Annotated in this window: 55 protein-coding genes, 6 tRNA genes, 2 riboswitches and 1 other annotated feature (1 of these 64 running past the window's edge); of the genes, 46 read left to right on the top strand and 15 right to left on the bottom strand. The window is 28.0% G+C overall.

Annotated elements, in window-relative coordinates; all coding sequences use genetic code 11:
- From rpiB to mreB, 20 genes are all read left to right on the top strand, one after another.
- On the top strand, positions 1–413 hold the 3' portion of the coding sequence (gene rpiB / locus ACYUEW_RS12945; protein WP_030032880.1) for a ribose 5-phosphate isomerase B. 25 nt of this gene lie to the left of the window's left edge; the window shows 413 of its 438 coding nt (coding positions 26–438); its start codon lies off the left edge, out of view; it ends in the stop codon at positions 411–413.
- A 29-nt stretch (positions 414–442) separates the two neighbouring features.
- The gene (gene upp, locus ACYUEW_RS12940; protein ID WP_003491885.1) at positions 443–1072 is read left to right on the top strand and encodes a uracil phosphoribosyltransferase; all 630 of its coding nucleotides are present in this window, start codon (positions 443–445) and stop codon (positions 1070–1072) included.
- 710 nt (positions 1073–1782) lie between these two features.
- A complete protein-coding gene (locus ACYUEW_RS12935; protein WP_003491904.1) occupies positions 1783–2271 on the top strand; it encodes a deoxycytidylate deaminase in 489 nt (162 codons plus the stop codon).
- 106 nt (positions 2272–2377) lie between these two features.
- Positions 2378–3412: an MraY family glycosyltransferase gene (locus ACYUEW_RS12930; protein WP_003487872.1), complete on the top strand. Its 1035-nt coding sequence runs from the start codon at positions 2378–2380 to the stop codon at positions 3410–3412.
- 13 nt (positions 3413–3425) lie between these two features.
- Positions 3426–4583, top strand: coding sequence for a non-hydrolyzing UDP-N-acetylglucosamine 2-epimerase (gene wecB / locus ACYUEW_RS12925; protein ID WP_042385924.1), 1158 nt, complete (start codon positions 3426–3428; stop codon positions 4581–4583).
- 487 nt (positions 4584–5070) lie between these two features.
- Positions 5071–5439: an ATP synthase subunit I gene (locus ACYUEW_RS12920; RefSeq protein ID WP_003487870.1), complete on the top strand. Its 369-nt coding sequence runs from the start codon at positions 5071–5073 to the stop codon at positions 5437–5439.
- Positions 5440–5453: 14 nt separating this feature from the next.
- Entirely contained in the window at positions 5454–6134 is a 681-nt protein-coding gene (locus ACYUEW_RS12915) for a F0F1 ATP synthase subunit A (protein ID WP_003487869.1), read from the top strand.
- A 41-nt stretch (positions 6135–6175) separates the two neighbouring features.
- Entirely contained in the window at positions 6176–6418 is a 243-nt protein-coding gene (gene atpE / locus ACYUEW_RS12910) for an ATP synthase F0 subunit C (RefSeq protein ID WP_003487868.1), read from the top strand.
- A 64-nt stretch (positions 6419–6482) separates the two neighbouring features.
- Entirely contained in the window at positions 6483–6962 is a 480-nt protein-coding gene (locus ACYUEW_RS12905) for a F0F1 ATP synthase subunit B (protein ID WP_003487867.1), read from the top strand.
- Between the two features lie 2 nt (positions 6963–6964).
- Entirely contained in the window at positions 6965–7504 is a 540-nt protein-coding gene (locus ACYUEW_RS12900; protein ID WP_003487864.1) for a F0F1 ATP synthase subunit delta, read from the top strand.
- A 10-nt stretch (positions 7505–7514) separates the two neighbouring features.
- Positions 7515–9029 (top strand): F0F1 ATP synthase subunit alpha, encoded by a 1515-nt coding sequence (gene atpA / locus ACYUEW_RS12895; RefSeq protein ID WP_460276900.1) that lies wholly within the window; start codon positions 7515–7517, stop codon positions 9027–9029.
- 21 nt (positions 9030–9050) lie between these two features.
- Positions 9051–9899 carry an ATP synthase F1 subunit gamma gene (gene atpG / locus ACYUEW_RS12890; protein ID WP_043030922.1) on the top strand — a complete coding sequence of 283 codons (849 nt, stop codon included), beginning with the start codon at positions 9051–9053 and terminating at the stop codon, positions 9897–9899.
- Between the two features lie 13 nt (positions 9900–9912).
- Complete coding sequence (gene atpD, locus ACYUEW_RS12885) at positions 9913–11301, top strand: F0F1 ATP synthase subunit beta (RefSeq protein WP_003487857.1); 1389 nt, start codon at positions 9913–9915, stop codon at positions 11299–11301.
- Between the two features lie 30 nt (positions 11302–11331).
- Positions 11332–11733, top strand: coding sequence for a F0F1 ATP synthase subunit epsilon (locus ACYUEW_RS12880; protein ID WP_043030923.1), 402 nt, complete (start codon positions 11332–11334; stop codon positions 11731–11733).
- Positions 11734–11923: 190 nt separating this feature from the next.
- Positions 11924–12631 (top strand): YwmB family TATA-box binding protein, encoded by a 708-nt coding sequence (locus tag ACYUEW_RS12875; protein ID WP_003487853.1) that lies wholly within the window; start codon positions 11924–11926, stop codon positions 12629–12631.
- A 23-nt stretch (positions 12632–12654) separates the two neighbouring features.
- Complete coding sequence (gene murA, locus ACYUEW_RS12870) at positions 12655–13911, top strand: UDP-N-acetylglucosamine 1-carboxyvinyltransferase (RefSeq protein ID WP_003487852.1); 1257 nt, start codon at positions 12655–12657, stop codon at positions 13909–13911.
- A 259-nt stretch (positions 13912–14170) separates the two neighbouring features.
- Positions 14171–15247, top strand: coding sequence for a stage II sporulation protein D (spoIID, locus tag ACYUEW_RS12865; protein ID WP_257412365.1), 1077 nt, complete (start codon positions 14171–14173; stop codon positions 15245–15247).
- 378 nt (positions 15248–15625) lie between these two features.
- Positions 15626–16372, top strand: coding sequence for a M23 family metallopeptidase (locus ACYUEW_RS12860; protein WP_042385919.1), 747 nt, complete (start codon positions 15626–15628; stop codon positions 16370–16372).
- Positions 16373–16479: 107 nt separating this feature from the next.
- Positions 16480–16734, top strand: coding sequence for a sporulation transcriptional regulator SpoIIID (gene spoIIID, locus ACYUEW_RS12855; RefSeq protein ID WP_003356559.1), 255 nt, complete (start codon positions 16480–16482; stop codon positions 16732–16734).
- 99 nt (positions 16735–16833) lie between these two features.
- Positions 16834–17862 carry a rod shape-determining protein gene (gene mreB / locus ACYUEW_RS12850; RefSeq protein WP_003487846.1) on the top strand — a complete coding sequence of 343 codons (1029 nt, stop codon included), beginning with the start codon at positions 16834–16836 and terminating at the stop codon, positions 17860–17862.
- 113 nt (positions 17863–17975) lie between these two features.
- On the opposite strand, the gene yyaC is transcribed toward mreB, so the two are convergent.
- Together yyaC and ACYUEW_RS12840 are read right to left on the bottom strand one after the other, a co-directional pair.
- Entirely contained in the window at positions 17976–18500 is a 525-nt protein-coding gene (gene yyaC / locus ACYUEW_RS12845) for a spore protease YyaC (RefSeq protein ID WP_042385917.1), read from the bottom strand.
- A 48-nt stretch (positions 18501–18548) separates the two neighbouring features.
- Positions 18549–19271 (bottom strand): tRNA 2-thiocytidine(32) synthetase TtcA, encoded by a 723-nt coding sequence (locus tag ACYUEW_RS12840; RefSeq protein ID WP_003487842.1) that lies wholly within the window; start codon positions 19269–19271, stop codon positions 18549–18551.
- A gap of 229 nt (positions 19272–19500) precedes the next feature.
- On the opposite strand from ACYUEW_RS12840, the gene ACYUEW_RS12835 reads away from it, so the two are divergent.
- The 12 genes from ACYUEW_RS12835 (at position 19501) to prfB (ending at position 30563) form a co-directional block, all read left to right on the top strand.
- Positions 19501–19576, top strand: a tRNA-Thr gene (locus ACYUEW_RS12835).
- A gap of 5 nt (positions 19577–19581) precedes the next feature.
- A tRNA-Tyr gene (locus ACYUEW_RS12830) sits at positions 19582–19666 on the top strand.
- A gap of 13 nt (positions 19667–19679) precedes the next feature.
- Positions 19680–19755: transfer RNA gene (locus tag ACYUEW_RS12825), tRNA-Val, on the top strand.
- Between the two features lie 17 nt (positions 19756–19772).
- A tRNA-Thr gene (locus ACYUEW_RS12820) sits at positions 19773–19848 on the top strand.
- Positions 19849–19853: 5 nt separating this feature from the next.
- Positions 19854–19938, top strand: a tRNA-Tyr gene (locus ACYUEW_RS12815).
- Between the two features lie 127 nt (positions 19939–20065).
- Positions 20066–20167: riboswitch (SAM riboswitch) on the top strand.
- Positions 20168–20245: 78 nt separating this feature from the next.
- Positions 20246–21421: a methionine adenosyltransferase gene (gene metK, locus ACYUEW_RS12810; RefSeq protein WP_003487840.1), complete on the top strand. Its 1176-nt coding sequence runs from the start codon at positions 20246–20248 to the stop codon at positions 21419–21421.
- Between the two features lie 181 nt (positions 21422–21602).
- Positions 21603–23837, top strand: coding sequence for an SF1B family DNA helicase RecD2 (gene recD2, locus ACYUEW_RS12805; protein ID WP_043030927.1), 2235 nt, complete (start codon positions 21603–21605; stop codon positions 23835–23837).
- Between the two features lie 27 nt (positions 23838–23864).
- Positions 23865–24878: a hypothetical protein gene (locus ACYUEW_RS12800; protein ID WP_045516846.1), complete on the top strand. Its 1014-nt coding sequence runs from the start codon at positions 23865–23867 to the stop codon at positions 24876–24878.
- Positions 24851–25528, top strand: coding sequence for a ComF family protein (locus ACYUEW_RS12795; protein ID WP_003487833.1), 678 nt, complete (start codon positions 24851–24853; stop codon positions 25526–25528). Before ACYUEW_RS12800 ends, ACYUEW_RS12795 begins: the two co-directional genes overlap by 28 nt.
- Before the next feature lie 425 nt (positions 25529–25953).
- Complete coding sequence (hpf, locus tag ACYUEW_RS12790; protein ID WP_045516848.1) at positions 25954–26481, top strand: ribosome hibernation-promoting factor, HPF/YfiA family; 528 nt, start codon at positions 25954–25956, stop codon at positions 26479–26481.
- A 232-nt stretch (positions 26482–26713) separates the two neighbouring features.
- Positions 26714–29221, top strand: a complete 2508-nt coding sequence (gene secA / locus ACYUEW_RS12785; protein ID WP_042385915.1) for a preprotein translocase subunit SecA — start codon at positions 26714–26716, stop codon at positions 29219–29221.
- 240 nt (positions 29222–29461) lie between these two features.
- Positions 29462–30563, top strand: a protein-coding gene (prfB, locus tag ACYUEW_RS12780; RefSeq protein WP_141650338.1) for a peptide chain release factor 2 whose coding sequence is annotated in 2 segments (ribosomal slippage) — positions 29462–29539 and positions 29541–30563 — 1101 coding nt in all. Because the reading frame shifts where the segments join, the coding sequence is not laid out codon by codon here.
- A gap of 120 nt (positions 30564–30683) precedes the next feature.
- On the opposite strand, the gene ACYUEW_RS12775 is transcribed toward prfB, so the two are convergent.
- Positions 30684–32048: a M28 family metallopeptidase gene (locus tag ACYUEW_RS12775; RefSeq protein ID WP_096044930.1), complete on the bottom strand. Its 1365-nt coding sequence runs from the start codon at positions 32046–32048 to the stop codon at positions 30684–30686.
- 107 nt (positions 32049–32155) lie between these two features.
- Between ACYUEW_RS12775 and ACYUEW_RS12770 the strand changes: the two genes are divergently transcribed.
- From ACYUEW_RS12770 to ACYUEW_RS12740, 7 genes are all read left to right on the top strand, one after another.
- Positions 32156–34312: a Tex family protein gene (locus ACYUEW_RS12770; RefSeq protein ID WP_045516856.1), complete on the top strand. Its 2157-nt coding sequence runs from the start codon at positions 32156–32158 to the stop codon at positions 34310–34312.
- Positions 34313–34383: 71 nt separating this feature from the next.
- Positions 34384–34500: riboswitch (FMN riboswitch) on the top strand.
- Between the two features lie 94 nt (positions 34501–34594).
- The gene (locus ACYUEW_RS12765) at positions 34595–35188 is read left to right on the top strand and encodes an ECF transporter S component (protein ID WP_045516858.1); all 594 of its coding nucleotides are present in this window, start codon (positions 34595–34597) and stop codon (positions 35186–35188) included.
- A gap of 230 nt (positions 35189–35418) precedes the next feature.
- Positions 35419–37068 carry a hypothetical protein gene (locus tag ACYUEW_RS12760; protein ID WP_460276899.1) on the top strand — a complete coding sequence of 550 codons (1650 nt, stop codon included), beginning with the start codon at positions 35419–35421 and terminating at the stop codon, positions 37066–37068.
- Positions 37069–37088: 20 nt separating this feature from the next.
- Positions 37089–37349: an EscU/YscU/HrcU family type III secretion system export apparatus switch protein gene (locus tag ACYUEW_RS12755; RefSeq protein ID WP_003356363.1), complete on the top strand. Its 261-nt coding sequence runs from the start codon at positions 37089–37091 to the stop codon at positions 37347–37349.
- Between the two features lie 13 nt (positions 37350–37362).
- The gene (locus ACYUEW_RS12750) at positions 37363–38049 is read left to right on the top strand and encodes a metallophosphoesterase (RefSeq protein WP_003487816.1); all 687 of its coding nucleotides are present in this window, start codon (positions 37363–37365) and stop codon (positions 38047–38049) included.
- 83 nt (positions 38050–38132) lie between these two features.
- On the top strand, positions 38133–38414 hold the full coding sequence (locus ACYUEW_RS12745) for an ArsR/SmtB family transcription factor (protein WP_460276898.1): 282 nt from the start codon (positions 38133–38135) through the stop codon (positions 38412–38414).
- A 39-nt stretch (positions 38415–38453) separates the two neighbouring features.
- On the top strand, positions 38454–40907 hold the full coding sequence (locus ACYUEW_RS12740; RefSeq protein WP_045516861.1) for a DsrE/DsrF/DrsH-like family protein: 2454 nt from the start codon (positions 38454–38456) through the stop codon (positions 40905–40907).
- Between the two features lie 38 nt (positions 40908–40945).
- Here the strand turns inward: ACYUEW_RS12740 and ACYUEW_RS12735 are convergent, their stop codons facing one another.
- Positions 40946–41785: a DUF2225 domain-containing protein gene (locus ACYUEW_RS12735; protein WP_045516862.1), complete on the bottom strand. Its 840-nt coding sequence runs from the start codon at positions 41783–41785 to the stop codon at positions 40946–40948.
- A gap of 156 nt (positions 41786–41941) precedes the next feature.
- On the opposite strand from ACYUEW_RS12735, the gene ACYUEW_RS12730 reads away from it, so the two are divergent.
- Positions 41942–42730 (top strand): GTP pyrophosphokinase, encoded by a 789-nt coding sequence (locus ACYUEW_RS12730; RefSeq protein WP_030032935.1) that lies wholly within the window; start codon positions 41942–41944, stop codon positions 42728–42730.
- A 303-nt stretch (positions 42731–43033) separates the two neighbouring features.
- Here ACYUEW_RS12730 and leuS read toward each other — a convergent pair whose 3' ends face one another.
- From leuS to ACYUEW_RS12695, 7 genes are all read right to left on the bottom strand, one after another.
- Positions 43034–45475 (bottom strand): leucine--tRNA ligase, encoded by a 2442-nt coding sequence (gene leuS / locus ACYUEW_RS12725; protein ID WP_460276897.1) that lies wholly within the window; start codon positions 45473–45475, stop codon positions 43034–43036.
- Between the two features lie 144 nt (positions 45476–45619).
- Positions 45620–45824: a binding site (T-box leader), on the bottom strand.
- Positions 45825–45893: 69 nt separating this feature from the next.
- The gene (locus tag ACYUEW_RS12720) at positions 45894–46298 is read right to left on the bottom strand and encodes a rhodanese-like domain-containing protein (RefSeq protein WP_045516866.1); all 405 of its coding nucleotides are present in this window, start codon (positions 46296–46298) and stop codon (positions 45894–45896) included.
- 184 nt (positions 46299–46482) lie between these two features.
- Positions 46483–46557: transfer RNA gene (locus ACYUEW_RS12715), tRNA-Gln, on the bottom strand.
- 53 nt (positions 46558–46610) lie between these two features.
- The gene (locus tag ACYUEW_RS12710) at positions 46611–47135 is read right to left on the bottom strand and encodes a hypothetical protein (protein WP_460276896.1); all 525 of its coding nucleotides are present in this window, start codon (positions 47133–47135) and stop codon (positions 46611–46613) included.
- A gap of 24 nt (positions 47136–47159) precedes the next feature.
- The gene (locus ACYUEW_RS12705) at positions 47160–47759 is read right to left on the bottom strand and encodes a DnaJ domain-containing protein (RefSeq protein WP_003487801.1); all 600 of its coding nucleotides are present in this window, start codon (positions 47757–47759) and stop codon (positions 47160–47162) included.
- Entirely contained in the window at positions 47746–48621 is an 876-nt protein-coding gene (locus tag ACYUEW_RS12700; RefSeq protein ID WP_003487799.1) for a DUF5685 family protein, read from the bottom strand. The genes ACYUEW_RS12705 and ACYUEW_RS12700 overlap by 14 nt, the downstream gene beginning before the upstream one ends.
- A 3-nt stretch (positions 48622–48624) precedes the next feature.
- Complete coding sequence (locus ACYUEW_RS12695; protein ID WP_460276895.1) at positions 48625–49164, bottom strand: class IV adenylate cyclase; 540 nt, start codon at positions 49162–49164, stop codon at positions 48625–48627.
- 287 nt (positions 49165–49451) lie between these two features.
- On the opposite strand from ACYUEW_RS12695, the gene ACYUEW_RS12690 reads away from it, so the two are divergent.
- The gene (locus ACYUEW_RS12690) at positions 49452–50489 is read left to right on the top strand and encodes a nucleoid-associated protein (RefSeq protein ID WP_042385904.1); all 1038 of its coding nucleotides are present in this window, start codon (positions 49452–49454) and stop codon (positions 50487–50489) included.
- Between the two features lie 160 nt (positions 50490–50649).
- Here ACYUEW_RS12690 and fba read toward each other — a convergent pair whose 3' ends face one another.
- The 3 genes from fba to ACYUEW_RS12675 all read right to left on the bottom strand — a co-directional run bounded on the left by fba (position 50650) and on the right by ACYUEW_RS12675 (position 52871).
- Positions 50650–51576 carry a class II fructose-1,6-bisphosphate aldolase gene (gene fba, locus ACYUEW_RS12685; protein ID WP_003487794.1) on the bottom strand — a complete coding sequence of 309 codons (927 nt, stop codon included), beginning with the start codon at positions 51574–51576 and terminating at the stop codon, positions 50650–50652.
- Positions 51577–51801: 225 nt separating this feature from the next.
- On the bottom strand, positions 51802–52140 hold the full coding sequence (locus ACYUEW_RS12680) for a DUF4363 family protein (RefSeq protein WP_265202684.1): 339 nt from the start codon (positions 52138–52140) through the stop codon (positions 51802–51804).
- A 62-nt stretch (positions 52141–52202) separates the two neighbouring features.
- Positions 52203–52871 (bottom strand): DUF421 domain-containing protein, encoded by a 669-nt coding sequence (locus tag ACYUEW_RS12675; RefSeq protein WP_042385900.1) that lies wholly within the window; start codon positions 52869–52871, stop codon positions 52203–52205.
- 123 nt (positions 52872–52994) lie between these two features.
- On the opposite strand from ACYUEW_RS12675, the gene ACYUEW_RS12670 reads away from it, so the two are divergent.
- Together ACYUEW_RS12670 and ACYUEW_RS12665 are read left to right on the top strand one after the other, a co-directional pair.
- Positions 52995–54653, top strand: coding sequence for a nucleoside kinase (locus ACYUEW_RS12670; RefSeq protein ID WP_460276894.1), 1659 nt, complete (start codon positions 52995–52997; stop codon positions 54651–54653).
- Positions 54654–54782: 129 nt separating this feature from the next.
- Positions 54783–54944 (top strand): hypothetical protein, encoded by a 162-nt coding sequence (locus ACYUEW_RS12665; RefSeq protein ID WP_045516009.1) that lies wholly within the window; start codon positions 54783–54785, stop codon positions 54942–54944.
- Positions 54945–55014: 70 nt separating this feature from the next.
- On the opposite strand, the gene pssA is transcribed toward ACYUEW_RS12665, so the two are convergent.
- Complete coding sequence (gene pssA / locus ACYUEW_RS12660) at positions 55015–55536, bottom strand: CDP-diacylglycerol--serine O-phosphatidyltransferase (RefSeq protein ID WP_003487784.1); 522 nt, start codon at positions 55534–55536, stop codon at positions 55015–55017.
- A 186-nt stretch (positions 55537–55722) separates the two neighbouring features.
- Between pssA and ACYUEW_RS12655 the strand changes: the two genes are divergently transcribed.
- The 3 genes from ACYUEW_RS12655 to ACYUEW_RS12645 all read left to right on the top strand — a co-directional run.
- Positions 55723–56139, top strand: a complete 417-nt coding sequence (locus tag ACYUEW_RS12655; RefSeq protein ID WP_460276893.1) for a CBS domain-containing protein — start codon at positions 55723–55725, stop codon at positions 56137–56139.
- Positions 56140–56244: 105 nt separating this feature from the next.
- Entirely contained in the window at positions 56245–57129 is an 885-nt protein-coding gene (locus tag ACYUEW_RS12650; protein ID WP_003487780.1) for a YegS/Rv2252/BmrU family lipid kinase, read from the top strand.
- Between the two features lie 73 nt (positions 57130–57202).
- A partial coding sequence (locus ACYUEW_RS12645; protein WP_460276892.1) for a hypothetical protein occupies positions 57203–57671 on the top strand: 469 nt, incomplete at its 3' end.

Below are 57671 nucleotides of genomic sequence, written 5' to 3'. Positions count from 1 at the left end.
ATGCAGGATTACCTTTGAAAAATGAAATAATAAAACATTTAGAAGGTAAAGGAATAGAAATAAAAGACTTTGGTACATATACAGAAGAATCCTGTGATTATCCAGATTATGCACAAAACGTTGCAGAAAAGGTTGTAGCTAAAGAATTTGATTTTGGAATATTAGTATGTGGAACAGGTATAGGTATAAGTATAGCTGCTAATAAAGTCAAAGGAGTTAGAGCAGCTTTGTGTAGTGACACTTTTAGTGCTCATGCATGCAGAGAACATAACAATGCTAATATATTAGCTCTAGGCCAAAGAGTTGTAGGTGTAGGATTAGCATTAGATATAGTAGATAATTTTTTAAATGCTAAATTCCAAGGTGGAAGGCATGAAAACAGAGTCAACAAAATGATGGAAATAGAAAAATAATATAAGAGATAACTAGGAGGAAACCATAAATGAGTAAAGTAACACAAATAGGACATCCATTAATTCTTCATAAATTAGCCTTAATTAGAGATAAAAATACTGGTTCTAAAGATTTTAGAGAATTAGTAGAAGAAGTAGCTATGCTTATGGCTTATGAAGTTACAAGAGATTTACAAGTAGAGGAAGTTGAAATAGAAACTCCTATATGTAAAACAAAATGCAAAATGCTATCAGGTAAAAAAGTAGCAATAGTTCCAATATTAAGAGCAGGCTTAGGTATGGTTGGTGGCATGACTAGTCTAATACCAGCAGCAAAAGTGGGACATATAGGACTTTATCGTGATGAGGAAACTTTAAAACCTGTAGAATATTTCTGTAAATTACCTCAAGATATTGGTGATAGAGATGTAATTGTTACAGATCCAATGCTTGCTACAGGAGGATCTGCCAAAGATGCAATAACATTATTAAAACAAAAAGGAGCAAAACATATAAGATTAATGTGTCTTGTAGCAGCTCCAGAAGGAATTAAAGAAGTTATGGACGAACATCCAGATGTAGACATATATGTAGCTTCTGTAGATGAGAAACTTAATGAAAAAGGCTATGTAGTTCCAGGCTTAGGAGATGCAGGAGACAGACTATACGGAACAAAATAAGAAAATTACGACTTAACCGCCCTTAAAGGTTGATAATTAAAACAAGAAATACTTTTAGTCAATAGATAGCTATAAAAATAAAGGAATGCTAATATTAGTTCACAAATAAAGTGTTCTGATTATTTTTATAGATATCTATTTTTCCTAAAAGTATTTCTTGTTTTAATACCTTTAAAAGCTGTTATAATAATTAATATTTAGGTTTATATAAGAAAATTTTAGTTTAAGTGGATATCTAAAATCTATCATTTTGATATAGTTACTTACTAATGGGAACAATTGAATAGCCGCTTCATATGTAATAATTATTGACATAGCCAGAAATCTTTAGTAGATATTTTATATAGTTCAAAATTATTTTTCATTAGAAATATTAAACTAGAAATAAGTTGTTATAAATAGAAGTTGCAAACTAAGTAGGGATAGTAATGACTTCAGTAAGTTCATACGAAATAAAACTTGCTGAAGTCATTATTTTTATTTTATTAAATTTGTTTGCTACCGCAAATGCTTTAAATATAATTTGAATTTCTTAGCGAATTGAGACGCCTTTGTAGCCACACATCCCTTTTTAATAGGTTGTGGTATAACTTACTTTAAGTCGTAATTTTCTTAAAATGTTCTTAAATACTTTTAATTATTTGGGTTTTATTATAGAATAAAGTAGAGTTATAATTAAAATTTTATTTATACTATATATGGAGGGCGTAATGGATAGAGTAGATAAGAACAATTATTATTTAGATATATGTGAGACTATTTTAGAAAGAGGCACATGCCTTAGAAGAAACTTTGCTGCTATAATAGTTAAGAATGATGAGATAATGGCAACAGGGTATGCAGGAGCACCTAGAGGAAGAAAAAATTGTTGTGATTTAGGATATTGTAAAAGGGAAGAGCTAAAGGTACCTCGAGGTACTAGATATGAACTTTGTAGATCTGTTCATGCAGAACAGAATGCTATCATATCTGCTAGAAGACAAGACATGATAGCATCAACTATGTATTTAGTTGGTAAAGAATATAATACTGGTAAATATGTGGCCAATGCTGGTCCTTGTTCTCTTTGTAAAAGATTTATAATAAATTCTGGTATTGATAAAGTAGTTATAAGAGATTCAAAAGAAAAATTTAGAATTATACAGGTTGAGGAATGGATAGAAAATGATGATTCATTAGATGGTGATGGATCTTATTAATTAAAAATAAATTGATTTATAGCTCTTTTGTTTATCATAGCTGGTTTGGCATAGTTAATGTTGATTAAATAATAAGTCCTGTAATTAGATTAAGGAGAGTTTTATAATGGATACAAAATTATACATAATTGGAGCTATTACAGCTATAGTGCTATCAGTTATTTTAACACCTATAGTAAAAAAAGCTGCATTTATACTAGGTGTAGTAGATATACCTAAGGATGAAAGAAAAATTCATAAAAAACCTATACCACTTTTAGGTGGTATAGCAATATACATATCTTTTGTAGTTGCCTTGATATTAAAAAAAGGCCCTCTAACTTTAGAAGAAATAGGAATAATATTAGGATCTACTGTTATAGTTATAGGTGGATTTATTGATGATAAGTATGATATTTCTCCTATAAAAAAGATTATATTTCAATTAGCTGCAGCTATTTGTTTAATAATGTGTGGATTAAAAATACAATTTATAACTAATCCTTTTGATCAAGCTACATTATATGTGGGATTGCATGCTTTGGCTATACCTATAACTATATTATGGGTCATAGGTATAACTAACGCTTTAAATTTAATAGATGGTCTTGATGGATTGGCAGCAGGAGTTGCATTAATTTCATGTATTACAATGTTTGTAATAGCTGTTTTAAATCAAAGATGGGAAGCAGCTATATTAACTAGTATATTAAGTGGTTCTATATTAGGATTCTTGCCTTATAACTTTAATCCAGCATCCATATTTATGGGGGATACTGGATCCCAACTTTTAGGATTTTTGCTAGCAGCTATATCTATAGAGGGAGCTATTAAGTCTGCTACAGCTTTTGCTATAGTTGTACCAATATTAGCATTAGGATTACCTATATATGACACATTATTTGCTATGATTAGAAGAAAAATAAATGGAAAACCAATAATGCAAGCAGACAGGGGTCATCTTCATCATAGGCTTTTAGATATGGGATTAACTCAACGTCAAGCAGTTATAATAATGTATTTAATAAGTGCTGTATTAGGAAGCTTTGCTATAATAGCTATGCAAATAAGTAATCAAAAGTCATATTTTTTACTTACAGCAATAATGTTAGCTCTTATATTAATAGCATGGAAATGTGGATTTTTTAGTCATAAAGAATAAGGAGGCAAGGAAAGTGGATAAGATAAAAACTATTACTATATTTGGAACTAGACCAGAAGCTATAAAAATGGCACCTTTAGTTAAAGAACTAGAAAAAAGAGAAGAAATAGAAAATAGGGTATGTGTGACAGCACAACATAGAGAAATGTTAGATCAAGTTTTACAATTATTTGATATAAAACCAGATTTTGATCTTAATATAATGAAATCAAAACAAAGTCTTACAGGTATAACTACAAGAGTGTTAGAAGGATTAGAAGAAATTTTTGAAAAAGAAAAACCTAATTTAATATTAGTTCATGGTGATACAACTACAACTTTTGCAGGAGCCTTAGCAGGTTTTTACAAGCAAATAAAAGTAGGGCATGTAGAAGCTGGATTAAGAACTTTTGATAAGTATTTTCCTTTCCCAGAGGAAATGAACAGAAAACTTACAGGAAGTATAGCAGATTTAAATTTTGCCCCTACTATAGGTTCTAAAAATAACTTATTAAGAGAGGCTATAGATGAAGACAGCATATTTGTAACAGGAAATACGGTTATAGATGCTATGGAGTTTACTGTAGAACAAGATTACGTTTTTGAAAATAAAGATTTAAATAAAATAGATTATAAAAATAAAAAAGTAATAATGGTTACAGCTCATAGAAGAGAAAATTGGGGAGAAGGTATAGAAAATATATGTAATGCATTAAAAACTATAATAGAAAAATACAAGAATGTGGAGATTGTATATTTAGTTCATTTAAACCCAGTGGTAAGAGATACAGTTTATAGTATCTTAGGAGATTTAGAAAGAGTACATTTATTAGATCCATTAGATACAAAAGAAACACATAATTTAATGAATAAATGTTATATGTTAATGACAGATTCAGGTGGACTTCAAGAAGAAGCACCTCATTTAGGTAAACCAGTTTTAGTACTAAGAGATGTAACGGAAAGACCAGAAGCTGTAAAAGTAGGAACAGTTAAGCTTGTGGGGACAGATAAGGAAGTTATAACTAAAGAAGCCTCCGATTTAATAGAAAACAAACAAAAATATGATGTTATGAGCAAAGCTATAAATCCATATGGGGATGGTAAGGCATCAACTAGAATAGTAGATAGTATATTATACTATTTTGATAAGATAGAAAAAAGACCAGAAGAGTTTGAAATTAATAAATAATAAAACAAAATATGGGTAAAATAAAGAGCAATATAAATATTATTTATTTATATTGTTTTTTTATTAAAAACAATTGAAAGAATCAAAAACCATTAATTCATTATTATTTTGCGAAATTGTAACAATTACTATATAAAACAGTGATATTTATAATGAATTTATAATGAATTTATAATGAATTTATAATTAAATTATAAGTTTTCTGAAAAAAATTATGAAAATTGAAAAAAAAGTATAAAAAAATTATGAAAAACAAAATATTTGGAATTGTGAATTAAATGATGAAATTGCATAAAATGTTTTAAAACATTCTTACAGTAAGGAATTCATATTTATTTGGAGATAAGTAATGGTTAAAAGTATGTAAAACGTTTAAATTGCCAATAATAGGCCTAAAAGGTGATAAATAAGTATAATTAAAATTTTGACTATTATACTATAAGTTATATAATAAGTTATCACAAAGATGACTCCGGAGGATTTGTAATTGATAGCAGAAATTAAAAAAATGATTTCTAAAATAATAATATTTAATATCATTATAGGAACAATTTTTTTTATTACTATTAGTTTTATTTTTAATATTAGATATGGTTTTTATTTTTTAATAGGATTAATATTATCTAATGTTAACCTGTTTATAAATGCTAAAATCACTAATATGGTAGTAGTAAAAAATAAAAGTCCTATATTTTCTATGCTAAGTTTTTTTATTAGAATTATTACCGTGTGTGTAATAGGCTTAGTATTGTCTAAAAACAATACAAAAAATATTATTCCTTTTTTACTTGGATATAGTTCAAATTTTATATCTATAATATTTTATGGAACAAATTTAGGTAAAAATGAAGTATAAAAGGAAGTGATGAATTGGAAAAGATTTTACCATTATTTTATATTAATTTGTTTGGATATAAGTTTGGTATTACTTCAACTTTAATAACTCAATGGGTAATTATTGTAATAATATCTTTAATGAGCATTATATTGACAAGAAATCTAAAGAAAGTTCCAGATAAAAAACAAACAATTATGGAAATAATGTTAAATTCTGTTAGGGGTTTAGTTAATGAAAATATGGGACCAGAATTTAAAAAATTTGTCCCATATGTAGGAACATTAATGATATATCTACTACTTATGAATTTAATGGGATTATTAGGTTTAAAACCACCAACTTTAGATTTAAGTCTAGTGGCAGGAATAGCAGTAATATCTTTTATAGTAATACAAGGATATGCCATAAAGAAAAGTGGAGCAACACATTATTTGGCAGGATATGGGAAGCCGTATTTGTTTTTATTACCTTTAAATATATTGGAAAGGATTATGTTACCAGTATCTTTAAGTCTAAGGTTATTTGGTAATATGACTGCAGCAGTACTTATTATGGACTTGGTTTATTCAGCTTTATCTAGAGTAAGTTCTTTTGCACAATTGGTAATACCTATTCCATTCCATATATATTTTGATTTGTTTGATGGAACAATTCAAATGTTTATATTTGTTATGTTAACTATGATTAATATAAAAGTAATATCAGAACATTAATTAAGAAATATAATTTTTTTAAATTTAAGGAGGAATTTGTTATGGATCCAAAAGCATTTGTATCAGGAATGGCGGCTTTAGGAGCAGGAATAGCAGCATTAGCTTGTATAGGAGCAGGTATAGGAACAGGTAATGCTACAGGAAAGGCAGTAGAAGGAGTTTCAAGACAACCAGAAGCAAGTGGTAAGATTATGAGTACTCTTCTTATAGGTAGTGCTTTTTCAGAAGCAACAGCAATTTATGGATTAATAGTAGCATTAATTTTAATATCTAAGGTAGTTTAATTTTATAAGTATCTATTTACATAGGAACTTATAAAATTAAAAGCCGAAGGGAGGCTTTTAATATATGGAAATAAGCATTCCGCAAGTCATAGCTTCAATATTAAATTTTATTATACTGCTTTTAATATTAAAACATTTTTGGTTTGATAAAATAACTGCTGTAGTTGATTCAAGACAAAATGAAATAATAACTAAAATAGAAGATGCAGATAGAAATCAAAAAATAGCATTAGATCTAAAAGAAAAAAATCAATTAGAACTAAGCAATGCAAAAAAACAAGGTAAAACTATAGTAGAAGATTATAAATCAAAAGCTGAAACAGTATATGAGGACATTGTTAAAGAAGCTCATGAAGAAGCAGATAGAATAATAGAAAGATCAAGATTAGAAGCGGAAAGACAAAAGAAAAATGCGGAAGATGAAATAAAGACAGAAGCAGTAGAACTTGCTGTATTAGTTTCTTCTAAAGCATTCGAAAAAACTATAGATGATCTTGAGCATAGAAGACTTATAAAGGATTTTATAAGTAAGGTAGGTATATAGCTATGTATGAATATTTAGATAGGAGATATGCTCTAGCTCTTTATGAAATAGCAGAACAGAACAATAAAGTAGATGAATATTTAAAAGATCTAAAAGATGTAGTAAATGTAATAACAAATAACGAAGATATTTTAAATGTACTAAAGCATCCAGAAATAAGCACTTCTAGAAAGAAGGATATATTTACTGAAATATTTAAAGATAAAGTAGACGATGAGATTTTATCATTTTTATTAGTATTAATAGATAAAGATAGAATTTTGTATTTAAGAGAAAAGCTAAAGGAAATGGAAAAAATATATCTAGAAAAGAATAACATGATTTTAGCTAATGTTAAAACTGTAATTCCACTATTAAAAGAAGAAAAAGAAGAGCTAATAAAAAAATTAGAAAATAAATATAATAAAACAATAATATTAGAAGAAGAATTAGATAAAAACATACTTGGTGGAGTATATGTAAGAGTTGGAGATGACGTTTTAGATGGTACTCTAAGTACAAAATTAAAAGACATAAAAAAAATGATGCTCAAAAGAGAATAGAGGTGAGACTATGCATATAAAGCCAGAAGAAATAACATCAATAATAAAACAACAAATAGAAAAATTTAATACTAACGTAGAGACTGTAGATTCTGGAACAATAATTCAAATTGGAGATGGAATTGCTAGAGTTTATGGATTGCAAGATTGTATGGAAGGAGAACTTATAGAGTTCCCAAATGATGTTTATGGAATGGCTCTAAACCTAGAACAAGATAATGTAGGTTGCGTTTTACTAGGGTCTGAAGAAGGTATAAAAGAAGGAAATGTAGTAAAAAGAACTGGAAAAGTAGTTGAAGTACCTGTAGGAGAAGCCTTAGTAGGAAGAGTAGTAAATTCTTTAGGGATGGCTATAGATGGGAAAGGACCAGTTTTAACTAATGAAACTAGAGCAGTTGAAGTGCAAGCACCAGGAGTTATAGATAGACAGTCTGTAAAAGAACCATTGCAAACAGGAATAAAAGCTATAGACTCCATGATACCTATAGGTAAAGGGCAAAGAGAGTTGATTATAGGGGATAGACAAACAGGAAAAACGGCTATAGCAATAGATACAATACTTAACCAAAAGGATAATGATGTAATATGTATATATGTTGCTATAGGACAAAAACAATCTACAGTAGCACATATAGTTAATGACTTAACTAAAATGGGAGCCATGGACTACACTATAGTAGTTTCCTCTACAGCATCAGATTCAGCTCCTTTACAATATTTATCTCCTTATGCTGGATGCAGCATGGGTGAATACTTTATGCATAAAGGAAAAGATGTTTTAATAGTATATGATGATTTATCTAAGCATGCGGTAGCTTATAGAACAATGTCTCTATTACTTAGAAGACCACCAGGAAGAGAAGCTTATCCAGGAGATGTATTTTATTTACATTCAAGATTGCTAGAAAGATCTGCTAGATTGTCAGAGAAGCTAGGAGGAGGTTCATTAACAGCCTTACCTATAGTAGAAACTTTAGCAGGAGATGTTACTGCATATATACCAACTAACGTTATATCAATAACGGATGGTCAAATATTCTTAGAAGCTGATTTGTTTAATGCAGGACAAAGACCAGCGGTTAACGCAGGAATATCAGTATCAAGGGTTGGTGGAAATGCTCAAATTAAGGCTATGAAACAAGTAGCTGGTACATTGAGATTAGATTTAGCACAATATAGAGAATTAGCAGCTTTCTCTCAATTCGGATCTGATTTAGATAAAGAATCAGTGAAAAGATTGGAAAAAGGTAAAAGATTGGTTGAGATATTAAAACAACCTCAATACAGACCTATGCCTGTTGAAAAAGAGATAATAATTCTTTATGGCGTAGTTAATAATCATCTTTCAGATATACCTGTAAATAAAATAAAAGCATTTGAAGAAGAATTATTTAAATATATGGATACTCATTATAGAGAAATAGAAAAAGAGATATTGGAAAAGAAACAATTAACTGATGAGCTTAAAAGCAAGCTAGATAAAGCTATTAATGATTTTAAAAATGTATTTTTATCAGAGATGTAATATCTCTGAAGGAGGTAAGATATGGCAGGCGCAGGGCTTATCGGAATAAGAAGAAGAATAAAATCTGTAACCAATATAAGAAAAATCACAAAAGCTATGGGGCTTGTGGCTACTGCTAAACTTAGAAAAGCTAGGGTTAATTTAGAAATAAATAAAAAATACTATAATAAGTATGAATTAGTATTAAAAGATATAATTAACTCTATGGAAGATAAAAATATTTATATAGATGGCAATGATAGTGATAATAAGCTATATGTTATATTTACATCTGATTCAGGTCTTTGTGGTAGCTTTAATGTAAACATAATAAACAATGTTATAGATGAAATAAAAAAAGATGGAGAGAAATCTTCGGCTATAGTGATAGGACAAAAAGGAAGAATGTATTTAAAGAAATTAGGTGTAAAAACTTTAGCAGAATACATAGAAATACCTGATGTTCCTACAGCAAAAGAAGCTAGAACTATAGCACAGAGTATAATTGAACTTTATAGCACTAAAAAAATAGGAGAAGTTTTCTTAGTATATTCAGAGTTTTATTCACCTGTTAAACAGCAGGTTTTAATTAATAAAATATTACCATTTACTAAAGAAAATAAAAATGATAATAGATATATAGAATTTAATCCTTCAATAACTCAGGTGATGGATGAAGTTTTAGAAAATTACTTAAAAGCAACGGTATTAAATTGTTTTTATAATTCAAAAGCTAGTGAAAATGGTTCTAGAATGACAGCAATGAATGGTGCGACAGATAATGCTAATGATTTGCTAGATAATTTAAATGTACAATTTAATAGATTAAGACAAAGTGCTATTACACAAGAAATATCAGAAATAGTTGGTGGTGCAGAAGCTCAAAGGTAGGAGGTGTACTATAGTGCCAAACTTAGGAAAAGTTATACAAATAATAGGACCAATTATAGATATAAAATTTGATTCGGAAAATCTTCCAGATTTATTTAATGCATTGGAAATAAATGCTGGCGATAAAAAAGTTATAGCTGAAGTTGAACAACATATAGGAGATGACACAGTTAGAGCTATAGCTATGGAAAGTACTGAAGGACTAAGAAGAGGTATGGAAGTTTTAGATACAGGAAGTCCAGTTTCAGTACCAGTAGGTAAAGAAGTTTTAGGAAGATTATTTAATGTTTTAGGAAACCCTATAGATGAAGTAGGAGAATTTACATCAAATGAAAGTTATCCTATTCATAGATCAGCTCCAAGTTTTGAAGAACAATCTGTAGAACCAGAGATATTTGAAACAGGTATAAAAGTAATAGATCTATTAGCGCCTTATCAAAAAGGTGGAAAAATAGGTTTATTTGGAGGAGCAGGAGTAGGAAAAACTGTATTAATACAAGAGTTGATAAATAATATAGCTAAAGAACATGGTGGACTATCAGTATTTACAGGTGTTGGAGAAAGAACTAGAGAAGGAAACGATCTTTACTATGAAATGAAAGAATCAGGAGTTTTGGAAAAAACAGCATTGGTATTTGGACAAATGAACGAACCACCAGGAGCTAGAATGAGGGTAGCGCTTACAGGTTTGACAATGTCAGAATACTTTAGAGACCAAGGTCAAGATGTATTGTTGTTTATAGATAATATCTTTAGATTTACTCAAGCAGGATCAGAAGTTTCAGCTCTTTTAGGAAGAATTCCAAGTGCAGTTGGATACCAACCAACTTTAGCTACTGAAATGGGAGCTCTTCAAGAGAGAATAACATCTACAAAAAATGGTTCTATAACATCTGTTCAAGCAGTATATGTTCCAGCGGATGATTTAACAGACCCAGCACCAGCGACAACATTTACTCACTTAGATGCAACAACAGTTTTATCAAGATCTATAGCAGAGCTTGGAATTTATCCAGCAGTAGACCCATTAGAGTCTTCATCCAGAATGCTAGATCCTAGAATAATAGGTGAAGAACATTATGATGTAGCTATAAAGGTTAAAAATATACTTGAAAGATATAGAGAACTTCAAGATATAATAGCTATATTAGGTATAGATGAGCTTTCAGAAGAAGATAAATTAGTAGTTGGTAGAGCAAGAAGAATACAAAGATTTTTATCTCAACCATTTACAGTAGCAGAACAATTTACAGGAATGCAGGGTAAATATGTGCCTATAAAAGAAACTGTTAAAGGTTTTAAAGAAATATTAGAGGGTAAACATGATAATATTCCAGAATCAGCTTTCTTATTCCAAGGAACCATGGAAGAGGTTTTAAAGAAAGCAGAGGAAATGGAATAGAATTATAATAGGTTAATAGAGGAGAATAATATGAAAGATAATATAGAACTTACTATATTTACTCCTGAAAAAAACATTAAAATTGGAGAGATAAAAGAAGTAATAACCGAAGGATTAGATGGCAAATTAGCGATACTTCCTAATCATGTCAATATGATTACTTATTTAAAGCCAACTATTACGACATATATAGATTTAAATGGCAATAAAAAAAATATATTTACATCTAGTGGAGTATTAAAAGTAGATGATAAAAATATATATATTATCTGTGATGCTAGTGAAAAACCAGAAGATATAGATATAAATAGAGCAGAAAATGCTAAAAAAAGAGCAGAGGAAAGATTACTAAATAAAAAAGAAATAGATGTAAAAAGAGCAGAATTAGCATTGTTTAGATCTATTGCTAGAATTAAAACTAAAGAACATTAGAGAAATTTTTATAGCTTACAAGGTATACATAACTTTAATATTAAAGTTATGTATACCTTGTAAGCTTTTTTTGTAAGTATTTTAAAAACAATTCACACTTTTTATTGAGAACTATATATTAATAATATATTAGGATTGAATATAATTAGAAATTTATGTAAATAATCTAAAGAGAAAGGGGGAGATATAAATGAAGAAAAGAATAAAATTTGGCATATTAATTATTTTATTATTTTCTATAATAGCAGTTTTATTTATACCCAAGAATTATTCTAAAGCAAAAGATAAGGATGAGTTATTTTTTGAAATAGTAGATAAAACAAATAGTAATATAGTTGAAGTAGGAAGTAATGTAACTTTTTCTGCAAAATCACAAAATGAAGAAATTGCTAAAGAAATATGTTCGTATTTAAGATTAGATAAAGATTTTAATAAAAAATACCTTAATAAAAATGGTAATTATAATATATATTTTTATAACAAAGAGATGTCAGGAAATATAAGTATAAAAGAATATAATGATGAAAATATAGTCATGATAGATTTTAAAAGTTCTACATTAAACAAGAGCTTTATAAATTTTAAAAATAATTTAAAGTCATATTTAAGCTTTAAAAATAAAAAAGACTATATTTTTCAATATTTAAAAGCAGAAAATAATAGTAAAAATTTAAAAAAATTAAATGATGATATAAATTTAATTTTAAATAAAAATGGTGCTAGGAATATAGAAACAATAAAAATAGATAATGGATATAGCACTACAGCTTATACAAAACGATATACTCCAATAAAGGTCTGTGGTAAAAAAATAGATTTTAATCATGCTGTATGTAAATATAATTCAGAAAAAACCTACTTAATATTAGGAACACCACAGATAAACCTAACATATTAGTAATATCGAAATGGAGGATAATAATGGATAAGATAGTGATTAATGGTGGAAATAAATTAAAAGGTGATGTAAACATAAGTACAGCTAAAAATTCAGTATTACCAATCATTGCAGGTAGTATATTGAGTGGAGATAAATGTGTTATAGATAACGCGCCAATGCTAGAAGATGTGTTTGTTATTGGAGAAATTTTAAAAAGTATTTCAGCTAAGGTGAATATAGATGAGGTTAACAATAGAGTTATAATAGATTCTAAACCAGTGGATAATTTAGAACCTGATAGTGATTTAGTTAAGAAAATGAGGGCATCATTTTTATTAATGGGTCCTATGATGTCTAGATTTGGAAGGTTTAAAATATCATTACCTGGAGGATGTAATATAGGTACAAGACCTATAGATTTACATTTAAAAGGATTCACTGCCCTTGGAGCAAAAGTTAATATAGGCCATGGTTATGTAGAAGCCGTGGCAGATAAATTGATAGGAAATAAAATTTATTTAGATTTTCCTTCTGTAGGGGCTACAGAAAATATAATGATGGCATCAGTTATGGCAGAAGGAGAAACTATTATAGAGAATGCAGCAGAGGAACCAGAAATAGAGGATTTAGGAAGATTTTTAAACAGTATAGGAGCAAAGGTTATAGGGGCAGGAACAGATACAGTAAGAATAATGGGTGTTAATGAATTAAAGGGAGCAACACATAGACCTATATATGATAGAATAGAAGCAGGAACTTTTATGATAGCTGCTGCTATAACTAAGAGTAAAATAAAAATAAATGGTGTTATAGAAGAACATTTAAAACCCATAATTGCAAAGTTAACAGAAATGGGTGTTGATATAAAAATAAAAGGAGAAACTGCTATAGTAGATGGAAGAAAAGTATTAAATCCAGTAGATATAAAAACTATGCCTTATCCAGGCTTTCCAACAGATATGCAAGCTCAAATGATGGCTTTATTGTCTACTATAAAAGGAACCAGTATTATTACAGAAACTATATTTGAAAATAGGTTTATGCATGTATCTGAAATGAAGAGAATGGGTGCAGATGTAAAAATAGATGGAAGAAGTGCCGTAATAGAAGGTGTAAGTAAATTAACAGGAACAGAAGTTAAAGCTACAGATTTAAGGGCAGGAGCAGCTCTTATATTATGTGCTCTAGTGGCTGAAGGCAAAACGGAAATAACTGATGTTTATCATATAGATAGAGGATACGTAAAGATAGAGGAAAAGTTAAATAAATTAGGAGCAGATATTATACGAGTAAATTAAAATTTAATAATTGTATATGATGAATAACTCATGGTGATTATTTGCTATGAGTTTTTTTATTATATTTATATGTAAACTTTTGAGTTTATTTTAAAAATTTACTTAGCATTAAAATTATAATAATTTGTGTATACATATAGGAAATAATATTTAAGCTTATAACAAAATTATAATTAAGTTTTAGCTTATCTTTTAGCATAATACACCTTTATGAAAAATATAATTGTATAGAAAACTTTATTATGAAAAGAGGGAAAACATGAGAAGATTAAATAGGTATACTAATATTAATAAGTTAGTTATAACAATAATAAGTACTGTTTGTATTATGTTAATTTTAAGCTTTGTGTTATCTTTTAGTGGAAACAAAGAGCAAAAGGTTAAGAATCCCATAAATAAGATCGGGCTAGAGAAGAAAAAACAAGAAGAAAAGGTAGATATAAATAAAAAATATAAAGTGGAATCAGAGCCACAGGTTAGAGTTTATTTTGTTAATGAAAAGGTTGTAAGATCAATACCTTTAGAAGAATATGTAAAGGGTGTTGTTTCAGCGGAAATGCCAGCAGAGTTTCATATAGAAGCACTAAAGGCTCAAGCAGTAGCGGCTAGAACATATGCCTTAGCTCATATGAAAGGTTTTGGTGAAAATCAATATAATAAAAGAATAAATGCAGATGTATGTGATAGTGTTCAGTCTCAAGTTTTTATGCCTAAGGATAAAAGAATAAAATCTTGGCCAAAAGGAAAGAGAAATGAATATTGGAATAAAATAGAAGAAAGCGTTAATAGTACTAAGGGAAATGTACTTGTATATAACAATGAAATAGTTATGGCTCCATATTATTTTGCTACTAGTAATGGAAAAACAGAAAATAGCGAAAATGTGTTTAATAGTGACGTTCCTTATTTAAAAAGTGTAAAAAGTCCAGGAGAAGAGAGGGCTCCTAAATTTAAGAGCAGTAAAAAAATTACTTATGATGAATTTATAAAAATTATAAAAAAACAATATCCTAAGTGTAATATAAATAAAAAAGATATAAATAAAAAAATAATAATAAAGGATAAAACAGAAAGTGGTAGTATTAAAAAAATTAAAATAGATAATATAGAAATTAAAGGTACAGAATTTAGAAAAATTTTAGGGTTAAATTCATCTAAATTTTCCTTAGAATTTAAAGATAACTATTTTATAGTTAATTGTAATGGGTATGGACATAATGTTGGAATGAGTCAATGGGGAGCAAATAGTATGGGTAAATCAGGAGAAAAATATGATTATATACTTAAACATTATTATAAAGGAGTAGATATAGAAATTCTTAAATATAAAAATTAGTGTTAATAAATTTATGGATTGGCATTTATAATCATAAGTTTTTATATAACATAGAACTTTAAAATTTATATAAGTGTATGCCTAAGAATAGATTTAATTTTAATATAGCAAAAATAAAAAATATACATTATAAACATATTAATAAGACTTATGTGAAGTATATTTTTTTATCTTTGTGGTGTTAAAATTAAATCTATTTTATTTTGAATGATATTTTTAATTATTCAAATTGCAATTTAAGAATTTACAAGCATCAACAATTAGATATCAAATACAACAAAAGCAATGTTGAATTTTGGAGAAAAAAAGGGAAAATTTCTTAATAAAATATGTATTTTTTGCTATCTACTGGACAAACTAAAAAAAGGAGGTGTTGATATGGAAAAAAAACCATCTAATAAAAAATCAAACTTTTTTAAGAAGGAGGGGTTTTATGTAGTTTTATTCCTTTGTCTTTGCATAGTAGCTGCTATAGCAGCAATTTCAGTGAAGAGCAATTCACATGTAAAGAAAGAACCTATTGAAAATAAAGTAGTTGAAAATAAAAAAGAAAAAGATTCGGCAAAGGCTGTAGAAGGAAATTCTAAAAGTTATAATAATGCCCTTGAAGTGAAAAAAGAAGAAAACAAAGAAAATGAAAAAGAGCAAAATAAAGAAAGTGAAAAGAGCAAACAAAGTGAAAAGGAAACAGCTCAAGTTTCAAAAGCTCAAAATAATAATTTTATAAAACCAGTGGAAGGAACTTTAGCAAGAGTATATTCAGAAGATCCAGTATTTTGGAATTCAACTTCAAGTTATAGAGCTAATTTAGGATTAGATATAAAAGCTAAACTAAATTCACCTGTTTGTGTTATTGCAGATGGGAAAGTTGAAGAAATAGTCACTTCAAGCCAAGATGGTGTAAAGGTAACTGTTAATCATCAAAACGGAATAAAGAGTGTATATGCTAATTTAGATTCTAAAGTTAAAGTTACTAAAGGGCAGCAAATAAAGCAAGGTTCTTTAATAGGTAATGTAGGAAAAACTACATTAAGAGCAGCATATGAAAAATATGGAGATCACTTGCATTTTGCTATGATGAAGGGAAATAAATACATAAATCCTTCAAAATATATTAAATATTAATAAGGATGCCATTTTCCGCTTTTATGCGGAAGATGGCTAAATATAAATGAATTTAATCCTTTATACAAGCATATTTATAACTATAAAGGGATTAAGGAGGTAGCACTTTGAAAGATTACATTGAAGAAAGAGTTCTTGAAGTGGCACACTATATTATAGATTCTAAAGCTACGATAAGAAAAACAGCCAAAGTTTTTGGAGTGAGTAAAAGTACAATACACAAAGATATGACGGAAAGGTTACCTAAAATAAACCCTCAAATCGCGGAAGAAGCAAAAGAAATATTAGATTATAATAAGGCGGAGAGACATATAAGAGGTGGAAAAGCTACAAAGATGAAATATAAAGCTATTGAAGGTTAATTACATTCCTATTATAATTAGAATAGATAGTTATGAGAAAAATGTAAAGGATTCTCATAATTTATATATAACTACAATAGAGTAGGAGAGGATACGGGAATGTTTTTTAGTGTAGGAACAGATATGGGAATTGATTTAGGGACAGCTACAGTACTTGTATATATGAAGGGAAAAGGTGTAATTTTAAATGAACCTTCAGTAGTGGCGATAGACAGAAACAAAAATAGGGTTTTAGCTGTTGGACAAGAAGCTAGAGAGATGATTGGTAGAACACCAGGTAATATAGTAGCCATAAGACCTATGAGGGACGGAGTAATATCAGATTATGATATCACTGAGAAAATGTTAAAATATTTTATTGGAAAAGCTTGTGGAAAGAAAAAAATATCTGCACCAAGAGTAGTAATATGTATTCCATCAGAAGCTACAGAAGTTGAAAAAAGAGCTGTTATGGATGCGGCTAGAAATGCTGGAGCTAAGAAGGTATTTTTAATAGAAGAACCTTTAGCAGCAGCTATTGGTGCAGATTTAGATATAACTAAGGCTAGCGGAAGTATGATTATAGATATTGGAGGAGGTACTACAGATATAGCGGTTATTTCTCTTGGAGGTATAGTAGTAAGATCATCTATAAAAATAGCAGGGGACAAGTTTGATGATGCTATAATAAAATATATAAGAAAAAAACACAAGCTTATGATAGGAGAAAGAACAGCTGAAGACTTAAAGATAAAAATAGGTTCTGCTTTCTCAAAAGGCGGGGATACATCAATGGATATAAGGGGAAGAGATTTAGTTACAGGATTACCCAAAAACTTAACTGTAACCTCAGATGAAATGAGAGAAGCCTTACAGGATACTGTAAATTCAATAGCAGAACTTACTCATTCAGTATTAGAAAAGACACCACCTGAATTATCAGCTGATATAGCAGATAAAGGTATAATAATGACAGGTGGAGGTGCACTGCTTACTGGTCTTAGTGATTTAATAGAAAATGTTAATAAAGTACCCGTACATATAGCAGAAAACCCCATTTCTTGTGTTGCAGAGGGAACAGGAAAAATGCTAGAGTACTTGGATAAGATGGGAATATCAGAATCCGGTGATGGATTAAATTTAGTATAATAAGTTTAAATAACTACATATAAAAATAAAGCTCTTGATTAGTAATCATGAGCTTTATTTTTTATATTAATGCAGAATAATTGATAAACTATACCTAATTACAATGATATTTTTTAAATATCTAATATATAACAACAGTGTAAAACTGAATGGGCAATAACTTTAGCTATATTTAATATTAAGCTTAATCTAGTGTTAGCAGAAGTAAATATATCACAGTTTTCATTTGAATCTACAATACCAACAATTGAACAATCTCCTACTTTAGGAAGTGTTTTCCCAACACCTTTTCCAGGTTGTATGGGAAAGTTTCTTACTTGGATTTGACCTATATTATTCTTGTCACCAAGGCAGGCATCTATACCTATTATAGAACTATTAGGGTAGGAGTTTTTAATATTTTTTATAGTTTCCTCTATATTTAAAGCGTGTATAGGTTCATCTAAAGTTCCATATAATTTTAAAGGTATATTTTTATATTTTAATATAGTTCCAACTAAAGGACCAAGGCAATCCCCTATACATCTATCTGTACCTATGCATATTATTATAGTATCTTTATTTAAATAATTTTTAAGAGAATTTGCTATTTTATAATAAGATAATGATTCCATATAATGAGTTTTTTCTATATTCAAAACACACCCCTCCTTATATTAATATATATGAATATAAGGAGCTAAATATTATTCGATTTTATCTTTGTCCCATAGGTTTATTTGATTGGTATTGTTTAAGCATCCAAGTAGTCTGTCTTTAACTTTAGGAATATCTTTTTCTAAAGTATAGGTAAGTTCTTTCATATATTGCCTTTTAGTATTACCATTAGCAGGACAAGGATTTTTAATTATAGGTAAATTATATCTTTTAACCATACTTTTAATTGCTAGTTCATCTATATATATCATAGGTCTAATTATTGTTATATCAGCTTTATTTAAATAGGTTCTAGGGGAAAAACAACTTACTCTTCCTTCGTATAGCATAGACATTAATAAAGTTTCTATAGCATCATTTTTATGATGACCCAAGGCTATTTTGTTACATCCTAGTTTTTTAGAATAATTGTTTAAAGCTCCTCTTCTTAAATTAGCACATAAAGAACAAGGATTTTTTTCTTTTCTTACATCAAAAACTATTTCTTTTATGGGAGTCTTATATATGTATAGTGGAACATTTATATTAGAGCATACACTTTCAAGAGGAGAAAAATCTGCTCCTGTCATTGTATCTAATGTTATAGCTATTAAATCAAATTTTTCAGGAGAAAAACTTTGATATTTTTTTAGTAGATGAAGTAAAGCTATACTATCTTTTCCCCCAGATAAACCAACAGCTATTTTATCTCCATTTTGTATTAGATTAAAATCTCCCATTGCTCTTCTAAGCTTTCCTAATAATTTTTGCATGATATTCCTCCCTAATATATGTATAAATTTTTATTATAAATATATTATAAATTAATAAATATATATTACAAATAAATTTATCAAAATAAAATAGTAAGAAAAACAAAGTATTCAAGAGTAAAAACTATGTATATAGGATTAGGATTAATATAAAGGCCATTAATTTTGCTTGAATTTATATTGATAAATAGATATAATATTTCTTGTCGATACGACACAAAAAAAATATGCTGGCATGGCTCAATTGGTAGAGCAGCTGACTTGTAATCAGCAGGTTGTAGGTTCAAGTCCTATTGCCAGCTCCATATGTGGAGGAGTTCCCGAGTGGCCAAAGGGGGCAGACTGTAAATCTGTTGCGATTCGCTTCGATGGTTCGAATCCGTCCTCCTCCACCATATTTATTTTAATGGGCGCATAGCTCAGCTGGGAGAGCATCTGCCTTACAAGCAGGGGGTCACAGGTTCGAGCCCTGTTGTGCCCACCATTAAAATTTTATATTATGCTGGCATGGCTCAATTGGTAGAGCAGCTGACTTGTAATCAGCAGGTTGTAGGTTCAAGTCCTATTGCCAGCTCCATACATGGAGGAGTTCCCGAGTGGCCAAAGGGGGCAGACTGTAAATCTGTTGCGATTCGCTTCGATGGTTCGAATCCGTCCTCCTCCACCAAATATCCTTACTTATAGTAAGGATGTTTTTATTTGTATATAGATGATTTATAATGCATATATTATAAGTATAATATTGACATGTGTTTTTTAGTATGATATGATTTTAAATAAATAGTAATAAAGAACTCTTATCAAGAGAGGTGGAGGGAAAAGGGCCCTATGAAACCCGGCAACCAGTGATATTCACTAAGGTGCCAATTCCTGCAGTGCTATCTGCAAGATAAGAGAGAGTAGTTATATAATAACCTCTTCTTATTGAAGAGGTTTTATTTTTTAGGCAAAATTAGTAATTAGGAGGAGTTAACGTGAGAAAGTTATTTACATCTGAATCAGTAACAGAAGGACATCCAGATAAAATATGCGATCAAATTTCAGATGCAGTTTTAGATGCTATATTAGATAAAGATCCTAATGGAAGGGTTGCTTGTGAGACCGCAGTTACAACAGGAATGGTAATGGTAATGGGAGAGATATCAACAAAATGTTATGTTGATATACCAAAGTTAGTTAGAGAAACTATAAGGGGAATAGGATATGATAGAGCTAAATATGGATTTGATTGTGAGACTTGCTCTGTAATAACATCAATAGATGAACAATCAGTAGATATAGCCATGGGCGTTGATGAAGCTTTAGAATCTAAAAAAGGTGAAATGGATAAATTAGATGCTGTAGGCGCTGGAGATCAAGGTATGATGTTTGGTTTTGCTACAAATGAAACTAAGGAATATATGCCAATGCCTATAGAGATGGCCCACAAATTATCAAGAAGATTATCAGAAGTAAGAAAAAATGGTACATTACCATATTTGAGGCCAGATGGAAAAACTCAAGTGACTGTAGAGTATGAAGATGGTAAACCTGTAAGAATAGATGCTATAGTTATTTCAACTCAACATGGTCCAGAAGTTTCTTTAGAACAAATAGAAAAGGATATTAAAGAACATGTAATAAGAGTTATAGTACCGTCAGAATTATTAGATGAAAATACTAAATACTTTATAAACCCAACAGGAAGATTTGTAATTGGTGGGCCTCAAGGAGACTCAGGATTAACAGGAAGAAAAATAATAGTTGATACTTATGGTGGCTATGGAAGACACGGTGGTGGAGCCTTTTCAGGTAAGGATCCAACAAAAGTCGATAGATCTGCTGCATATGCCGCAAGATGGGTAGCTAAAAATTTAGTTGCAGCAGGGGTTGCTGATAAGTTAGAAATTCAGTTAGCTTATGCTATAGGGGTAGCTAAACCAGTATCTATTTCAGTTGATACATTTGGAACAGGTAAAATGGCTGATGAAGAAATAGTTTCAATAGTAAATAAAGTATTTGATTTAAGACCTGGAGCTATAATAAGAGATTTAGACTTAAGAAGACCTATATATAAACAAGTCGCTGCTTATGGACATTTTGGAAGAACGGATATAGATGTACCATGGGAAAGATTAGATAAAGTAGAGGAAATAAAAAAACATATATAAGTTAAAATAGTGTAAAAAGGAATGGACATGATAACATGCCATTCCTTTATATTTTTCTATAATAATATGATATAATTAGTCTAAATGATTAGAGTTAAAAAACTATAGTATTTACCATACTTAGAAGTGGAAGTATTATGAGTAATGGTAGTGGAATGAAAAAGATTAGGAGAGATTTTTTATGCAGGAAATACAGGGATTTATAGAGGATATACTTTTTAAAAATGATGAGAATGGATATGTAGTGGCAAAAATAAGAGAGGAAAACGAGGTTACAACCATAGTAGGATGTATGCCCTATATAACAGAAGGACAAAATTTAAAATTAAAAGGTAAATGGGTTATCCATCCACAATTTGGGAACCAATTTAAGGTAGAAATATGTGAAGAGGTAGTGCCCAATACTATAGCTGGTATAGAAAGATATTTATCCTCAGGAATTATATCAGGTATAGGCCCAGTAACTGCAAAAAAAATTGTAAAAAAATTTGGAGAAGAAACATTAAATATATTAGACAATAATATAGAAAGATTGACAGAAATAGAGGGTATAGGAAAGAAAAAAATAGAAATAATATATGATTCCTATATAAAACAAAATGAAGTACGAAACATAATGATATTTTTTCAGAATTATGGAGTTACACCTAATCAATGTATGAAAGTTTATAAAAGATTTGGAGAAAATTCTATATCAATTGTTAAAGAAAATCCATATATACTTACAGAAGAAATAAGCGGGATAGGTTTTAAAACTGCAGATAAAATAGCTAGAAGCTTAGGAATAGCAGGCAATTCACCCTTCAGAATTCAAAGTGGAATAAACTATATAATAAATGGATTTTGTAGTCTAGGAAATACTTATATGCCTTTAGATAAGCTTATAAGTGAGTCTATGAACATATTAGGTGTAAAAGAAGAAGAAATACATGAAAGTATATATAATAGTATGGCAGAAAATAAATTAAAGATAGAAAAAGTAGAAGACCAAGGCTGCGTTTTTACTCTACCTTATTATTATTGCGAGTTAGGAGTTACAAAAAAAATACTTAGTTTATCTTTGTCACAATATGATAATTTAAACATAGATATAGAAGATGAAATATTAAATTTTGAAAAAAGTAATAATATAAAATTTCATGATTCTCAAAGGGAAGCCATAAAAGGAGCCTTAGAAAATGGGGTGGAAATAATAACAGGAGGCCCTGGCACAGGAAAAACAACTATTATTAATTGTATAACAGAGATGTTTGAAAAAGCTAACATGAGAGTTTTTATGGCAGCACCTACAGGAAGAGCAGCTAAGAGAATGTCTGAGACTACAGGCAGAGAAGCTAAAACAATACATAGACTATTAGAAATGGGTGTATCTCAGGATGACACAGAAGAAGTTTTTTCTAAAGGTGAAGAGACGCCTTTAGAATGTGATGTAGTGATAATAGATGAAGCTTCCATGATAGATATAATATTAATGAATACACTTTTAAAAGCTGTAGCATTAGGTACAAGAATAATAATAGTTGGAGATGTAGATCAACTTCCATCAGTAGGTCCTGGAAATGTATTAAGAGATTTAATAGAAAGTAAGTGCGTAAAGGTAGTAAGATTAAAAGAGATATTTAGACAATCTAAAGAGAGCATGATTATAGTAAATGCCCATAGAATAAATGATGGGGAAATGCCCCTTATAAATAAAAAGGATAAAGATTTTTATTTTATAGAATGTAGTGAACCTAAAAAAATAGTTAATACATTATTAGAACTTTCAAATAAAAGATTACCTAAATTTAATAAAAGTTGGCATAAAATTCATGATATACAAATACTATCTCCAATGAGAAAGGGAATTTTAGGTGTTTCTAATTTAAATAAGGAATTGCAATCTGTTTTAAACCCTAAAAATGATTTAAAAAAAGAAATGGAATTTAAGGATTATATATTTAGAGTAGGAGATAAAGTTATGCAAACAAAAAATAACTACTCTTTAAAGTGGACTAGAACAAGTGGTGAGGGGGAAGCAGAAGGGTTAGGAATATTTAATGGAGATGTAGGGTATATAGAAGACATAGATGAAGAAAAAGAAACGGTTCAAGTTTTGTTTGATAATGAAAGAAGAGTAATATATGAAAATTTATATTTAGATGAAATAGATTTAGCTTATGCTGCAACTATTCATAAAAGTCAAGGCAGTGAATTCCCAGTAGTAGTTATGCCAGCCTTTAAAGGACCACCGCTTTTAATGAATAGAAATTTATTGTATACAGGAATAACAAGAGCTAAAAAGCTTGTTGTTTTGGTAGGTTCTTTAAAAGCTATTAATTTTATGGTACAAAATGATAAAATTTTTGAAAGATATTCTCTTTTAAAGTGGCGTATAAGTAATGTTTTAGATACTGAAATTATAGATGGAGAATAATATATTATATATAGAAGGTGAACCTGTATGTCTTTACTTAAAAGATCCAAAAAAGAATATGAATTTAGTGAAGTTATATTAAATTGGTGTAAAGGTAGAGAAAAGTTCTTAAATGTTGTATCTATACCTTATAATACTACGAATTTTTTTGTGGATTCTATTTTATATCTAATAAAAAATAGGAATAATATTTTGTATATAACAAATGAAGAAGAAAAAAGCATAGATATAATACAAAATATAAAAAGAAAAAGTGATTTTAGACAATATTCTTATATAAGAAAGAGTAAATTAGATATAGTTTCAAACTTAAAAGTTACTAATTTTAATGTGGCATTTAATATGGATGAAAAATTTGATTTTATAATATATGATGATTTAAGTAGTTATGCAAATCATAATAAGGATAGTATAAAAGATTTAATTTTGTCTAAACTTACCAATGAAGGGAAATGTATAATGTATTCTATAGAAAGCTTATTTATCAATAGTAGAAGTATTTATATACCCTTTAAAAAGGATAGAATGCCTATAATAGAACCAAGAACATTATTAACTAGAATAAATATAAGTAGAGAGATTCCTTTTATTATTTATGATTACATGAAGTGGTCATTTCAGTCTAAAAGGAAAGTTATTATATATACCCCTTCACATTTTATTAGTAAAAATTTATATAATTATTTTAAAAATTATATAAATAAAATTGATGTAAATGTAATACTAGATATGGAATTAGATTCTAATAAGAGTTTAGTTAACTTTGAAAAGATGAAGGAAGGTATATTTATAACTAATTTATTTTATGATGGATTTTCAAAATTAAAGGATACAGATTTGATAATTTATGGTTCAGATAAAAATAAATTTAATTATAAAGAATTAATATATTTATGTGGTACTGTAGGGAGAGGTGAATATGATTTTAAAGGTGAAATTATATTTCTAGCTAATACGGAAACTGTACATATGGAGAAAGCTAAAAATATAATAAGAGGCTTTAATAAAGAAGCATGGGAACTAGGATTTTTAACTATATAAAATATATTATAGAATGTATAGGAGAAGTAATATACCCCTATGAAAATAAATGTGTAATATGTGAAAAATATATAGAAGAAGATTTAATATGTAAAGAATGCCTTAACGCTATAAAGCATTGTAGTGACGTTAAAATTATTGAAAAAGGGAAAAACTGTTTTTCAGCATTCCCTACTTGCTATTATTCAGGTATAATGATGGAACTTATATTAAATTTAAAATATAAAGGCGATTTTAAAAGTGGAGAAGTAATAGCTAATTTAATGTGTAGAAAAGCAAAAGAAATTAATATAAGCACGGATATTATAACTTTTGTTCCATCCAGTAAAAAATCTTACAAAAAAAGAGGATATAATCAAAGTGAGTACTTAGCCAGGATTATAAGTAAAAGCATTAATATACCAATAGTCTATTGTTTAAAAAAGAATATAAATACAAAAGATCAAATAGGATTAAATGGAATTGAAAGATGGCTAAATGTTAAGGATAGTTTTAAAGTTTATAATGAAAGATATGTAGAAAATAAAAGAATACTTTTAATTGATGATGTTTTAACCACAGGAGCTACCTCCTTTTATTGTGCTAACGAGTTAAAAAAGAGTGGAGCAAAAGAAATTTTTATATTGACTGCAGCAAAAAGTGATGTATAATTTAAATATAGTAAAATTAGGTTTGTGGTTGAAAGTCGATGCCAGTCGCAGGCAAAACGATCCACGTAAGTTAAATAAAAATATTTGATGAGCATGGTGCGGCTTAGAAGTAAGTCCTGCCGTTATTAAAAACGAGAGGGTTAGTAGTGAGAAGACGAACTCTGGGTAGCGAAAATTCCAGCAGGCGAGTGTGGGGGCAAAAACCAGGTCAACTAATTTTAACTAATTGAGGCTTATAGTATAACTATAGGTCTTATTTTTATATTAATATGAAATAATTCATATTAGTAAAAAATTATTATAAATAACTTAATATTTTGTAAATTTAAAAAATTTCTATTGAGTTTTTTAAAAAATAGTATTAAAATATAAATAACATAACAAGATTAAAAAACATAATCAAGAACAGAAAGAGGGGCTGAAGAATGAAAATAACAGTAATAGGCAAAAATATTGAGATAACAAATGCTTTAAGGGAGACAGTTGAAAAGAAGCTGTCAAAGCTTGAAAGATTTTTCAACCCTGATGTAGTTGCAACAGCTACATTGAGTGTACACAAAAATAAGCAAACTATAGAAGTTACGATACCATTCCATGGAGTTATATTAAGAGGTGAAGAAACAACAGAGGATATGTATGCATCTATAGACATGGTAATAGATAAATTAGAAAGACAAATAAGAAAGCAAAAGACTAAACTTCAACGTAAGATTCATGATGGCTCATTAAGATTTCAATATATACCAGATTATGAAAGTGGAGAAAATAAAGAGACTCAAATAGTAAAGACTAAAAAATTTGCCATGAAACCAATGTCTTCAGAAGAAGCAGTTTTACAAATGGAGCTTTTAGGACATAATTTCTTTGTATATCAAAATGCTGATACAGAGGAAGTAAATGTTATATATAGAAGAAAAGATGGTAATTATGGTTTAATAGAACCTGAATTTTAAAATAATATATTAACATATTAATATAAAGAACTAGTAAAAAGTGGACATATACAAGGGTATATGTCTACTTTTTTATATAGATAAGGTTTATAAACCTAGGGTTTACTATAATTAATTATTATTTACAAATTTACATAATTATTATTTTAAAAAGTTGAATGGAATATAGTTAAATGATATAATTTATAAAGTTAAGACCTATAAAATTTGATAAATAGTGAGGATGAATAATATGGGAATTTTAAATAAAATATTTGGTACATATAGTGAAAGAGAACTTAGAAGAGTTAATCCTATAGTAAACAAAATAGAATCTTTAGATGAAAAAATGCAATCCTTAAAAGATGAAGATTTTAAGCTAAAAACTGAAGAATTTAAAAGTAGACTAGAAAAAGGGGAAAAACTGGATGATATTTTACCAGAAGCTTTTGCCTTAGTTAGAGAAGCGGCACATAGAACCATAGGACTTAAACATTATAAAGAACAATTAATAGGTGGTGTAGTATTACACCAAGGAAGAATTGGAGAAATGAAAACCGGTGAAGGTAAAACTTTAGTTGCTACATTGCCAGCCTATATAAATGCATTAACAGGAAAAGGGGTACATATAGTTACAGTTAATGATTACTTAGCAAAAAGAGATAGAGATTTAATGGCTCCGGTATATGAATTTTTAGGGTTAAAAGTAGGAGTTATTTTGCATAATTTAAATAATGAAGAAAGACAAGAAGCTTATGGTTCAGATATAACTTATGGAACAAATAGTGAATTTGGCTTTGATTATTTAAGGGATAATATGGTAGTTTATAAAGAAGAAAGAGTTCAAAGAAAGTTAAACTTTGCAATTGTGGATGAAGTGGACTCTATATTAATAGATGAAGCTAGAACTCCATTAATAATATCAGGTCAAGGGGAGAAGTCTACAGAATTTTATAAAGTTGCAGATTATTTCACTAAATCTTTAATAGCTGAAAAAGATTTTACAATAGATGAAAAAGCTAATTCAGCTATGCTTACAGATGAAGGTGTTAATAAAGCAGAGAATTTCTTTAAGGTAGATAACTATGCTGATGCAGAAAACATGGAAATACAACACCATGTAGTTCAAGCTTTAAAAGCTAACTATGTAATGAAAAAAGATAAAGATTATATGATTAAAGATGGAGAAATTCTAATAGTTGATGAGTTTACAGGAAGAGCTATGGAAGGAAGAAGATATAGCGATGGATTGCACCAAGCTATAGAAGCTAAAGAAGGCGTTAGAGTAGAAAGAGAATCTAAAACTTTAGCTACAATAACTTATCAAAACTATTTTAGAATGTATAATAAATTATCTGGTATGACAGGAACTGCTCAAACAGAAGAAAATGAATTTAGAGAAATCTATGGATTAGATGTAATTGTAATACCTACACATGAACCTATAGCAAGAATAGATAATGCGGATGTAGTATATAAAACAGAAAAGGGTAAATTTAAAGCTATAGTTGATGAAATAGTAGAAAGATATAAAAAAGGTCAACCAATGCTAGTAGGTACAGTAAGCATAGAAAAATCAGAAATGTTATCCTCTATGCTAAAGAAAAAAGGAGTACCTCATCAAGTATTAAATGCTAAATATCATGAAAAAGAAGCGGAAATAATATCTCATGCAGGGGAATATGGGATGGTTACAATAGCCACTAATATGGCAGGTCGTGGTACAGATATAAAACTTACTAAAGAAGCTGAAGAAGCAGGCGGACTTATGATTATAGGTACAGAAAGACATGAGTCTAGAAGAATAGACAACCAATTAAGAGGACGTTCTGGTCGTCAAGGAGATCCTGGTGAATCAAGATTTTTTGTATCTTTAGAAGATGATTTAATGAGAATATTTGGTTCAGAAAGAATACAAGGAATAGTTGATAAATTAGGACTTGGTGAAGATGAAGCTATAGAAAGTAAGATGGTAAGTTCAGCTATAGAAAGTGCTCAAAAGAAGGTAGAAGGAAATAACTTTGATATAAGAAAAACTCTATTGCAATATGATGATGTAATAAATAAACAAAGAGAAATAATATACAAACAAAGAAGTGAGGTTCTAGAAGGGGAAGACTTAAAGGATCAAATAGGAGATATGATTAGAGATGTAGTTTATACTGCAGTAAATTCTCATATTTCAGGAGTAGAAGAAGAGTTTGAGACAGAACTTCAAAATCTTGTTAATTATTTAGAAGATATATGTTTACCAAAGGGTTTAGTAAATGTGAAAGATCTAAGTAATTTATCAGATGAAGAAATAAAAGAAAAATTATTAGAAGCAGTAGAAAATATATATAACCACAAAGAAAAAGAAATTGGAGAAGAACAAATAAGAGAAATAGAAAGGGTAATATTACTTAGAGTTGTAGATACTAAATGGATGGATCATATAGATGATATGGATCACTTAAAACAAGGTATAGGTCTAAGAGCATATAGACAACAAGATCCAGTTCAAGCATACCAATTTGAAGGTAGTGAAATGTTTGAGGAAATGATCTATAACATTAAAGTAGATACTGTAAGATATTTATTCCATGTGGAAGTAGAAAAAGCACCTGAAAGAGAGAAGGTAGCAAAAGAAACATCAACTAATTATGATGAGGACTCAGTAAAAAAACAACCTATAAAAAAGGAAAATAGAATTGGTAGAAATGATCTATGTCCTTGTGGAAGTGGAAAGAAATATAAAAATTGTTGTGGTAGAATGGCATAAAAATATATTATAATAAAACCGGAAACTTTTATTTGGTTTCTGGTTTTATAACCTTTAAGGCACATTCAAATAAATAACAAGTCAGTATGACAGTCTATTTTGCGTCATACTGCGTCAGCATAGCCCGCCGATAGCACTACTAGCGACGGAACCTGCTTCCTTGGCTGACACAAAATATACTGCCATCTTTGACTTGTTATTTATTTTCATGCGCCTAAAGTAAATAATAGAGGTGATGGCATGATATTAGAAATTCAAGAAATAATAAATAATTCCTATGAACTTAAAAATACAATAAAAGAAATCGGGGAGTCTCTTTGACATAGAAAAATTAAAAAATAGTATATCAGAACTACAAAATAAAATGCAAAATCCAAATTTTTGGAATGATATAAAAGAGGCACAAAAAATAACTTCTGAAGAAAAGTATTTAAAGGATAAACTAAGCAAGTATAATCATTTAAAAAATACTATAGAGGATATTATAGGATTGTCCCAAATGTTATCAGAAGAAGATGACGATATGGGAAAAGAAATATTATCAGAATATAAAAATATAAAAGAAGAAATAGATAGATTTAAGATAGAAACCCTATTATCTGGAGAGTATGATAGAAATAATGCAATAATGACCCTACATTCAGGAGTAGGAGGAACAGATGCACAGGATTGGACAGATATGCTATTTAGGATGTATACAAGGTGGGCTGAAAAAGAGGGATTTACTGTTAAGATTATGGATTTATTAGAGGCTGAAGATGCAGGGATAAAGAGTGTAACCCTAAAGATTACTGGAGAGTTTGTGTATGGATATCTTAAAGGTGAAAAGGGAATACACAGATTGGTTAGAATATCTCCTTTTAATGCAAATGGTAAAAGACAGACTTCCTTTGCATCTATAGAAGTATTACCAGAACTAACAGATGATCAAGAAATAGAAATAAAGAGTGAAGATTTAAAGATAGATACCTATAGGGCAGGTGGAGCTGGAGGACAGCATGTTAATAAAACTGAATCTGCAGTAAGAATAACTCATATACCAACAGGAATTATAGTACAATGTCAAAATGAAAGAAGTCAGCATACTAATAAAGAAACAGCTATGAAGGTTTTAAAATCAAGATTAGTAGAATTAAAGGAAAGATCTCATAAAGAAAAAATAGAAGATCTAACTGGAGAACTAAAGGATATGGGATGGGGGAGTCAAATAAGATCCTATGTATTTCATCCTTATAATTTAGTAAAAGACCATAGAACAGGAGCAGAAACTAGCAATGTAGATGCAGTAATGAATGGCGATATAAATATATTCATAATAGAGTATCTAAAAGGAAATTTTTAAAATCAGAAATTAAAAAATAAAGGGGATTCCTGAAAATAGATTTAATTTTAATATCACAATTATTGAAATTAAATTTATTTTATTTTGAGGCATCCCTTTTACTTTGTCGAATTATAGAATTCATAATAAATAATTATTTAGATTTATAATTTTTGTTTTATTTCTTTGCTGTTTTTTTATAAATATAAAAAGTAAAACAAAAGATATAATTAGAAATTCTTTATAGTGAACATAAAATAAATTTCCTCTAAAAGCGGAATTTATAATTTTTAATGAGGCTACATTGTAGCATCTTTTTATAGAATTTTTATTTATAAACTCTATTTTATCCTTAGGAGTATGAATTTTGGAAGTATCATTATCGCAAAATGTTATAGCATTTACACCCTTTTCTCTAAAAAAATAATGATCACTAGCATTTTCAAACATATAATTAAAATTAATATTTTTAGAAGAACATAAAGTGGATAATTCTTTTATAAGAGGAGTATCAGCTGTATCTTTATCAGATCCCATTATACAAAGGGGAACACTTTCACTACCTCCTATCATATCAAAATTTAATAATGTAGAATTTTTTACTTTGCTATAATATTTTTCTACAAAAGCCTTAGAGCCAAGACAACCAAATTCTTCAGCATTAAAAGAAACAAATATAATATCTCTATCCGGTGTACCTAAGGATTTAATATATTTAACTAATTCTAGCATAAAGCTAGTACCAGAAGCATTATCTAAAGCACCACTATATATAGTCCCATTTAAATCCTCACCTAAATGATCGAAGTGGGAAGAAATTATAATAGGAGCATTGTTAGGATTTGTTCCTTTTATATATCCCACCACGTTATTAAGTTCAGTTTCTTTTATGGAATAAGGAATAAAACAAATTATTTTATAGTCTGATTTTATAAAATCTTTTAGTTCAGAAAAAACTTTTTTATTTGTGACAACATACATATTATAGGGCGCTTCTTTTACAAAAGAGCTTCTAAAATTAGAATCGTAATCATCTGTAGCATATATAAGGAAATTACCATTATTATAATTTATATTCATAAAATCATTTTGGATAATTACATTTTTATTAGTAAAAGAAAAAGCATTTTCTCTAAAATTAAGCATATCTTCTTTGAAATCTTTACCATAAGAATAATTTTTAATTAAGTTACCTTGAGAATCTATTACTTTCAAGTAAGGATTACCTTCAATTTTGCTAGGATAAAAACATCCAAAACTATGGAAATAGTTTTCTTCATAGGGAAGTAGATTATTATTTCTAAAATTATTTCTTATATATTCTGAAACTTGCCTATTTTCCATAGAGCCAGGAAGTCTTCCCTTAAATTCATTAGAGGATATTAAATTAATATTATTTAGTACAGAGTTTATATTAAATGATTTTATAAATAAAGCGGTTTGTATACTAAAACATAAAAAGGTTAAAATAATAGTTATATAAAATAACTTGGCAAAATTTCTCATAATATCTCCTATAAATTGTTTATAATTTAATTTATATTAATTTGCCAAAGGATATATAACTGGTATAATATATTTTTAGTGACTTTATTTAATATTTGGAGGTAAAAATGAACAATATAAATAGTGTTTTATCAAAAGAACTTAATATATCTATTAAGTATATAGATGCAGTTATAGATTTATTAGATCAAGGAAATACAGTACCTTTTATAGCAAGATATAGAAAAGAAGTAACTGGAGGCATGAGCGACGAAACTCTTAGAGAGCTTTTTGAAAGGCTTACATATCTAAGAAATTTAAGTTCTAAAAAAGAAGATGTTATAAGACTTATAGAGGAGCAAGGAAAGCTTACAGAAGAACTTAAGATATCTATAATTAATAGTAAAACTGTTACGGAAGTAGAAGATTTATATAGACCTTATAGGCCAAAGAGAAGGACAAGAGCTACTATAGCGGAAGGAAAAGGATTAAAACCTTTAGCGGAAACAATATTAGAAGGTAATTTTAAAGAAGATATAAAAGTATATGCTAGTCAATTTGTAAATGAAGAAAAAGAAGTAAAAACTATTGAAGATGCTCTTCAAGGTGCCATGGATATAATAAGTGAAGTTATATCTGACGAAGCAGAATACAGAAAGTGGATAAGAAATTTTGTTTTTAATGAGGGAATAATAGAAACAAAAGGTGAAAGCAAGGAGCCTACTCCTTATGAAATGTATTATGATTATAAAGAAAATGTAAAAAATATTCCTCCACACAGAATATTAGCTATAAATAGAGGAGAAAAAGAAAAAATATTAACAGCAAAAGTTACTTGTAATGAAGACAAAATAATAGATTATTTAAAAAGTAGATCCTTAAAAGGAAATAAAGAAACAGATATATATATAGAAGAGTCTGTTAAAGATTCTTTAAAAAGATTAATATATCCCTCTATAGAAAGAGAGATAAGATCAGAGTTAACGGAAAAGGGTGAAGAAGGAGCAATAAAAATATTTAAAGAGAATCTAAAGGCTCTTTTGATGCAAGCACCTATAAAAGATAAAGTGGTTTTAGGGTATGATCCAGGTTTTAGAACAGGATGTAAGATAGCAGTATTAGACGAAACAGGAAAGTTATTAGATACAGCTACAGTTTATGCTACAGCACCACAAAACGATGTAGAAGGTTCTGTAAAAATATTAAAAGAATTGATATATAAATATGACGTTGATGTGATATCTTTAGGAAATGGAACAGCTAGTAGAGAATCAGAAGAGGTTATAGCCAAAATGCTTAAAGAAATAAAAGAAGAAAAAGGGAAAGATATATATTATGTTATAGTATCTGAAGCTGGAGCCTCTGTTTATTCTGCATCAAAATTAGCTACAGAAGAATATCCAGATATAAATGTTTCTTTAAGAGGGGCTATATCTATAGGTAGAAGACTTCAAGATCCTCTAGCAGAACTTGTAAAAATAGATCCTAAGTCTATAGGGGTAGGACAATATCAACACGATGTATCTCAAAAAAAATTAGATGAATCATTAAAAGGTGTGGTAGAAGATTGTGTTAATGCGGTAGGAGTAGACTTAAATACTGCAACACCATCACTTTTATCTTATATTTCAGGCATTAATAGCTCTATAGCTAAAAATATAGTAGCTTATAGAGAGGAAATAGGGAAATTTAAAAATAGAAAAGAATTATTAAAAGTAAAAAGGTTAGGACAAAAAGCCTTTGAGCAATGTGCAGGTTTTCTTAGAGTTATGGAAAGTAAAGAACCTTTAGATAATACAGGAGTCCATCCAGAGTCCTATGAGGGAACCAAGAAGTTTTTAAGCTTGTTACAATATGATATAAAAGATGTAAAAAATAATAAATTACAGGATATAGATGATAGGGTTAATAATATAGGACTAGATGATATATGCAATAAAATAGATATAGGGAAACCTACACTATTAGATATTATAAAAGAAATAAAAAAACCAGGAAGAGATCCAAGAGAAGATTTACCAAAACCTATATTAAAGACAGGAATTGTTGATATAACTCAATTAAAACCAGATATGATTTTAATGGGTACTGTTAGGAATGTAGCTGACTTTGGAGCCTTTGTAGATATAGGAGTTCATCAAGATGGCTTAGTACATATAAGTCAACTTTCAGATAGCTTTGTAAAACATCCTTTAGATGTGGTAAAAGTAGGAGATATAGTGGAAGTTAGAATATTAGAAGTAGACCAAAAGAGAAATAGAATCTCCTTAAGCATGAAAAAGTAAATTATTGCATAAATATTAATATTGAATTAAAATTATTAATAGTATATAATAAAAATGCATAAAATTAATATTTATATCTTCAGGGCGGGGTGTAATTCCCCACCGGCGGTAAAGCCCGCGAGCTATTTTTAGCATGATTCGGTTAAATTCCGAAGCCGACAGTAAAGTCTGGATGGAAGAAGATTATAATTGTAACTATGATTACAAGGCCCTGATAATATTATCAGGGCTTTTTATTTTTGTTTGGAAAATTTCACAAGAGATATAAAATGGAGGGATAGTATGAAAAGCAGTAAATTAAATAAGTTGGTAAAGATATCCGTGCTAGGAACTATAGGATTTTTACTTATGTTTATAGAGATTCCAATACCTATATTCCCAGATTTTTTACAAATTGATATAAGTGACATACCTGCACTAGTAGGTGGCTTTGCGTTAGGGCCTGTAACAGGAATACTAATAGAGTTTATGAAAAATATATTGCATAGTATATTCAAAGGAAATACAGTTTTTGTAGGAGAAATTGCAAATTTTTTAGTAGGATCTGTTTTAGTAGGTATTTCGGCATACATCTATAAAAGAGATAAAACCAAAAAAGGTGCAATAGTGGGATTAGCCATAGGGGCAATATGTATGTCTATAGTAGCAGGAATATTAAACTATTATGTTCTTTTACCATTATATGAAAAAGCACTAAATTTCCCAATAAAGGCGGTAGTAGCTATAGGAAATAAGTTAAATCCTAAAATAGTAGATTTAAAGAGTTTTATATTTTGGTCTATAATTCCATTTAATTTACTTAAGGGGGTAGTAGTATCTCTAATAACTGCAGCTATATATAAAAATGTATCCCCTATACTTCATGAAAGAAAATAAAATATAAATATAATAACTGATTAAATAGCTAGTGTTCTATTTAATCAGTATTTTTATTATAATAGAAAAGTAATAAATTCATTTTATTTAAGATAATAAAATTTAAAAATATGTTAGAGTATATATAGTACTAACATATGAGTATATTACACTACTCCTTTATAAAGTTTGTTTAGTAAATATAGATCTAGTACGATAATAAAGTAAGTTTTATAAGAGGTGATGATAATATGCCAGACATTTTAAATATAAATAATGTTTATAATACTAATACAAAAAAAATATCTAGTAAACTTTCTTTTGATGTAGACCAAATTTTTGCTGCCAGAGTAATTGGTGAGGGAGAAAGTCCAGAAGAGGTAATATTAAAATTAATAGATGGATGGCAATTTAAAGCATCCATTGAAGACTTAAAAGGAAATTTACCTAATGGGTTACTTAATTTTAAAGTTTTAGGATTTGAGGAAGGAAAGTTAGTTTTAAAATTTTTAGAGGGTAGCTTGGTAAAGGAACAAGAAAAAGAGCAAAATTCTATAGAAGATTTATTACTTAAAGAGAATATAAAATTAAATAAAGAGGACTATGCTTTATTAGAAAAAATGATAAAGCATAATATACCTTTAACTAAGGATAATATATTAAAGGTTATAAATTTATCTAATTTTATGGAAAAACTAAAAAGTAATCCTCAAGAAGGAGATACATTTATACAAAACTATATAAAGGGTAAAGGAATAGATTTACAAAGTGCCAAAGGACAAGAGATAAGCAATGTATTAAAGGGATTATTTAATGAATTACAAACCTTAACAGAAGAAGATTTATTCATTTTATTAGAAAGTAATATAGAATTAACTGAAGAAAATGTAAAAGCTTTTAAAGAGGTTTTTAAAGAATCTAGCATTTATAACAAGGTAAATAATATGGATAAGGAATTAAATAAATCTAACATAGATAATAAACAAATAATAACTGACAAAAATATATCTGATGGAGATACTTTGGTAAAGGAAAATCTACAATCAAAAACAATAGAAAATGGCGCAAGTAATAAAAGTCAAAATGTTGTAAAAAATGAATTGATAAGTACTTTTAAAACACTTATGGCCACAGGTAAGGAAGAAAATATAAGTCTTGTAAGAGATTTAATATTAGAGGAAAAAGACTTAAATGGAATATTAAAAAATTTTACTAAAGAAGAGCAAGAAATGTTAGGATTAAAAGCAAAACCTGAAAATACTGAAGCAACAGAGCAAAGTTTAATAGGGGAAACTACAAAAAATATTAAAACAAAATCAATAGAAATATCAGGAAGTAGAGCACAAGTAGATTCTTCAAGTATAAAAGAACAAATAAATGTAAAAACAAATGAGATTAAAGATATAGTTAAAAATCTTATAGATACATTAAAAGATACCAATAATTCATCCTATGATAAAATAATAGGCACATTAAAAAATAATATAAATAATTTTAAAATGTTTAATACTATATCCAATGAATATTATTATTTAGATTTACCTTTAAATTTTAAAGAAAACGAATGTGACTGTAAAATTATAATAAAAGATGAAAGAGGTAAGGGTAAAAAAATAGATTCTAGTAATGTAAAGATAGCCACATCTATAGCTACAGCTAATATGGATATAGTAGATGCTTATATCACTCTTAAAAATAGCAATATGGAGATTAATATAAAAATTATAAAGCAATGGGTAAAATTATTAGATAAAGGGAAAAATAAACTTATAGAAGATATGAGCAGTATGGGGTATAATATTTTTATAAAAGTAGAGGAAAAAGCAGAGATATTTAATATATCAAACTGTAGAGAATTTTTTAATGATAACAATTTAAATGCTATTGATATTAGAGCATAATAAAAGATTGGGTGATTATTTTGAATGAAAGAAAAAAGGCTGCAGCTTTAAAATATGAGGAAAGTTACACATCACCAGTAGTTACTGCTGCTGGTATGGGATATGTAGCAGATAAAATTTTGGAAAAGGCCTCAGAAGAGAAGGTACCTATAGTTTATGACAAGGAATTAGCAAATCTTTTAACTAATATAGATATAGGCGATTCTATACCCTATGAATTATATGATGCAGTAGCAAAAGTAATAGCATATGTTATGGAAATAGACGAGAGAATAAAATAATAGAGGTGATATAGTGAGCTTATATGCAATATCAGACTTACATTTAGCTTTTAATGAAGATAAGCCCATGGATATATTCGATGATAAGTGGTTTATGCATCATGAAAGAATAAAAGAAAATTGGCAAAATAAAATAACTAAAGAAGATACCGTTCTTATAGCCGGAGATATTTCTTGGTCTATGAAAATAGAAGAGGGATTACATGATTTAGAGTGGATTCATAATTTAAAGGGAAGAAAAATTTTAATAAAAGGTAATCATGATTATTGGTGGAATTCTATAAATAAATTAAACAAATTGTATGAGGATATGAATTTCATACAAAATAATTTTTTTATATATGAAAACTATGCTATATGCGGAACAAGGGGCTGGAATCCTAAGCCATCAGATAATTTTACTACTCGTGATGAAAAAATATATAGAAGAGAGCTTATAAGATTAAGATTATCACTAGATACAGCAAAAAAAGCGGGAATGGAAAAATTTATAGTGATGTTACATTATCCTGCTACTAATGATAAATTTGAAGATTCACCAATAACTGAACTTTTAAAGGAATATAATGTAGAGAAGGTTATATACGGACATTTACATGGAATAAGTACAACTAGGTCACTAGAAGGGTTAAGAGATGGAATAGAATACTATTTAACTTCCTGTGATTATATAAATTTTGATCCCGTAAAGATTATTTAAACTTACGGGATTTATAATTGACAACTATATCGTAATATCGTAATATATAAATATAGAAATATATTATAGAAAGAGGTAGAATAATGGATAATGATTATGCAAAATATAATGATATGGTTGAACTTTTAAAAGTTCTATCCCACCCAGTTAGGATATGTATAGTGAAAGGACTTTTAGAAAAGGGAGAATGTAATGTAAGTCATATGCAAAATTGTTTAGGTATGCCTCAATCCACTATATCTCAACACCTACAAAAACTAAAAAGTGCAGGGATAATAGAAGGGGATAGAAATGGACTTCAAATAAATTACCATGTTTCTAATAAAAAAGCAGAACAATTGATAAAAATTTTGCTTAATGAGTAATAGTACTAAGAAATTTCTATTTAAGTAGGAGGAATTACAATGAATAAGAAGGTACTAATCATTGGAGGAGTAGCAGGAGGAGCTTCTGCAGCCGCAAGACTTAGAAGACTTGATGAAAATGCACAAATAATAATGTTTGAAAGAGGAGAATATATTTCCTTTGCTAATTGTGGATTACCTTATTATATAGGAGAAACTATAAAGGAAAGAGATAATCTTTTAGTTCAAACTCCTGAAGCTATGATGGGTAGATTCAACATTGATGTTAGAGTAAATAGTGAAGTTGCATCAATAAATACCAAAGAAAAGAAAGTTACAGTAAATAGTAAAGAAAAGGGAAACTATGAGGAAACATATGATTATATAATAATGTCACCAGGGGCAACACCTATAAAACCACCTATAGAAGGGATAAATAGTTCGAAAATATTTACATTAAGAAATATTCCAGATACAGATAGAATAAAAGATTATGTAGACAACAAAAATGTTAAGAGTGCAGTAGTTGTTGGTGGGGGATATATAGGTATCGAAATGGCAGAAAACCTTAGAGAGAGAGGTATAAATGTGGTGTTAGTAGAAGCTGCTCCCCACATATTAGCACCTTTTGATTCAGATATGGTTACTTTTGCCGAACAGGAGCTACAGGAGAATGGTGTAGGGTTAATTTTAGGCGATGGAGTTAAATCTTTTGAAGAAAATAATAATAAAATAAAAATATCCCTTCAAAGTAACACTGAGTTAAATGCAGATATGATTATATTGGCTATAGGTGTAAAACCAGATACGGAGTTCTTAAAGGGGTCTTCTATAGAAATTGGTCCTAGAGGTCATATAATAGTAGATAAACATATGAAAACTAATGTAGAAGGCATATATGCCGTAGGAGATGCTATAGAAGTAATAGACTATATAAATGAAAATAAAACAGCCATACCATTAGCAGGACCAGCAAATAAACAGGGTAGAATAGCTGCAGATAATCTATGTGGATTAAATTCTTCTTATAAAGGTACTCAAGGAACTGCTATAATTAAAGTTTTTGGATTAACAGGCGGTAGTACAGGTAATAATGAAAGAATTTTATCTAAATTTAATATACCATATAAAGTAGTTTATACACATTCCCAATCTCATGCAAGTTACTATCCAGGGGGTACACCAATAAGCTTAAAATTAATATTTGATGATAAAGGTAAGATTTTAGGTGCTCAAGCTTTTGGTTATGATGGGGTAGATAAAAGAATAGATGATATTGCTACAGTAATAAGATTTGGTGGAACTATATATGATTTAGAAGAGTTAGAATTAGCTTACGCCCCTCCATATTCTTCAGCTAAGGATCCTGTTAATATGGTAGGTTTTGTGGCAGAGAATTTATTAACAGGAAAAGTAGAAAATATATCACCAAATAATATAGATGATAGGAATAAAGAAGAGATTGTATTATTGGATGTAAGAGATGATATAGAAATTGAAAATGGGAAAATAGAGGGAGCAATAGAGATACCAATAAATCAATTAAGAGATAGACTAAGTGAAATTCCAAGGGATAAAGAAGTATGGATATATTGCCAAATAGGGTTACGCGGGTATATTGGTGCTAGAATATTAATGGCCAATGGGTACAAGGTTAAAAATCTTAATGGTGGATATAAAACTTATATTATGAATAAGTTTATACCTGAAAAAATAGATAAGATGCCAGAAGATAAAATGAAGGGAAATAATGAAACTAAGGAAGAGGTAGCAGAAATTTTAGAACTGGATGCTTGTGGTTTAAGTTGTCCAGGGCCACTAATGAAAGTAAACAACAATGTAAATGAAATGAGTGAAGGAGAAACTTTAAAAGTAAAAGCTTCAGATCCAGGATTTTATGTAGATATACAATCCTGGTGTGAAAGAACAAATAATGAACTATTAAATGTATCAAAGGATAAAGGAATAGTCACAGCTATTATTAAGAAAGGTAAAAAAAAATTACAAGTAGATGAAAAAAAGAGTGAAGTACAAACTAAGCAAAATGATAATAAAACATTAGTTGTATTTAGTGGAGATTTAGATAAAGCAATAGCATCTTTTGTTATAGCAAATGGTGCTGTAGCTATGGGGAAAAAGGTAACTATGTTCTTTACATTTTGGGGATTAAATATATTAAGAAAATCAGAGAAAGCAAGTGTACAAAAGGGATTTATGGATAAAATGTTTGGAACAATGATGCCAAGAGGAAGTAAAAAGTTAAAACTTTCTAAGATGAACATGTTGGGCATGGGATCCAAAATGATTAGAAAGGTAATGAAGGATAAAAATATATCTTCTCTTGAAGAGTTAATAGAATCAGCTATAGCTTCAGGTATAAATATAGTTGCATGCCAAATGTCTATGGATGTTATGGGAATAAAAGAAGAGGAATTAATAGATGGAGTGAAAATAGGCGGAGTAGGATATTATTTAGGAGAAGCTGAGGATTCTAATGTAAATCTATTTATATAAATAAAGTAAAACTCCTATAAAATATGTTTATAGGAGTTTTACTTTATTTTACTTAGAAGTCTAGCTAAGATTCCCTTTTTGGGTTTAGTATTATCTATTTTATCAATCTCGTTAGGTATAGTAGTAAAATCAATTTTATTCATTTCTTCTTTTATAAGATCATTTTGATCTCTAGCTAAATTTTTTAATCTACTAGAAATACCAGGACAGGTTATAACATTACTAAACCAACGCAAAGCTTCTTCAGAATTTCCAGTTCTCCGCAGTAATTCACCTATTAAATACATGGTAGTGTATCTATCCATCCCATATATAGGAAAATCCTCTGAAAAATAAGCTTCTTTAAGAGATTCTAGGGCTTCACTTAAAAATAATTTTTCTTTATCATAATCATCCTTTAGTCTATACATCCAAGCCAACTTTAAACAATTAAAGCCTTTTTTACTATAAGCAGATTCTATAACCACATAATTTAATAAAGATAATTTAAATCTTTCAATAGCTATATCTATATTATATACTTCAGGATATTCCCTAGGAATCCAAGTTGAAGTTATTTGTTCTTTTACAGAATTTATTTGAAAAGATCTTATTTTGTTAAAATCTTTTTTCATAGCAGCATAACCACATTCATTACAAACCCAAACATCATAAAAATAAGGATTTATAATAGAATATCGTATAAAAAGATCAGAATCTTTTTTTAGAATTCTGTAAGAAGAAGTTTTTATAGATTTTGCTTTAAAGGTATTACCACACACAGGGCAGGTGACTTCTTTATCATATAAAAGAGATTTTTCTTTTAACCATTCAGCGCTATTTTTTTTATATATTGGCCAATCTTTACTATTATTTTTATGTGATTCATTGTAATTCAAAATTATCACCTTCATTTTCGCATTCATATCTGATATTATAATTATATCAAATATACAATTATAATTATATTATAATATCAAAACAATATATAATGATAATAGGTAATATAGGATAAATTGCAAAATTCAAAGCATATATTGAAAAGGGTGAAGGGTATGGCACTAGGTGAATGGAAAACTTTTTTAATACCATATAAGCAAGCAGTAGAGGAACTTAAAGTTAAATTTAGAAGTATAAGAAAAGAATATAGAGAAAAAAATGAATACTCTCCTATAGAATTTGTTACAGGAAGAGTAAAAGAAATTTCTAGTATCCTAGAAAAAGCAAATAAATTCAATATACCATTAGATAGAATTTGCTATGAAATGGAAGATATAGCAGGAATAAGAATAATGTGTCAATTTACTAGTGATATAGAGAAGGTAGTGGAGCTAGTAAGACAGAGAAAAGATATGCAAATAATATATGAAAAAGATTATATAACTAATGTTAAAAATAGTGGATATAGAAGTTATCATATGATTATAAAATATCCTGTTAGTATGGCAGAAGGTCAAAAGGAGATTTTAGCAGAACTTCAAATAAGAACATTAGCTATGAATTTTTGGGCTACTATAGAACATTCATTAAATTATAAATATAAACATCAAATACCTAAGGATATAAAGTTGAAGCTTAAATCAGCTGCAGATGCAGCGTCTAACTTAGACAAATTAATGATGGAAATAAAGGATGAAATAAAGGATGCACAGAAACTTTTTGAAGTAAAATCAAGTTTAGTATCTTACATAATGGATAATATTTTAACGTTGCAATCTATGGGAAAAATTATAGATTCTAATAGATATCAAGAGCAATTGAACAAACTTATAGAAGAAGGGGAAGTATTTGAATTAAATAGTCTTCTAAAATCTACGGAAAAAACTATAGAAATGTATAAATAAGAGTTAAATATGGCTTATTAAAATAGATTTAATTTTAATCTGTAAATATAGAAAATACATTCATAAGGCACTTCATTTTGCTAAGAAGTTCTAAATTTGACTCCATTAAAAATTTTCTACCCAGTAGAGGCGCCATCCTTGGCTTCACTACTGGCTCCTCACGTCCTGTGAGGAATTACGAAAATTTTTAATTCTGTCAAATTAAGAACTTCTAAAGCTTATTCATATGCTTATTACATGTATTTTCCATATTTACTATATTAAAATTAAATCTATTTTTATCTTGAGACAGCCTTTTTAATTTTATTTAGCAACTATATTAACTAATCTATTTTTTATTACTATAACTTTTTTAATTTCTTTATCACATATAGAATTTTTAATATCCTCATTATTTAATGCTGATTCTTTTATTTCCTCTTCAGATGAACTAGTAGATATATTTATTTTAGCTCTTATTTTGCCATTTACTTGTACGGCTATTTGAACTTCATCTTTTATTAAGGCTTTAGGATCAAATTTAGGCCATTTTTCATTGAAAACAGAAGAATTAATGCCTATAAGTTCCCATTGTTCTTCAGCAAAATGAGGAGCAAAAGGTGCTAATAATCTTATAAAGTCAATTATACTTTCTTTTAAGAATGAAGCATTTTTAAAAGTATCATCACCAAGATATTTAGATAGAGCATTTGTAAATTCCATCAATCTTGCTATAGAAGTATTAAATTGCATTTTATCTATATCTTCAGTTATAGATTTAATGCTATGATGTCTTACATAATTCAATTCTTTCTCATCTTTATCCATGATAGATTTATTATTTTTAGAATTTTTTATTTCTTCTCTAGCATTTTCTAGTATTCTCTCCACTCTGTCTATGAATCTGCCTATGGATTTTATACCATCGTCACTCCAAGCCCCACCTTCTGTATAATCAAATCCAAACATTAGATACATTCTGAATACATCTGCACCAAATTCCTTTATATAATCGTCAGGAGAGATGGTATTCCCTTTTGATTTACTCATTTTTAAACCATCAGGGCCTAATATTAGTCCTTGATGAGTAAGAGATAAAAATGGTTCATCAAAGTTTAGATAGCCCATATCCCTTAAAGCCTTAGTTATAAATCTAGCATATAAAAGATGCATACAAGCATGTTCAGGACCACCAACATATTTATCAACTGGAAGCATTTTATTTATTAATTCAGGATCAAAAGCTTCTTTTTCGTTATTATTATCTGGATATCTTAAATAATACCAAGAAGAACATACAAAAGTATCTAATGTGTCTGCTTCTCTTCTAGCTGGACCGCCACATTTTGGGCAAGTTGTATTTATAAAGTCATCACATTTACCTAAAGGTGATTTCCCATCTGGAGAGAACTCTACATTATATGGTAATTCTACAGGAAGCTCAGCCATAGGAACTTCTACTGTACCACACTTTTCACAATAAATTATAGGAATAGGGGCACCCCAATATCGTTGTCTTGATATAAGCCAATCCCTTAATCTATAGTTTACTTTTTTTCTACCAAGATCCATAGATTCTAGCTTGGAAATTACAGCTTCTTTAGCTTTATCTCCAGATAAGCCATCGAATTCTTCACTATTGATCATTCTACCATATTCTGTATAAGGAAGAGAGTCACCACCTTCTATAACTCTTTCTATAGGAAGACTATATTTAGTAGCAAAAGCAAAATCTCTTTCATCATGAGCAGGAACTGCCATTACACAACCTGTTCCATAGGTATTTAATACATAATCTCCTATCCATATAGGTACTTTTTTACCGTTTATAGGATTTATAGCATAGGAACCTGAGAATACACCAGTTTTTTCCCGAGTTATAGATTGTCTTTCTATATCAGATTGGTTTTTAGCTTGATCTTTGTATGCTTCAACTGCAGTTTTATTTTCTGCTGTAGTTAGTTTATCTACTAAATCATTTTCTGGAGCTAAAACTACATAAGTAACTCCAAATAAAGTATCTACTCTTGTAGTAAATACATTAAAGCTTAAATTTGAATCTGCTACGTTAAATGTAACTTCAGCACCTACAGATTTTCCAATCCAGTGTTTTTGCATAGCTTTAGTTTTTTCAGGCCAATCTAATTCATCAAGTTTTTCTAATAATTCATCAGCATAGTCGGTTATTTTTAAGAACCATTGTTCCAGATTTTTTTTATCAACATTGCTATCACATCTTTCGCATTTTCCATCTAAAACCTGTTCGTTAGCAAGAACAGTATTACAACTTGGGCACCAATTAACAGGTGCTTTCTTTTTATAAGCTAAACCTTTTTCATAAAGCTTTAAAAATACCCATTGAGTCCATTTATAATAGTCTGGTGAACAAGTTATAACTTCGTTTTCCCAGTTGAACATAGCACCCATAGCTCTTAATTGAGATTCCATGGTTTCAATATTTTTGAAGGTGGAGTCTTTTGGATGTATACCTGTTTTTATTGCATAGTTTTCAGCTGGAAGACCAAAAGCATCAAAGCCCATAGGTTGAAAAACATTATATCCTTGCATTCTTTTAAATCTTGCCCAAGAGTCCACAGGACCATAGTTAAACCAGTGACCAGCGTGTAATTTACTTCCTGATGGATAAGAAAACATTTCAAGAACATATAATTTTTTATCTAAATTTTTATTATTAAACTTGTATAGAGAGTTTTCTTCCCATTTCTCTTGCCATTTCTTATCGATTTTAGTACTATAGTTTCCCATAATAATCCTCCTATCTATTTTATAAATTATTATTTACAAATAAATATTAAAAATAGTTAAATATTTATATAATAAAATTTATTTAATTATATAAAAATAAGTTTAGAATATTTTTATATAAAATAAAAAAACCTATCATCTCTTAATAGAGACGAAAGGTTATCCGCGGTACCACTCTAATTAAATCTATAAATTAATAGATTTCTCTTATAAAAATAACGGTTTTACCCGTGTCTATTTTTGATAGACAAGCTCCCAGGCAAGTTCACATTTCCCTATACTGTTTTGCACCATCCAACAGTTCTCTTTATATAGAAAAAATATTACTACTCCTGTTCAAGGCTTTTAATATTAATTTATACTCAATTGTATATTATGATACATATATTGTCAAGACATTAGTAAATATATATTTTTATTAATATTCTAAAGGATAGGGCCATGAGTTTAAGCGGTCTAGGATATATACATTAGTGAATCCTAATTTATCTAATAAATTTGACGCGTTTTTAGCTCTTACACCAGTATTGCAATAAATAATTATTTTAGTGTTTTTATCTATATTTTTAGATAAAATTGTATCCCTAAAATTATCTATTGGAATATTTAAGCTTTTAGGTATATGACCATTACTAAATTCTTTAGGGGTTCTAACATCTATTATTAGGGCAGTAGAATAGGGTGTTGATATTATGTGTTTTACCTCCCTTGGAGAAATATCTTTATAAGCTTTTGCATTGTATAGAGGTATTAATAGAATACTTGTTAGTAATACTACAAACAAAGAGTAAAATATAAATTTGTTTCTAATTTTATAATTCACTTTATACACCTCACTTAAAAGTCATACATATATTTTGCACAAGTGAGCGTATTTTATTAGTAGAATAAAATATTATATATTAATTTTAAACAAAGTTTTTACTATTAAAATTGAAAATATTATATAATTTTTTATAAAAGAGAAATTTTATAAAATAAAAAAGAGCTCTTTAAAAGAACTCTTTTGGCTGCCCATGCTGGATTCGAACCAACAAATGCCTGCTCCAGAGGCAGGTGCCTTACCATTTGGCGAATGGGCAATAATTATATTAACAAAATTTATTATAACAAATTGAGTAATTTTGTCAATATATTAAAGCCTTATATTTTTAATAAAGTGCTTATCAATATAAAATATGAATAGAGTTAAAACATAATCAAATGCAATAAAAGCTATCTGAGCTACAATAAAATAAATATATATATATTTATTAATTATAGGAATACCCTGAAAAAATAACTTATATATATAAAATAAAATTATTAAGCATATATTAAAAAATAAAAATTTTAATATTATTTCTATGTAAAGTTTATTGAAATTTTCTATATAATATTTAATTATTCCATATAGACCAAAAAATATTATATAAAAAATTACAGAGCTTCTACTTATGCCAACTACTATAGAACATAAAATTGATGTGGATAAGTATACTAAGAAGCCATTTTTTACATTTGTACTTATTATAGCTATAGGAATAATAGCAGAAGCAGTAGTTAATAAGGAGAGTTTATTTACTGGTAATATAGTGCTTAAATAAATAAGTAAAAAACTTATAGCTGTAAATATTCCACCTTTAGCTATATTTGAAGATTTTAAATGGGTAGTTTTCATAAACTATCATCTCCCCAAATTATTTTAGCAACAACTAATAAAATCTCCTCCGCAACATTCACAACAACAATCCATACAATAAAGAGTACCACAAATTCTGCACATATCAGGATCACTTCTTCTTTCAGAATAATAAGGTTTTCTATAAGAATTATTATTGCTGCTCATTTTGTTTAAGGCATCTCTATATTCAAAATTTGAAGGATCTAAGCTATAAGCATTATTAAAATAATTATGGGCTACATCATACCAACCTTTAGAATAATTTACACGTCCCATAAGATAGTACCATTCTGCATTTCTGACATTTATACTATTTAATTTTTGTTCCGCAGAAGATATATTTCCTCTATCTATATCAGCCCTTATAGAAGCATAGTCATTAGAAGAATGACTATTAGAGCTGCCATTATAATTATTTGAATTATAGCTTTGGGAATTATTATTTTTCATTAAATAATCATAGGCTTCATTAATTTCTCTCATTTTTTGCTCGGCTAAATCTCTAAGAGGGTTATTACCATATTGATCAGGATGATATTTTTTAGCTAGTTTTCTATAAGCTTGTTGAATTTCTTCTTTAGAAGCATTTTTATTTATTCCTAAAATTTCATAGGGATTCATTTTCTGTATTCACTCCTTTTAATACTCGTTCCATTTTTTCCATTAAACCAAATTGTAAAATATTATATAATAAACCTTTATTCTTTACAATAGGCATAGTGTTAAAATTATTTAAACAGGCACTGGCACAGTTTACTAGTAAAAAATCTATTTTATCTTTTATGCTATTTCGAAACTCTTTATAATTTAAATTATTTTTATTATAAACATTATTTATAACATTAAATTTGTTTTCATTTATATCTTTTTCTAGATCATCAAAAGCATCAATTATATAAATCCACTTTCCTAAATTATATCCTAGCCAATAAAGACTATCTTTAAAAGAAAAATCTTTATAGGAAGATAATATATAGCCCGTCAAATGGGCAAAATGATGAGAAATTTCATCAATGTTTTTATTTTCATAATCCTTTTCGCAAATATATAAATTTTTCAAAGAATTATCCACAGTGTGGATATGTTTTTCATATAAATCATTATTTTTGTGTATGTATTTTTTTAAAAATTTAGAGTATATATTACTTTTAATAGAGTTATCATCTTCTACATTATCTAAAAGTTTATAATAACTTAAAGCTACATTAAAAAATGATGCGTATTTTAGTGCTTCGTTATTGGTTATAATAACTTTTTTCTTTATAGGATGAATAATGCAATGCTCTTTTGTAAATGTATTTTTATTATCTTCCAGGGAATCTAATAATATGCCTAAAAAAGTCATATCATAATTTATGGTGACTCTAGGCAATTCACCATAATCTTTTTTTATAGTTTTACATAGTCCACAATAATAAGCTCTAAATTTTTCATATTCTTTTATTTTGAGCTCCATTTTGCAGGGAGTAACGTATCCAAACATAAATTATTTTACCTTTTCTTCTTTTAATATTTCATATATAGTTTTTGAAGTAGTATCATTCATAGAATAACCTAATAATTCTACTAATTCTTTTAATTCTTCTTCATTATTGGATTCTAGTTCTATATAAGGGAAAGGACAAAAACTTTTATCATTAATATCTATTTCTACTAAGGTTTCTTTATATTTATAGCTTTCCCTAAATTTTGATATAGACTCTATTAATTGTAATCCTAAGGCCTTAAAAATATTTTCACCTTCTTTAGAATCTAATATTTCAGTTTCATTTTCTTCCATAATCTTATATTTCTCTTGACTTATAAGTTTTTTCACAGTCATATAATAATGGTATTCATTTTTAATAACATCTTTTATATATCTAATTCTTGCATATCCTTTGTTTTTTAATAGTTTTTTATCAGAAAAATCATAAATATTATTAATTTGATTTTCCTCTTTAACTTTTACAGCACCTAAACTCAATAATTTTTTTCTAATTTCTTCCACATTTATTTTTATTATTCTAGTTTCCATTTCTTTCAATAAAATCACTCCTAATGGGGATAATTAAATGATGTCATTAAGTTTATATTATATATTGTACCATAATAGTTATAAAAACAATTTAGGAGTATCTTAATTTTATATTAAAAATTGTAGTAAATTAAATTTTGTTGGATTTTAGTAAAATATTTTTAATTTATTATATAAAAATGAGCTTTGGAAAGAATAAAGCTTTTATGTTAATATATTTGTTATAGAATTTTGAATTTATTTAGAGTTTGAAATATAATATATATGTTAAATAATGTAAATGAGGAGTGTTATTTTTGGAATATATAAAGGAAGTAAATATTAATGAGGCTATAATACATATATTAGATAACAATAGTGAGGAACCTATATTAAATGAATATAAATTAAGATTGGATGATGAAATATATAAATTTATATTAAAACATGTAGATAGATGTTTAAAGGATGAAGAATTGAAATATGCTATATTCAATGAGGAAAGAAATATAGTAAAAGAGCTTTCACAGGAATATTTAAATGGTCAAAATGATTTGTTAGATGTTTCTAAAGAGTTGGCTAGACAACTTTTTATATTAATGAAGGGTAATGATAATATATCCTCCTGTGATTTGATGATAGTTTCTATATCTACAGAATATGGACCAATGTTAGCCATATTAAAAATGGATTATGTTAAAAATTATATTCATGTAGTGGATATGGTGGAAGATAAGATAGGTATAGATATAGTGCCAGAATTTACAGGATTACCTGCAAGTGCCCAAAAGATACAAAAATGTGCATTCATAAAACCTATAAGAGAAGAGCAAGAATTTAATTTAATGGTTATAGATAAACAGAAAAAATCTAAAGATAGTGAAGAATATGGTTCAAACTATTTTATAAGTAAATATTTAGGTTGTAAGATAGTAGAGAATGAAAGAGATGTTACAAAAAATTTTGTGAAAGCCACAGAAAAGTGGGCTAAATCTAACCTAAATGAAAATGCAGATACCTCAGAAAAAATAATAAGAACAGTAAATAAGCTATTAAAAGAAGAGGATACTATAGATGTAAAAGAAGTTTCTAATGATATATTCGGAGAAAATCCTGATATTAAATTAAATTATGAAGGTTTTATTTCTGAGCAGGGAGTAAAAGATAAAATATCCGTAGACAAAGAATGGGTAGATAAAAAATTTAAAAGAATAAGAGTAAAGATAGATAAGGATATTGATTTGTATATAGATGAAGAATCTTATCATGATGAGTCAAGGTTTGAAGTAAAAAGAGTAGGGGATGGATCTGTAAATATCATGATTAAAAATGTTTATAATTATATGCAAAAGTAGACATTTATAATTTAAAAACAAGAAATATTTATATTAAATTTATATAATAGTTACTTAAAAGACCCAAACTAATAATAGAAAAATAGTAGATAGATTTGTTTTTAATACAGATCTATCTACTATTATAATAATTACTAATATAGCTTCATAATTATTTTATTTATTTTAAAGAATCAGTTGAACCTAAAACATCCTTTATTTTATCTTCAACGATTTTTTCTATTCTTGCTCTACCTTCACCTAAGTATTTTCTTGGGTCAAATTGTTTTGGATCTTCAGAAAGAACTTTTCTTATACCAGCTGTCATAGCTAATCTTAAATCTGTATCCATGTTTATTTTACATACTGCCATAGAAGATGCTTTTCTAAGCATATCAGCTGGAACTCCCTTAGCTCCTTTTATTTCTCCACCGTATTTATTACAAGTATCAACAGATTCTGGATCTACAGAAGATGCTCCGTGAAGAACTATTGGATATCCAGGTAATTTTGATTGGATTTCTTCTAATATATCAAATCTTAATTGTGCTTCTCCAGCAAATTTGTAAGCACCATGACTTGTTCCTATAGCTATTGCTAAAGAATCAACACCTGTTCTATTTACGAAGTCTACTGCTTGTTCTGGATCAGTGTAGATATGTACATCACTTTGTACATCATCTTCTACTCCTGCTAGTACTCCTAATTCAGCTTCAACTACAACACCATGGGAGTGAGCATATTCTACAACTTCTTTAGTTTTAGCTACATTTTCTTCGTAATCATAATGGGAACCATCAAACATTACAGAAGTAAATCCGCTTTCTACAGCTAATTTTACAACATCTAAGCTTGCGCCATGATCTAAATGTAGGGCTACATCTATTCCAGTATCAGCTATAGCTGCATCTACCATTGCTTTTAAGTATTTAGGACCAGCATATTTTAAAGCACCTGCAGATACTTGTAGTATAACAGCTGAGTTTGCAGCTTTAGCAGCATTTACAACTCCTTGTAATATTTCCATATTGTTAATGTTGAATGCTCCTATAGCATACTTACCTTCATAAGCTTTTTTAAACATTTCTTTAGTTGTTACTAATGCCATTTAAAATTCCACCTTCCAAAAATAAATTTAAAACAAATACATAGGGACAATTAAAGTCCCTATGGGACTTTTGTTTAATAACTATAATTATATTATAAATTATTACTTAGATATTTTCCACAATTTAATTATAATTCATTTATATATTTTTTAAAAGTGCAATAAATGAATTATGAGTATTATATATTATATTAGTATATACTTATATATCAAAATGCATTAATATTATACTATATTTTCTATGTTTATTTTTTCCATTTTAATAATATGTTCTAATAAAAATTTAACTACATGGATAGAAGCTAATGATTCATCTTCACTTTTACATTTTACATATTGAGTAAGTTTCCATAATTCATTATTTATATTATCTATTTCTGAATGATTTATAACCATAGAAATAACAAAATGGTTGTCTTGCCAGTCATTAAATAGTTCCAAGGATTTACCATATGCTTTTTCCCAGGATTCAGAAGAAACTAGTTCTTCTAATTCATTGCATTGATTCATGAAATTTTTACAAGTAGTATTTAGTTTAAATGAATAGTTAACAAGAGTAAAAATTAGAATTAAAAATAATATAAATGATGTTATACTTCTTTTGATAATACCACCTACTTATATTTTTATTTTTTTTGATAATATAAATTACCTTTAGAATTTAAAATAGCTATTAATAGCTCATCATAAGAACTAATATTATCTTTTTTTAATTTGTTTTCTAACCACTTTTCATCCTTTTTTATTAACTTTAAATTTTTTTTGTTAATTTTTCCATCCAATATTAATGTTACAGGCAATCTTTCTTGAGTAAATTGTAAAGATAAATCTTTTTTGGTAACAGGTGATTCTTCTGTTTTAGGGATTATAGATAATTGACCACTAGTTTCTAAAATTGCATATTCTATATTTTCTAAATCATAATACCCCTGGAGTCTTAGTTCTTCCATTAAATCATTTATGTTGAATCTTTGGTTTTTTAATTCTTGAAAGTCTATTTTCCCTTTTTCTATTAATATACTAGGTTCTCCGTTAATTAAGCTTCTTATTTTTTCGCTTTTAAGTTGAATAAGAGAAAATAGGTTTTGAAGTATTAAAAGAGTTAATATAGGAACTATTCCGTGTAATAAGGGTATACGAGAATCTTGCATGGGCAGTGACGCCAATTCTGATATCATTATGGTTATAGCTAACTCAAAAGGCTCCAATTCACCTATTTGTTTTTTACCCATTAGTCTCATAGATAATATAACCAAAAGATATAAAATTATAGTTCTGATTAAGACTATAAACATATGCAAACCTCCTTATAATCATATTGTGGCAAATTTAAATAAAAATATGAATAAATATAGGTAACAAAATATAATGAATTGAATTATAATAATATTACAGCCTAAAATAAGGAGATGAATAAAATGGAAGAATTAAAGCTATATATGCCTAATGGTAGTAATATTCTAGTATCTGGAGATAAAATCTTATATGATGTAGTAAAAGAAAATAAATTAGAAAGTAATATACCTATTGTTTTAGGAAAAATAGATGAAGAATATTATGAACTAACTTCCAAAGTGAAAAAAGAGGGAGTATTCACTCCTGTAGATATAACAGATGAAATGGGATTAAAAACTTATGTTAGAACTTTGCAGTTTATATTTATAAAGGCGGTTTTAGATTTATATCCTGAAGCTACTGTTATTATAGAGCATTCTTTAGGCAAAGGATTATATGGTGAAATTCATAAGAATATATCATTAAATGAAAATGATATATTAAAGATTAAAAATAAAATGAATGAAATAATAAGTAAAGACATAAAGATAAAAAAAGTTTCAGTTAAAAAAGAAAAAGCTATAGAAATATTTAAAGAATATGGAATGAAAGATAAAGTTAGGCTTTTAAGTCATATTCCACATGAAGAAGTGAAGCTATACGAATTAGATGGAAGATATGATTATTTTTATGGACCTATGGCATATTCAACAGGAGCAATTAAAAATTTTGATATTATGTATTATGATCCAGGTTTTATATTGAGATATCCTAGGGAAAAAGACCCATTTAATATACCAGAGTTTGTTGAATATAAAAAGCTTACAAAAATATTTAGAGAAACAGAGAAATGGGCTAAAATTTTAGATGTAGGAGACGTAGGGGCACTAAACGATAAAGTTGTATATGGCGAAATAAAAGACATAATAAGAGTATCAGAGGCTCTGCATGAAAAGAAAATAGCAAATATAGCAGATATGATATATGATAAAGAGAACATAAAAATGGTACTAATATCAGGACCTTCATCATCAGGAAAAACTACTTTTGCTAATAGATTAGGAATTCAATTAAGAGTTAACGCTTTGGTTCCTGTGCCTATTTCATTAGATAATTATTTTGTTAATAGAGAGGATACTCCAAAAGATGAAAATGGAGATTATGATTTTGAATCTATTGATGCTCTAGATATAGATTTATTTAATGAAAATTTAAAACATATATTAAAGGGAGAAGAGGTACAAATACCTACTTTCAATTTTAAAAAAGGTAAAAGAGAATATAATGATAAAAAAATAAAACTTCCTAAAAATGGAATACTTATTGTAGAAGGAATACATGGATTAAATCCAATATTAACAAGAGAAATACCGGATAAAAATAAATTTAAAATATATATAAGTGCATTAACTCAATTAAATATAGATAATCATAACAGAGTATCTACAACAGATGTAAGAATAATAAGAAGGCTAGTTAGAGATTATTTATCAAGAGGTTATAAAGGAGAAGAAACCTTAAAAATGTGGCCATCCATAAAAAGAGGTGAAGACAGAAATATATTTGTATTCCAAGAAAATGCAGATGTAATGTTTAATTCCACAATAGTTTATGAACTTTGTATATTAAAAAAATATGCTCTTGCAGAACTTAACAAAATAGATAAAAGCAGCACTGTTCATTATGAAGCAACTAGGTTAAAAAGTTTCTTAAACTTCTTTAAAGAAGTTGACATGAACTTAGTACCAGATAACTCCATATTAAGAGAATTTATAGGTGGAAGCTGTTTTTACGAATATTAAGGAAAGTGCGATGCACTTTCCTTATATTGTTTAGTAACAACTTTATGAGGTAAGAATAAAATGAATATGAACAAAGATATTTAAAAAATATACTATGAAAATTACAAATAATTTAAAGAGGTGAAAAAAGTGGAGCTGTTTTATCCAGATGAATATTTTTTAGAATTGCTAGAAGAGGATTTATATAATTTTAATAAAGAAAGTTACGATAATTTGACAGTAAATATAGATTTAGATTCAAGTGTGGATGAATTAGATGGCGAATATTTAAAAAGTATAAAAGAGATTTAATATCAAAAACATAGATTTTAATGTACTTAATTTATTAATAATAAAAAAATCGTGGAAAACCACGATTTTTTTAGAATTTTTTCAATTTTACATTACTAACCATAAGATAAGATAATGTTATGATTAAAATTACAGTTAAACTTGAAGAGCCAATTCTATTTAAGCTAATTAAACAATATAGAGCCATAAACATACCAGCTAAGGTTATTGGTATACCAGAAAAAGAACCATCAAATTCAGTAATATTATATCTAGCAAGTCTGTATGCTCCAGCTATAGGAAACATTAATACTAATAAATAACCTAGTATCCCTAAATTGCTAAAATTATAAATGTGAAAAGTTAATATAGAAGGTGCTACACCAAAAGAAACTAAATCAGCCAAAGAATCTAATTCTTTACCAATAGCACTATCAACCTTTAAAAACCTAGCAACTCTTCCATCATATCTATCCATTAAACCCGCAATTAGTATAAATAAAGCAGCCCATTTATAGTTTTGTTGAAATGTCATCATTAAAGACATAATTCCACAACCTAAATTTCCTAAAGTAAAAGCATTTGGTACGGCACTCTTTGCTATTTTTGCCATTATATTATCACTCCTAAAAAAATATAATTCCTATTAATTGAAATATATAATATTATACAACATTTTGCAAATATATTTAAGCTATAAATAGAATTAAAAACAAAAAATAATAATTAATTAAGAAATTCATAATAATTGTTAAATAAAAAATAGGTATGTGGATAAACTATGTTTGGAGGTGTTATTATGAAAGTTATGGACGTTATGACGCAAAATGTAGCAACGGTGAATAGAAATGATTCTGTAGAAAAGGCAGCGAGGCTTATGAGTGAACATAATGTTGGATCTATACCTATTTGTGAAAATAATAAAGTGGTTGGAGTTATTACAGATAGGGATATAGCTTTAAGATCCGTAGCAAATGGATCAAATAATAATATTAAAGTTGGAGATATTATGACATCTAATCCTGTAGTAGCTAATAAAGATATGGATATACATGATGCAGCTAGGATAATGAGTGAAAGACAAATAAGAAGATTACCTGTAGAGGATAACAAAAATATAGTAGGTATAGTTTCTTTAGGTGATATAGCTATAGAACCTCAACATGAAAATGAAGCCCAAAAAGCTTTAAGTGGTATTTCAGAGCAAAATAATTAGGTTAAAATATCCACAGGATTTATTGTTAAAATCTTGTGGATTTGCTATTATATAATGGTACAGCTAATTTAATTATAAAGTAAAAACTATAAGAGGAGATTTGAAATGAGTAAGGTAAAATTTATCTATAACCCATATTCAGGAGAAAAGGCTATAATATCTCAAATAGACCAGGTAATAAGAATACATCAGAAATATGGATATGAAGTAGTGCCTTATAGGATAAGTTTAGAATATGATCTTGATGACGCTTTTAAATCTATTGATGAAAGCTATAAATATATATTGGTAGCAGGGGGAGACGGTACTGTAGATAATGTGGTAAATCATTTAAAAAAATTTGCAATTGATCTTCCAATTGCAATATTACCTACAGGTACTGCTAATGATTTTGCTAAATTTATTGGTATGCCAATAAATGTTAGGGAGGCCTGTGAGCAAATATTAAAGAGCTCTGTAAAAAAGGTTGATTTAGGCAAAATAAATGATAAATATTTTATTAACGTTGCTAGCACAGGATTATTTACAGATGTATCTCAAAAAACTGATGTTAATTTAAAAAATACTATGGGCAAACTTGCTTACTATGTAAAAGGATTAGAACAACTTCCTAATTTTAGAAGATTGAAGATTAATGTTAAATCTGAGGAAGTTAATTTTGATGGAGATATGTATCTTATGATGGTCTTCAATGGACAAACAGCAGGTAATCTTCATATGGCTTATAAGGCAGAGGTTGATGATGGCATGTTAGATGTAATAATAATAAAGGCTTGCGCTATTAAAGATATGATAGGATTATTTATAAAAATGATAAAAGGAGAACATCTAGAAGATGTAAATGCATTAATATATTTTAAAACAAATAAGCTTATAATAGAATCTAATGAAGATATAGTTACGGATATAGATGGAGAAAGAGGCCCAGATTTTCCTTTATGTATAGAATGTGTGAAAGAAGGTTTAGATATCTTAGGCATATTAGATTAATATAGGAATATTTTAATTTTAATTTTAATAAATATAAGTAGTAGTATTGTTAAATTGGAGAGTTTAATTAATTATGATAAATTTATTTATTTATATAGCAGCCATATTACTTATGTTTATTATATGTATACAAGGTGGAAAAGTAGCCTTTAAGGCACCTCATAAAATAAAAATTATATCTATAATAATATATTTTTTAATGATTTTAAGATTCATATCTTTAACCTTATTAGTATTTGTTAGCAATATCAGAAATTTATATTGGCTAAAGTGGATATATTTTTTAGATTTTTTAGCTATACCTATAGCTATATTAATATGTTTTTATATATGTATAAAAAATAATAAATTTAACTTAAATTATATAATTTCTATAACAGTATTAATAACTTCTATTTTAATATTTTTTATGAGTAAATATAGTTTAAAAATAAATATGTTTAACGGCCAGTACTATATAATGGAATTATTAACACCTATTAATATGTACATGTTTTTTATAGTTATTAATTTAATATTTTTAATTTTATGTTTTATAAAAC

The organism is Clostridium sp. CTA-1 (assembly GCF_054768215.1).
This window is presented reverse-complemented; position numbering and strand designations above follow the sequence as displayed.

Coding starts and splice junctions, on each gene's coding strand:
- spoIID (WP_257412365.1), top strand. CDS start 14,171: ATGAGAAGATTAAATAGGTATACTAATATTAATAAGTTAGTTATAACA.
- ACYUEW_RS12705 (WP_003487801.1), bottom strand. CDS start 47,759: ATGAATCCCTATGAAATTTTAGGAATAAATAAAAATGCTTCTAAAGAA.
- pssA (WP_003487784.1), bottom strand. CDS start 55,536: ATGGCAAAAATAGCAAAGAGTGCCGTACCAAATGCTTTTACTTTAGGA.
- leuS (WP_460276897.1), bottom strand. CDS start 45,475: ATGGGAAACTATAGTACTAAAATCGATAAGAAATGGCAAGAGAAATGG.
- ACYUEW_RS12795 (WP_003487833.1), top strand. CDS start 24,851: ATGGGAACTAGGATTTTTAACTATATAAAATATATTATAGAATGTATA.
- ACYUEW_RS12760 (WP_460276899.1), top strand. CDS start 35,419: ATGCCAGACATTTTAAATATAAATAATGTTTATAATACTAATACAAAA.
- ACYUEW_RS12840 (WP_003487842.1), bottom strand. CDS start 19,271: ATGCAAAAATTATTAGGAAAGCTTAGAAGAGCAATGGGAGATTTTAAT.
- mreB (WP_003487846.1), top strand. CDS start 16,834: ATGTTTTTTAGTGTAGGAACAGATATGGGAATTGATTTAGGGACAGCT.
- ACYUEW_RS12745 (WP_460276898.1), top strand. CDS start 38,133: ATGGATAATGATTATGCAAAATATAATGATATGGTTGAACTTTTAAAA.
- atpG (WP_043030922.1), top strand. CDS start 9,051: ATGGCAGGCGCAGGGCTTATCGGAATAAGAAGAAGAATAAAATCTGTA.
- hpf (WP_045516848.1), top strand. CDS start 25,954: ATGAAAATAACAGTAATAGGCAAAAATATTGAGATAACAAATGCTTTA.
- ACYUEW_RS12930 (WP_003487872.1), top strand. CDS start 2,378: ATGGATACAAAATTATACATAATTGGAGCTATTACAGCTATAGTGCTA.
- murA (WP_003487852.1), top strand. CDS start 12,655: ATGGATAAGATAGTGATTAATGGTGGAAATAAATTAAAAGGTGATGTA.
- atpA (WP_460276900.1), top strand. CDS start 7,515: ATGCATATAAAGCCAGAAGAAATAACATCAATAATAAAACAACAAATA.
- ACYUEW_RS12675 (WP_042385900.1), bottom strand. CDS start 52,871: ATGTTTATAGTCTTAATCAGAACTATAATTTTATATCTTTTGGTTATA.
- ACYUEW_RS12875 (WP_003487853.1), top strand. CDS start 11,924: ATGAAGAAAAGAATAAAATTTGGCATATTAATTATTTTATTATTTTCT.
- ACYUEW_RS12770 (WP_045516856.1), top strand. CDS start 32,156: ATGAACAATATAAATAGTGTTTTATCAAAAGAACTTAATATATCTATT.
- ACYUEW_RS12740 (WP_045516861.1), top strand. CDS start 38,454: ATGAATAAGAAGGTACTAATCATTGGAGGAGTAGCAGGAGGAGCTTCT.
- ACYUEW_RS12655 (WP_460276893.1), top strand. CDS start 55,723: ATGAAAGTTATGGACGTTATGACGCAAAATGTAGCAACGGTGAATAGA.
- ACYUEW_RS12730 (WP_030032935.1), top strand. CDS start 41,942: ATGGCACTAGGTGAATGGAAAACTTTTTTAATACCATATAAGCAAGCA.
- ACYUEW_RS12650 (WP_003487780.1), top strand. CDS start 56,245: ATGAGTAAGGTAAAATTTATCTATAACCCATATTCAGGAGAAAAGGCT.
- fba (WP_003487794.1), bottom strand. CDS start 51,576: ATGGCATTAGTAACAACTAAAGAAATGTTTAAAAAAGCTTATGAAGGT.
- ACYUEW_RS12860 (WP_042385919.1), top strand. CDS start 15,626: ATGGAAAAAAAACCATCTAATAAAAAATCAAACTTTTTTAAGAAGGAG.
- ACYUEW_RS12880 (WP_043030923.1), top strand. CDS start 11,332: ATGAAAGATAATATAGAACTTACTATATTTACTCCTGAAAAAAACATT.
- ACYUEW_RS12800 (WP_045516846.1), top strand. CDS start 23,865: ATGTCTTTACTTAAAAGATCCAAAAAAGAATATGAATTTAGTGAAGTT.
- ACYUEW_RS12775 (WP_096044930.1), bottom strand. CDS start 32,048: ATGAGAAATTTTGCCAAGTTATTTTATATAACTATTATTTTAACCTTT.
- ACYUEW_RS12935 (WP_003491904.1), top strand. CDS start 1,783: ATGGATAGAGTAGATAAGAACAATTATTATTTAGATATATGTGAGACT.
- ACYUEW_RS12905 (WP_003487867.1), top strand. CDS start 6,483: ATGGAAATAAGCATTCCGCAAGTCATAGCTTCAATATTAAATTTTATT.
- upp (WP_003491885.1), top strand. CDS start 443: ATGAGTAAAGTAACACAAATAGGACATCCATTAATTCTTCATAAATTA.
- secA (WP_042385915.1), top strand. CDS start 26,714: ATGGGAATTTTAAATAAAATATTTGGTACATATAGTGAAAGAGAACTT.
- ACYUEW_RS12670 (WP_460276894.1), top strand. CDS start 52,995: ATGGAAGAATTAAAGCTATATATGCCTAATGGTAGTAATATTCTAGTA.
- ACYUEW_RS12710 (WP_460276896.1), bottom strand. CDS start 47,135: ATGAAAACTACCCATTTAAAATCTTCAAATATAGCTAAAGGTGGAATA.
- ACYUEW_RS12700 (WP_003487799.1), bottom strand. CDS start 48,621: ATGTTTGGATACGTTACTCCCTGCAAAATGGAGCTCAAAATAAAAGAA.
- recD2 (WP_043030927.1), top strand. CDS start 21,603: ATGCAGGAAATACAGGGATTTATAGAGGATATACTTTTTAAAAATGAT.
- atpE (WP_003487868.1), top strand. CDS start 6,176: ATGGATCCAAAAGCATTTGTATCAGGAATGGCGGCTTTAGGAGCAGGA.
- ACYUEW_RS12765 (WP_045516858.1), top strand. CDS start 34,595: ATGAAAAGCAGTAAATTAAATAAGTTGGTAAAGATATCCGTGCTAGGA.
- ACYUEW_RS12900 (WP_003487864.1), top strand. CDS start 6,965: ATGTATGAATATTTAGATAGGAGATATGCTCTAGCTCTTTATGAAATA.